Consider the following 55,807-nt stretch of genomic DNA (forward strand, 5'->3'; position numbering starts at 1 on the left):
ATCACCGTCGGCGACTGCTTGGCGTACCGGATCCGGCGGGTCTCCCCACCGAGGATGTCGATCAGCTCGTCGTTGACGATCTTGATGATCTGCTGCGCCGGGTTCAGCGCCTGAGAGACCTCAGAGCCGCGGGCCCGTTCCTTGACCGCGGCGATGAACGCCCGGACGACGGGGAGGGCGACGTCGGCCTCGAGCAGGGCGATCCGGATCTCGCGCGCGGTGGCGTCGATGTCCTCGTCGGAGAGGCGGCCCTTGCCGCGCAGACCGGTGAACACCTTGTCCAGGCGGTCGGAGAGGGTCTCGAACACAACACGTCCTCAGGCAGTCGGGCGTGCAGCCGGCGGCCGGCCCGCGGTGCTGATCAGCGGACCGGACGTCACGGCTCGGGCACCCGGGGCCACCCCGGGACCGTCACGCCATCCGGCACCAGCGTAATGGCCACCCGGCGCGGCGCCGCCCCGAAGTCCCCGCCCCCGCTCGTCGCCCACCCGGGCTCGCGAGGCCCGGCCGGGTACGGCGTCAGGCGGCGCGCCCCCAGGCCACGGCCGTCGGGCGGTGCGCGTCGCCGACCACCACGGCGGTGCCGCAGTCGACGCAGGCCCACTCGGGGCAGTCGCCGCCGTCCTCGGTGTGCCCGTCGATGCACGTGGGCTGCTCGAAGTCGGTGTCGTGCCCGCAGGTGGGGCAGGGCCACTGCTGGAGGTCGGTCACGGGTTCGTCCCCTCTCGTCTGATCGCCGGTCGTCGGGAGCGGGCTCCCGTCCGGCAGACCGAACGTCTCACGGGGGTGCGACAGAACCGCGGAAGTCAGCCCGCCGGCGTGTCGCGCTTGACGCCGGGGCCGTCGACCGTCGTGCCGGAGGTCGCCCCACCCGCTGCGGACACCAGGGCCGACTCGATGCCCCGCCGCCGGTCGGCGTCCATCACGCCCCCGGCCGGGTCGCTGACGTAGAAGGAGTCCAGCGCGTCGGCCCCCAGGGTCTCGATCCGCGCGGAGGTGACGTCCAGGCCCTGGTCGGCCAGCGCGGCGGTCAGCCGGTACAGCAGGCCGGCCCGGTCACCCGCCCGGACCTCGACGATGCTGGCGGCCGCGCCGTCGACCTCGTGGTCGTACCAGGAGATCCGCGGTGGCGCCGCTCGGTCGCCGTGCTGCCGGTAGTCGATCTCCCGCTGCCGCAGCCGCTCGGCCAGCGGCAGGGTGCCCTCCAGCGCCGCGCGGACGCCGTCGGCCAGGATCTCCGGCCTCGGCGCCCGCCCGAACCGCGGCCGGACGTCGAACACCGAGGTCGCCTGCCCGTCGGCCACCGAGGTGCTGGCGGCGCGGACGTCGAGCTGGTTGAGCGCCAGCACCCCGGCGCACCGGCTGAACAGGCCCGGCCGGTCCGGCGCCACGAAGGTCACCTGCTGGCCGTCGGTCACCTCCTGCACGCCGACGGAGACGCGGCCCGCCTCGCCCGGCACCCCCGGCACGGCGGCGCTGACCTGCGGGGTGGTCGGCACGAGCACCGGCCCCGGGGCGGGCGCGGCGACCAGCCTGGCCTGCACCCGGGCCACCAGTGCGGCGACCAGGTGCGCCTTCCAGGGCGACCAGGCCGAGCTGCTCGTCGCCGCGCCGTCGGCCTGGGCCAGCGCGTGCAGCAGCTCCAGCAGGGCGGCGTCCCCGCCGATCGTCGCCACGACCCGGTCGATGGTGGCCAGGTCGTCGATGTCCCGCCGGGTGGCGGTGGCCGGCAGGAGCAGGTGGTGGCGCACCATCGCGGCGAGCGTGGCGACGTCCGGCGGGGAGAAGCCCATCCTGGTCGCGACCTCGGCGGCGATCAGCTCACCGACGACGCTGTGGTCACCGGGCCAGCCCTTGCCGATGTCGTGCAGCAGCGCGCCGACCAGCAGCAGGTCGGGCCGGTCGACGTCCCGGGTCAGCTCGGCGGCCGCCGCGGCGGCCTCCACCAGGTGCCGGTCGACGGTGAACCGGTGCCACGGGTGGCGCTGGGGCAGCGACCGCACGCGGTCCCACTCCGGCAGCATCCGGGACAGCAGCCCCTCCTGGTCCAGCTGTTCCAGCACCGGCACGGCGCTGCGGCCGCTGGCCAGCAGCCGCAGGAACGACCAGCGGACCTCCGGCGGCCACGGCTCGGGCAGCGCCGGCGCGTGCGCCGCGAGGACCTTGAGGGTGTACGGGGACAGCAGCAGGTCTGCCCGCGCCGCGGCCGCGGCACCCCGCAGCACCAGGCCGGGGTCGGCCGCGGGCCGGGCGTCCCGGGCCAGCACCACCTCGTCGCCCTGCCGCACCAGCCCCTCGGCCAGCGGTTCCCGGCGCACCCGGCGGTAGCGGGCGCGGGGACGGCGCACCAGTGACGCATCGACCCGGCGCCAGGTCTCGTCGGCCACGAACGCCAGCCGGCGACCGGCCAGGCTGACCCGGCGGAGCAGCACGTCGTCGTCGGCCAGCCCCAGGGCCTGGGCGACCGGTCGCTGCTCCTGGCGCACCAGGGCGTCGGTGGGCCGGCCGGTGCTGGTGCGGAGGGCGTCGCGCACGTCCAGCAGGAACGCGTAGGCCTCCCCCGCGTCGGCCGGCGGCTCGTCGGCCAGCTGGGCGGCGGCCAGCGCCCGCAGCACCTGCCCCTCCCGCAGCCCGCCGTAGGCCTCCTTGAGGTCGGGCTCGAGCAGGAAGCCCAGCTCGCCGACCCGCCGGCTGCGGTCCCGGCGCAGGTCGCGCAGCTGCGGCAGCAGCCGGCCGGCGTGCTGGCGCCAGGAGCCCAGCGTCGCCGTCCGCAGCGCGGCGGTGACGTCAGGGTCGCCGGCGACGTGCCGGGCGTCGAGCAGCCCGAGCCCGGCCTTGACGTCGTCCCCGGCCACCGAGACCGCCTCGGCGACGGTGCGCACCGAGTGGTCCAGCCGCACTCCGGCGTCCCAGACCGGGTACCAGAGGGCGTCGGCGAGGGCGGCCACCTCGGGCCGACCGTCGTGCACGAGCACCAGGTCGAGGTCGCCGTGCGGGGGCAGTTCGCGACGTCCCAGGCTGCCCACCGCGACCAGCGCGACGCCGGTCTGCGCCGGCTCGGCCGGCGAGCTCCCCCGCCGCCGGGACGGGCGGGGGGTGCCGGCGAGGGCCTCGGCCAGCAGGCCGGCCAGCCAGTCGTCGAACGCCTGCACGCGCTCGGCGCGGGGCAGTGCGGTCACAGCGGCCAGGTCGAGCACGGGCACCTCTCGGTCGGGTCCTCGGCGGGGGGAACGGCGTCGGCCGGGGCAGCGGGTCTCCCCGCCACCCCGGCCGACGTCCAGGCCCGGCCCCGTCCCGAGGCCCACCCCAGCGTGCGCGGGATGAGGAGGACGGGGCCCCTTCTCAGAGTGCGTCGGCTCCGCGCTCGCCGGTGCGGACCCGGACGATCTCGTCGATCGTGGTCACCCAGACCTTGCCGTCACCGATCTGCCCGGTGGAGGCGGCCTCGACGATCGCGTCGACCACCCGGGCCGCCTCCACCTCGCCGACGACGACCTCGATGCGGACCTTGGGCACGAAGTCCACCTGGTACTCCGCGCCGCGGTAGACCTCGGTGTGGCCGCGCTGGCGGCCGAACCCCTGCACCTCGCTGACGGTGAGCCCGGCGATGCCGATCAGCTCCAGGGCGTTCTTGACGTCGTCGAGCTTGAACGGCTTGACGATGGCGGTGACGAGCTTCATGCCCGGCTCCCTTCGGTGTTGCGCGCCTCGGCGCGTGCCTGGCCGCCCAGGGGCGCGGTGCTGCCACCGCCGCCCAGGGAGGCGAAGTCGTACCCGGACTCAGCGTGCACCACGGTGTCGATGCCGGTCACCTCGTCCTCCTCGGTGAGCCGGAAACCGATCGTCTTCTGGATCAGCGTGCCGATGATCCAGCTGAGGACGAACGAGAACACCAGGACGGCGAGGGCACCGACGACCTGCCGCCACAGCTGGTCGACGCTGCCGCCGAAGAGGAGGCTCTCCACGCCGGCCGGGGCGTCGGGGTCGGCCACGAAGCCGACCAGGATGGTGCCGACCAGGCCACCGACCAGGTGGACGCCGACCACGTCGAGCGAGTCGTCGTAGCCGAACCGGAACTTCAGCCCGACGGCCAGGGCGCAGAGCGCACCGGCGACGGCGCCGACGATGATCGCGCCGACCGGCGAGACCGCGGAACAGGCCGGGGTGATCGCGACCAGGCCGGCGACGACGCCGGAGGCGCCGCCCAGGGACGTGGAGTGCCCGTCGCGGACCTTCTCCACCAGCAGCCAGGCCAGCGTCGCGGCACCGGTGGCGACCAGGGTGTTGACCCAGGCGACGGCGGCGGTGTTGTTCGCGGCGAGCGCGGAGCCTGCGTTGAAGCCGAACCAGCCGAACCACAGCAGCCCGGCGCCGATCATCACCAGCGGCAGGTTGTGCGGACGCATCGCGTCGCGCCCGAAGCCACGGCGCTTGCCCAGCACCAGCGCCAGCGCGAGGCCCGCTGCACCGGCGTTGATGTGCACCGCGGTACCGCCGGCGAAGTCGATCGCGGCCAGGTCGTTGGCGATCCAGCCGCCGGTGTGCCCGTCGGCGTCGAAGTCGAACACCCAGTGGGCGACCGGGAAGTAGACGACGGTCGCCCAGATGCCGGCGAAGACCATCCAGGAGCCGAACTTGGCCCGGTCGGCGATGGCGCCGGAGATCAGCGCGACCGTGATGATGGCGAAGACGGCCTGGAACCCGACGAACGCCATCGTGGGCAGCCCGCCCTCCTCGCTGGTCGTGTCCTCCATCAGGCCCTTGAGGCCGAAGAACTCGCTCGGGTCGCCGAGCAGGCCCAGGCCCACGTCGTTGCCGAAGGCGACCGAGTAGCCGTAGAGGACCCAGAGCACGCTGATCAGCGCCAGCGCGCCGAAGCTCATCATCATCATGTTGAGGACGCTCTTGGCGCGGACCATGCCGCCGTAGAAGAGCGCGAGACCTGGGGTCATCAGCAGCACGAGGGCTGCGCTGGTGAGGATCCAGGCGGTGTCGCCGGTGTTGACCACGGCAACCTCCTGAGGGTGTCGTCGGCCATGGGCCGCAAGCGGGGGCCCCGAGGGGCCTCGGGCGAGCCACCGCCACAGCCGGCGGTGTGGAGGAGACGGTGCCGACACCGTGTTTCCGGGGACGGCGTGGACGTGTTTCGCGAGCGTGAACTCCCGCACGCGTGTCGCCCTCCTGTGTTCCAGCGGTGTTGCGCGGGCCTCGTGGGCCACTCCCGGTGACCGGTCGGTGCCGGCACCGGCCGTTCACCCGAGCTTCTTGCAAGGCCTGTGCAGTTGCCAACGAACTGCAATAGGGTCGCCGGCGAGCGCTGCCCCGGGCGGGCAGTGCACCGACGAGCCCCCGGAGGTCCGCGTGCACGTCCCCGATGGCTACCTCGACGCGGCCACCACCGCCGGCACCGCGGCCGTCGCCGCGGCCGGGGTCGCCCTGGCCCTGCGCGGCGCCCGCCGCGAGCTCGACGAGCGCACCGCGCCGATGGCCGGGCTCACCGCGGCCTTCGTCTTCGCCGTGCAGATGATGAACTTCCCGGTCGCCTACGGCACCAGCGGCCACCTGATCGGCGGGGCGCTGACCGCTGTGCTGGTCGGGCCGTGGACGGCGGTGCTGTGCATGACCGTCGTGCTCCTCGTCCAGGCGCTGGTCTTCGCCGACGGCGGCCTGACCGCAGTGGGCACCAACGTGACGCTGATGGGCCTGGTCGCGGTCGGCGTGGGCTACGGCGCCTTCCGGTTGCTGCGCGCGGTGCTGCCGGCCGGCCGCACCGGGCTGCTCGCCGCAGCGGGCGTCGGCGCCTTCCTCTCCGTCCCGGTGGCCGCGCTGGTCTTCGTCGGCCTCTTCGGCCTGGGCGGCGTGGCCGACGTGTCGCTGGGCTCGGTCGCCGTGGCGATGGGCGGGGTGCACCTGCTCATCGGCCTCGGCGAGGCGGCGATCACCGTCGCCGTGCTCGGCGCCGTGCTGGCCGTGCGGCCGGACCTGGTCCGCGGTGCGCGGCACCTGCAGCGCGCCACGGCGCTCGCGCCGCGCTCGGAGACCGCCGGCCGGCCGGCAGCCCCGGCCGCCCCGGCTCCGGTGGAGGCCCGATGACCCGCACCCGCACCTTCGTGCTCGTCGGCGTCGTCGTCGCCCTGCTGATCGCCGGCGTCGGCAGCTGGTACGCCAGCTCCTCCCCCGACGGGCTGGAGGCGACCGCCGCAGAGCAGGGCTTCGACCACACGGCGGAGGACAGCGCGACCGCCGACTCCCCGCTGGCCGACTACAGCCTCGCCGGGGTGGACGACGCCCGGCTGTCCGGCGGGCTGGCCGGGGTGGCCGGGGTCCTGCTGGTGCTCCTGCTCGCCGGCGGGCTGACCCTGGCGCTGCGGCGCCGGTCGGCCGGCACCCGGGACGGCGCCGACCCCCGCGACGAGGCCAGCACCCACGACGTCAGCAGCCGTCACGAGGTCGACGACCCGGCCGGACGGCGCTGACGTGGGCGCCGGGCACGGTCACGGTGCCGGCCTGGCGGCCATGTACGTCCCCGGCGCCAGCCCGGTGCACCGCCTCGAACCGCACACCAAGCTGGTCGCCGTCCTGGCCTTCGCGCTGGTCGTCGTGCTGACCCCGGTGCACGCCGGGTGGGCGCCGTGGGCCTACGCGGGGTTCCTGTCGCTGCTGCTCGGCGTCGCCGCCGTGGCCGGCATCCGGCCGGGTCGGCTGCTGCGCGGACTGGTGGTCGAGGTGCCCTTCGTCTTCTTCGCGCTGCTGCTGCCCGTCGTCTCCCGCGGTCCGCGCACCGAGGTGCTCGGGTTGTCGTTGTCGGAGAGCGGGCTGGCCGCCGGCGGCAGCATCCTGGCCAAGGCGACGCTGTCGGTGCTCGCCGCCACCCTGCTGGCCGCGACCACCGACCCCCGGGCGCTGCTGCGCGGCCTGGACCGGCTGCGGCTGCCCGCGGTGCTGGTGCAGATCCTCACCTTCATGATCCGGTACGCCGACGTGGTCGGCGGTGAGCTGCGCCGGATGAAGGTCGCCCGGGAGTCCCGCGGCTTCCGGGCCCGCCGGGTCGGCGCCCTGAAGGTGCTCGGCCCGGCGGCCGGGTCGCTGTTCATCCGCTCCTACGAGCGGGGCGAGCGGGTGCACCTGGCGATGCTCTCCCGCGGCTACACCGGTCGGCTGCCCACCGGGCCGGTCGCCGTCGTCGGCCCCCGGTCCTGGGCCGCGGCGCTCAGCCTCCCCCTGGCAGCAGCTGCCGTGCTGGGGGCGGGTTCACTGCTGGGGTGAGCACTCCCCCGCCGTCCCTGCTCGTGGACGACCTCGCCTTCGCCTACCCGGACGGGCACCAGGCGCTGTTCGGCGTCGACCTGCGGCTGGACCAGGGTGAGCGGGTGGCCCTGCTGGGGCCGAACGGGGCGGGCAAGACGACGCTGGTGATGCACCTCAACGGCATCCTGCGCGGCGGTCGCGGCCGGGTCGAGGTCGCCGGCCTGCCGGTGGACGAGCACAACCTGCAGGAGGTCCGCCGCCGGGTCGGGATCGTGTTCCAGGACCCGGACGACCAGCTGTTCATGCCGACCGTCGCCGACGACGTCGCCTTCGGACCGCGGAACCTGGGGCTCCCCGAGCCCGAGGTGACCCGGCGGGTGGCCGAGGCGCTCGCCGCGGTGGACATGGCCGACGCGGCCGACCGGCCGCCGCACCACCTCTCCTTCGGCCAGCGCCGCCGGGTCGCGGTGGCCACGGTGCTGTCGATGCGGCCGGAGGTGCTGGTGCTCGACGAGCCGAGCAGCAACCTCGACCCGGCCGGACGGCGGGAGCTGGCCGAGGTGCTGGAGGCGCTGCCGGTCACCCTGCTGATGGTCACCCACGACCTGCCCTACGCCCTGCAGCTGTGCCCCCGGTCGGTGGTGCTCGACGCCGGCGTGGTGGTCGCCGACGGCGCCACCCGAGAGCTGCTGGCCGACCGCGAGCTGCTCGCCGCGCACCGGCTGGAGCTGCCCTTCGGGTTCGACCCGCGCTCGGTGGGCTGACCGCGGCGGATGTCGGCCGCCACGTTGCCGGGCGGGGCCGGCGAGGGTATCCACGACGAGCGTCGTGGCACACCCGGAGTGCGGAGCGGACGCTCGGACGGAAGGCACCGCGTGACAGGGGGACGACCAGGGGAACGGGGACCCGTTCCGATCGAGGACCTGCCGGTGCCGGACTTCGCCCGGGTCTTCGACGTCGCCCCGACACCGTTCCTGCTGCTCACCCCCGACCTGGTGATCGTGCACGCCAACCGGGCCCGGCTGGCCGCCACCGCGACCACGCTCGAGCAGAACGTGGGCCGGCACCTGTTCGACCTGTTCCCGATGAACCCCGACGACCCAGCGGCCGACGGGCTGGTGAACCTCGCCGCCACCCTGGCGGAGGCCCGGGACACCCGGCGGCCGGTGGTCATGCCCATCCAGAGGTACGACATCCGGATGCCCGACGGCAGCTACGAGGAACGGTTCTGGAGCCCGCACCACGTCCCCGTGCTCGACGATGCCGGCGAGGTCGTGCTGCTGCTGCACCGGTCCGACGACATCACCGACTACATCCGGGCCCGGGACGACGCCCGGCGGGCGGCCGAGCGGGGCCAGCACCGGGTCGCGCAGGTGGAGGGCGACCTGTTCCACCGCGCCCGCGAGCTGGCCCGGCTCAACGCCCAGCTGCGCACCGCGAACGACCGGGAACGGCGCACCGCCCGCTCGCTGGCCGGTCTGGCGGCGACCGTCTCCACGCTCGCCACCGCCGAGACCACCCAGCAGCTGCTGGAGCTGCTGTTCGAGCAGGGCCGGGCGGCGCTGGGTGCCGGCACCGCCGCGGTGGCCCTGTTGGACCCGGACGGCCGCCGGCTCACGCTCACCGAGATCCGCGGCGGCCGGCTGCTGTCCGCTCCCCTGCCTCCCGACTCGCCGCTGCCGATGGCCGTCGCCGCCACCGGCCGGACGGTGCTCGTGGGCGATGCCGGACACGCCGCGGACCTGCCGGCCGAGGACCGGTACCTGGCCGAGGGGCTGGGGGTGCGGTCCTGGGCGGCGCTGCCGCTGCGTGCCGGCGGCCGGCTGCTGGGCTCCTGGACCGTCGGCTGGGCCGCCCCGCGCTCGTTCGAGGACGACGACGTCCGGGTGCTGGAGGCCTACGCCGCGCAGTGCGCCCAGGCGGTCGACCGGGTGACGCGGCTGGAGGACGAGCGCCGCCGGGCCCGCGCCACCCGCAGCCTGGCCGAGACGCTGCAGCGTTCGCTGCTGACCGAGCCACCGCAGCCGGACCACCTGCGCATCGCGGTGCGCTACCGCCCGGCCGCCGAGGAGGCCACCATCGGTGGCGACTGGTACGACGCCTTCCTCACCCCTGACGGTGCGACGACGCTGGTGATCGGCGACGTCACCGGGCACGACCGGGAGGCCGCCGCGGTCATGGGGCAGCTGCGCAACCTGCTGCGCGGCACCGCCCATGCCCTGGTCGCGCCGCCCGCGCAGGTGCTCAGTGCCCTGGACCGCGCCGTCGTGGGCCTCCAGGTGGGCACCCTGGCCACCGCCGTGCTGGCCCGGGTGGAGCAGAGCCCGGCCGAGGCGGTGACCGGCCGGCGGCGGCTCCGGTGGTCCAACGCCGGTCACCCGCCGCCGCTGCTGGTCCGGGCCGGCGGGGCGGTCGAGCTGCTGGAGCGTCCGGCGTCCCTGCTGCTGGGCGTAGACCCCGGCGCGTCGCGCACCGACCACACCGTCACCCTGCACCCCGGCGACACGGTGGTGCTGTACACCGACGGGCTGGTCGAGCGCCGGGACGCCACGCTGGACGACGGCCTGGCGCGGCTGACCGGGGTCGCCGCCGAGCTGGCCGCCCTGCCGGTGGCGGGGCTCTGCGACGCCCTGCTCGCCCGGCTGGCCCCCGACTGGGCCGACGACGTCGCCCTGGTCGCCCTCCGGGTGCTGCCGGAGTGACCCTGTCCCGGGACCGGTACCTGACGCCGGCCGGGTGCCACCCCGCGGGCGCGCAGGGCGACTGACGGCAGAGCCGGCGGGCGGCAGCGCCCCCGTGAGCGCTGCCGCCCCCGGTCGGGCACCCCTGGCCCCGGCGGACCGGCCCGGGGGCAGGGGGCCGGGGAGCTCCTCCACACCTACCGGACCCGGCCGTCCGGATCACGTGCTCCGCGCCGGGCTGCGCTACCTTGCGCCGCGGTGCACGCGCGACCGGACGAGGGGCGCGCAGGGATCGCGGGGGCACGGATGACGAGCACGCCAGGACCGGACGCTGCGGCGCAGGACCCGTTCGTCCGGCAGGTGACCTGGCTGGTGGACCAGCTCGGTGGCCGCACCGAGCTGTCCCGGGCGTCGGGTGGGCGGGTGAGCCCCCGGACGCTGGACTACTGGTGCCGCGGCCGCTACCCGCGCAACGCGGTGACCGGTGCGGTGCGCGAGCTCGACGCCTGGGCGCTGGCGTCGGTGCCCGGCTACCCCGGCGCGGCCGGGGCCCCGCGGCTGGTCGAGACCTGTGGCCCGGCCCGTCCCTCGCCGGTCACGGCCCCACCCACCGGGCCGGCCGTCACGACGTCCCCGGCGTCCACGAGACCGCCGATCGACACGGCCCACCCGGACACGACCGCGCAGCCGGACACCACCGGTCCCCGAACCGGGTCGCCGGCGCCGCCCGGGAAGCGGTCTCGGGGCCGCCGCACCCGGCTGCTCACCACGGCCGCCACGGTGGTGCTGGCCGGTGCCGTGGCGACGGCCGTCGTCGCCTTCACCACCGACGACGGCGTGGACCAGCTCCCGCCGCTGCCGAGCACCGGGGACGGCACGCTGGTGCCGGAGACCACGGGCAGCATCGGCGCGAACACCTTCGCCGACCCGCGGGCGCTGGTCGACAACTCGCTGCCGATCCCGCCGGACACCACCGTGCAGGTGCGCTGCCGGTACTACGCGCCGAGCATCCCCAGCGTCGTCCCGGACGGGTTCTGGTACCTGGTCGACTCCGGCGAGTGGGCGGGGCGGTGGTCGCCGGCGAACTCGTTCATGAACGGCGACGTCCCGGGCGAGCGGACGCTGCACAACACCGACTTCGCCGTCCCGGTCTGCCGGTAGCCGGCCTCAGCCGACGATCGCCTCGGCGAAGGCCTCCGGCTCGAACGGCGCCAGGTCGTCGGGCCCCTCGCCCAGCCCGATCAGCTTCACCGGGATGCCGAGCTCCCGCTGCACCGAGACGACGATCCCGCCCTTGGCGGTGCCGTCGAGCTTGGTGAGCACGACGCCGGTGACGTGGACGGCCTCGGTGAACACCCGGGCCTGCACCACGCCGTTCTGACCGGTCGTCGCGTCCAGGACGAGCAGCACCTCGTCGACCGGGCCGTGCTTCTCCACCACGCGCTTGACCTTGCCCAGCTCGTCCATCAGGCCGGACTTGGTGTGCAGCCGGCCCGCGGTGTCGACCAGCACGGTGTCCACCTCGGCCTCGATGCCGGTGCGCACCGCCTCGAAGGCCACCGACGCGGGGTCACCGCCTTCCCGGCCGCGCACGGTGAGCACACCGACCCGCTCGCCCCAGGTCTCCAGCTGGTCGGCGGCCGCGGCCCGGAAGGTGTCGGCGGCGCCGAGCACCACGCTCTTGCCGTCGCCCACCAGCACGCGGGCGATCTTGCCGACGGTCGTCGTCTTGCCCGCCCCGTTGACCCCCACCACCAGGACGACGGCGGGCCGGCCGTCGTGCCGGTCGGTGTGCAGCGTGCGGTCGAGGTCCGGGCCGAGGACGGCGGTCAGCTCCCGCACGAGCAGGCTCTGCAGGTCGGTGCCGGACGCCGTGGCCAGCACCAGGCTCTGGGTGCGCAGCCGCTGCACGATCTGGGTGGTGGCGGCGACGCCGATGTCGGCGGCGAGCAGGGTCTCCTCGACCTCCTCCCAGTCGTCCTCGGTCAGCTTCTCCCGGGACAGCACGGTCAGCAGGCCGCGGCCCAGCGAGGACTGGGAGCGGGCCAGCCGCGAGCGGAGCCGGACCAGCCGGCCGGCCGAGGGCGGCGGCGTCTCGAAGACCAGGCCGGGCTCGGGCTCGGCGGGCGGCAGGTCGACCGGCGGCTGGTCCAGCGTCGCCGGGTCGACCGCGGTCGACCCGGTGTGCACCGGCGGCGCGACCTCGGTCGGCCGCGGGCGGGTCAGCGTGGTGCCGGCCGCGGCGTCGGAGTCCAGCCGGGTGGTGCGCCGGCCGCGGCCGACGAGCAGACCGATCCCGGCGATCAGGGCGACGACGAGGATCGCGATCGCGATCAGCACGAACTCCATGCCCAGAGTCTCCCAGCCCCTGCCGGGTGAGGACCGGACCGGATGACAGCAACATGGGGCAGGCTGTCCCTCATGCCCGAGACCGCCGGCACCAGCCCGCTCCTGCTGCTGGGCCCACTGCTCCGCCACGTCGACCCGGTGTCGGCCACGATCTGGGTCGAGACCGACCGGTCGTGCGTGGTCGAGGTGCTGGGCCACCGGGCCCAGACGTTCTGCGTCAACGGCCACCACTACGCGCTCGTGCTCGTCGAGGGCCTCGAGCCGGGCAGCGTCACGCCCTACGAGGTGCACCTGGACGGCGCGCAGGTGTGGCCGACCGCGCACTCGGCCTTCCCGCCGAGCCGGATCCGCACCGTCGGCGGCGACCGCCCGTTCCGGCTGGCCTTCGGCTCGTGCCGGTACGCCACCCCGACCACCGTCGACGTCCGGGACGGCATCCCGCCGGACGCCCTGGACGGCTACGCCCGCCGGCTGACCGGGATGCCGCAGGAGGAGTGGCCCGACGCCCTGGTGCTGCTGGGCGACCAGGTCTACGCCGACGAGATCACCCCGGCGACGCAGCAGTGGATGGCCGCCCGGCGCGACCTCTCGCAGCCCCCGGGCGCGCAGGCCGCGGACTTCGAGGAGTACAGCCGGCTGTACGCGGAGTCCTGGAGCGACCCGCAGGTGCGCTGGCTGCTGTCCACCGTGCCGTCCTCGATGGTCTTCGACGACCACGAGATGATCGACGACTGGAACACCTCGGCCGCCTGGCGCGCGGAGGTCACCCCCACCGACTGGTGGCACCGGCGGATCTGCGGTGGCCTGGTCAGCTACTGGGTGTACCAGCACCTGGGCAACCTCTCCCCCGCCGAGCTGGCCAAGGACGACACCTGGCAGGCGATCCAGGACCTCCCCGAGGGCACGGACGACGCCGGCCCGATGCTCGACCGGATGGCCCGCGCCGCCGACGTGGAGCCGCAGAGCGTCCGGTGGAGCTTCGTGCGGCACTGGGGTCCGGCGCGACTGATCATGGTCGACAGCCGGGCCGGTCGGGTGCTGGAGGAGTCCGACCGGAAGATCGTCGACGACCAGGAGTTCGCCTGGGTCGACGCCGCGGTGCAGCAGTCGGTCGAGGACGGCGTCGACCACCTGCTGATCGGCACGTCGCTGCCCTGGCTGCTGCCGCACTCGGTGCACGACCTGGAGCGGTGGAACGAGACGCTCACCGTCCGGCACGCCGGCAAGCCGCTGGGGCGCCTGTCGGAGAAGCTCCGGCAGGCGGCGGACCTGGAGCACTGGGCGGCGTTCGGGCAGTCCTTCGAGCGGCTGGGCCGCACGCTGGTGTCGGTGGCGCGGGGTGAGCTGGGCCGCCCACCGGCGACGGCGCTGGTGCTCTCCGGCGACGTCCACCACGCCTACGCGGCGGAGCTGGTGCAGCCCGGTGGGCTGACGACCCGGGTGCACCAGCTCACCGTCTCCCCGCTGCACAATGCCGCGCCGCACGTCATCGAGGTCGGCTTCCGGCTCGGCTGGAGCCGGTGGGCGCGGGCGCTGACCGGTGGGCTGCGGGCGCTGGCCCGGGTGGAGCGCAGCCCGCTGCAGTGGCGGAAGCAGGCCGGGCCGTTCTTCGGCAACGAGCTCGGCGAGCTGGTGCTGGACGGACGGGACGCCCGGTTCCTGCTCTGGGCGACCAGCCGGGACGACGACGGCACCGAGCACTTCACCCAGGTGCTGGACACCCGGTTGTCATGACCGAGCACACCCCCGATCCCAGCCCCTCCCTGGTGCCGGTGCGGCTGGTCAGCTTCAACGTCCACCACGGTGTCGGCGACGACGGTCGGCACGACCTGCCGCGGCTGGCCCGGCTGCTCGCCGACGCCGACCCCGACGTCATCTGCCTGCAGGAGGTCGACCGGCACTTCGGCGACCGCAGCGAGCACGTCGACCAGGCGGAGCTGCTGGCCCGGGCGCTGGACCGGGAGCTGGCCTGGAGCGCCTCGATCGACGAGCCGGGCCGCGGCGGGCGCAGCGAGCGCCGGCAGTACGGCAACGCGGTGCTGTCCCGCCTGCCGGTGCTGGACAGCGAGACGCACCGCCTGCCCGGCGCCGGCGAGCCGCGCACCGCGCTGCGCGTGCTGGTCCAGCTGGCGGGCGCGACGCTGCGGGTGACCACCACCCACCTGTCCAGCCGGGACGCGGCCGACCGGGCCGGGCAGGCCGCCGCGGTGGCCGCGCTGCACGCCGACCGGGCGGAGCCCGCGGTGCTGGTCGGCGACCTCAACGCCGGCCCCGACGCCCCGGAGCTGGGCGCGCTGCGCGAGCGGCTCAGCGACGCCTGGGAGCTGGCCGGGGAGCGCAGCGACCAGGCGGGGCGCTTCTCGCTGCACGCCGACCAGGGGCTGACCCACCCGGCCCGCCGGCCGCGGGTGCGGATCGACCAGGTCTGGGTCTCCGCCGGGGTGGCCGTGCGCGACGCCCGGGTGCTCGACGGGTCCGGGGTCTCCGACCACCACCCGCTGCTGGTCGACCTGCTCGTCCCGGCCGGGACGCCCTAACCCGCAGGGGTAGCGTCGAGCTCGAGCTGCAGCTCCACCAGCCACTCGGCCTGGTCGTCACCCTCGGCGTGCAGGAACACCGTGCGCTGGGCTGCCGCCGCGATCGCCGCCCCGCTCCGGCCCTGGCCCTCCGCCCAGCGGGCGAGGGTCTGCCAGCCCACCCGGGCGGCGTCCATCGGGCCGCGGTGCACCACCGACGCCACCCGGGCGGCAGGCAGCTCGACCACCTCCAGACCGGCCACGTCGCCCTCGGGGACGACGTAGCCGGTGGTCACCCACGTGCTGCCCGCGCTCGCCGCCGGCATCGGGGTGAACCGGCTGACCGGCGCCAGCCGGGAGGCCCCGGCGGCGTCCAGCACCTGCCCGACCCGGTCGAACTGGGCGGCCACCTGCCCGCCGAGGCCGTCGGCGTCCACCGCCACGGCCGAGCTCAGCCCCACCACCCGGACCGCGGCCACCTCCTTGACCTGGACGTCGTCGAGCAGCTCTTCTCCCCCGTCGATCAGCCGGAGCCTCGCCTTGACGTGGGCGAGCCGATGACCGGTGTCGCGCACCAGCACCGCCATCGCCGCCCGCCGCTCCTGCAGCAGCGCGCGCACCCGCCGCTCGTCGACCGGCTCCCGCAGCAGCTCGGCGACCTCCGCGAGGCCGAAGCCCAGGTCCTTGAGGACGACCAAGCGGTTGAGCCGCGCCAGCTGGGCCAGCTCGTAGGAGCGCCGGCCGGTGCGGCTGTCGACCCGGGCGGGGACGAGCAGGCCGATCGCGTCGTAGTGCCGCAGCATCCGGACCGACACACCGCCGAGCCGGGCGAGGTCCCCGATCGTCACCATGCGGTGAGCCTCCGTCCTGACACGGTGTGAGGTGCAAGCCCGGCCGCCCGCCACGTGGGACGCCACCGGCCCGCAGGTCAGGCGGGCTGGGCCTCGCGGAGCCGCTGGCTGATCACGCCGGTGATCCCGTCGCCGCGCATGCTGACGCCGTAGAGGGCGTCGGCGATCTCCATCGTCCGCTTCTGGTGGGTGATGACGATCAGCTGCGAGGTGTCCCGGAGCTGCTCGATCAGGGTGAGCAGCCGGCCCAGGTTCACGTCGTCGAGGGCGGCCTCCACCTCGTCGAGCACGTAGAACGGAGAGGGCCGGGCCCGGAAGATCGCGACCAGCAGGGCGACGGCGGTCAGCGACCGCTCGCCGCCGGACAGCAGCGACAGCCGCTTCACCTTCTTGCCCGGCGGCCGGGCCTCCACCTCCACCCCGGTGGTCAGCAGGTCGTCGGGGTCGGTGAGGAAGATCCGCCCCTCCCCGCCGGGGAAGAGCGTGGCGAACACCTGGGCGAACTCGCGCTGGGTGTCGGCGAAGGCCTGGGCGAAGACCTCGTGGATGCGGGCGTCGACCTCGCGGACGACGGTCAGCAGGTCACGCCGGGTGGCCTTGAGGTCCTCCAGCTGGGTGGCCAGGAAGGTGTGCCGCTCCTCCAGCGCCGCGAACTCCTCCAGCGCCAGGGGGTTCACCTTGCCCAGCGCACCGAGGTCCCGTTCGGCGCGGGCGGCCCGGCGTTCCTGGGCTGCCCGGTCGTAGGGCACCGGCTCGGGCTCGGGCTCCCCCGCCGCCTCGGCCGCGGCCACCTGCGCCTGGGTCGGTGGCACCAGCGCCGCCGGCCCGTACTCGGCCAGCAGGGTGGGCAGATCGACGCCGTACTCCTCGGCGGCGCGGGCCTCCAGCGCCTCGATCCGCAGCCGCTGCTCGGCCCGCGCCACCTCGTCGCGGTGCACCTCGTCGGTGAGCCGGTCGAGCTCGGCGGTGTGCTCGCGCACCCGGGCCCGGACGACGAGCAGCTCGGCCTCCCGGGCCGTGCGCGCCTCGGCCAGGGCGTCCCGCTCGGCCGCGGCCCGGGCCAGCGACGTCGCCAGGTGGGTGAGCGCCTCCTCGGCGCCGCTGCGGACGCCGGCGGCCACCCGGGCGCCGCGCTCGCGGGCCAGCCGGGCCGCTGCCGCGCGCTCGCGGGCCGCCCGCTCCTGGCGCGCCTGCCGGCGCAGCGACTCGGCGCGCCCGGCCAGGGACCGGGCGCGCTCCTCGGCGGTGCGCACCGCCAGCCGGGCCTCGGTCTCGGCCTGCCGGGCCGCGGCCGCCTCGGCGCGCAGCCGGTCCCGCGCCTCCGTCGAGGGCTCCTCCTCGACCGGCGCGGCCTCGGCGGCGGCCAGCCGCTCCTCCAGCTCGACCAGCCCGGCGACGGCGGCGTCCCGGGCCTGCTCCGCCCGCACCCGGGCCGCGTCCAGCCGCTCGGCCTCGGCCACCGCCGAGCGGGCGGCGGCACCCAGCTCGGCGAGCTCCGCGGCGGCGGCCGACCGTGCCCGGTCACCGGCCTGCCGGGCGGTCAGCGCCGTGTCGACGTCGGCGGAGCGGGCGGCGGCGACCTCCCGGGCCCGGGCCAGCTCGTCGGCGAGCCGGGCGGCCGTGGCCGCGGCCCGGTCCAGCTCGGCGCCGGCCTCGTCGACCCGGGCCCGCACCTCCAGCCCGGAGGGCGCGTTCGCCTGGCCACCGACCGACCAGTCGGCACCGAGCAGGTCACCGGCCTCGGTGACCGCCCGCACCCGCGGATGGGTGCGCACCAGCTCGACCGCGGCCGGCAGGTCGGTGACGACCGCGACCCGCTCCAACGCCCGGGCCAGCGCCGGCCCGAGCTCGGCGGGGGCGTCGAGCAGGTCGAGCGCCCAGCGGGCGCCCGGGGGCAGCTCCGGCCAGCCGTCCCGGGGCACCGGTGGCAGGCCGCCGGTCACCAGCAGCCCGGCCCGGCCGCCCTGGGTCTCGGCCAGGTGGGCCAGCACGCCGGCGGCCTCCGCGACCCCGGCGACGACGAGCGCCTCGGCCATCCCGCCCAGCGCCGCGGCCAGCGCGACCTCGGCGCCGGGGTGCACGGTGACCCGGTCGGTCACCGGGCCCAGCACGCCGGGGAGGGCCGCCGTCAGCACGGCGGCCGCACCGTCGGCCGGGGCCAGACCGAGGGCGAGCGCGTCACGGCGGGCCTGCCAGCCGGCCCGGTCCCGCTCGGCCGCGCGCTCGGCGGCGGTCAGTTCGGTGACCGCCCGGACCGCCTCGGCGTGCGCCGCGACCGCCGCAGCGTGTGCCGCCGCCAGGTCGGAGTCGTCGCCGGCGTCCTCGCTGAGCTCGTCGCGGCGGGCGGCCAGCCGCTCACCGGCGACGTCGGCGCGTTCCGCGGCCTCCGCGGCGGCCGTGGCCAGCCGCTCGATCTCGGCTTCCCCGGCCGCGGCCCGCGAGCGCCCGGCCGCGACCTGGCCGGAGAGCCGGGCCAGCTGTTCCCGACGGTCGGCGAGCGCGCGCGCCGCGGCGACCAGCTCCCGCTCCGCCGCGGCGAGCGCGTCCTCCACCTCGGTGCGCACGCCGACGGCGCTGCCCAGCCGGGCCCGTTCGGCCTCCAGCGCCGAAGCGATCTCCCGTTCGGTGGCATCCACCCGGTCGGCCTCGGCGTCCAGCTGGTCGGGGTCGCGGCCGGCCGGGCCCGCCGCCGGAGCAGCGGCCAGGTGCCGGTGCCGCTCGGCCGCCAGCTGCCCGACGCTGCGAAAGCGCTCGGCCAGGGTGGACAGCCGGTACCAGCTGTCCTGTGCGGCGGCGAGCACCGGCGCGTCGGCGGCCATCTGCCGCTCCAGCGCCGACTCCTGGCGGGACGCCTCGCCTAGGGCTGCCTCCACCGTGGCCCGCCGGGCGCGGGCGGCGGTCTCGTCGGCGACGTCCTTGTCGAGGGCGTCGCGCAGCTGCACCAGGTCGTCGGCGAGCAGCCGCAGCCGGGCGTCGCGCAGGTCGGCCTGCACGCCGGCGGCCCGGCGGGCCACCTCGGCCTGCCTGCCCAGCGGCTTGAGCTGGCGGCGCAGCTCCGCGGTGAGGTCGGCCAGCCGGTCGAGGTTGGCCTGCATCGCGTCGAGCTTGCGGAGCGCCTTCTCCTTGCGCTTGCGGTGCTTGAGGACGCCGGCGGCCTCCTCCACGAAGGCCCGCCGGTCCTCCGGGCGGCCGGACAGGACGGCGTCCAGCTGGCCCTGCCCGACGATGACGTGCATCTCCCGGCCGATTCCGGAGTCGCTGAGCAGCTCCTGGACGTCGAGCAGACGCACCTTGTCGCCGTTGATCTCGTACTCGCTCTCACCGGACCGGTACATCCGGCGGGTGATCGAGACCTCGGTGTAGTCGATCGGCAGGGCGCCGTCGGCGTTGTCGATGGTCAGCGTCACCTCGGCCCGGCCCAGCGCCGGGCGGCCGGCGGTGCCGGCGAAGATGACGTCCTCCATCTTGCCGCCGCGCAGGCTCTTGGCGCCCTGCTCGCCGAGCACCCAGGCGATCGCGTCGACGACGTTGGACTTGCCCGAGCCGTTGGGCCCGACGACTGCGGTGATGCCCGGCTCCAGCCGCAGCGTCGTCGGCGACGCGAAGGACTTGAAGCCCTTGAGCATCAGGCTGGACAGGTGCACGGCCCGACCCTAGCTACGAGCGCTGACAGAACCGGCGCCTCGGCCCCCTCGCAGGGGCCCGCGGCGAGCGGAGCGAGTCGTGGGGGCGAGGGGTGGGGGGAAGAGGGGTCCTTTGTCAGGCGAGGACGGGCGCCGACTGCTCGCGGGTCATCGTGAGCAGCTCACGGGCGATCGTGGCGTCGCGCTCCTCGCGGAGGGCGGCGAGCTCCGCCTCGAGACGGCGGACCCGGGCGCGCAGGGCGGCGTTCTCCTCGGCCACTCGCAGCTCGTGCGGAGCGACGACGGAACCGAACAGGGCCTTGGCCATGGCTCAGCGGCCTTTCGACAGCAGGTGGAGGTCCCGTCGCACCGCCGGAGGCGGTCTGCGCGGGCTGGTGACCTCAGGGTGACACCGGTCGCCAACGGGGTCAACGGCACCACGGGGGCCTCACCGTGTCGGGTGGATGTCGCCTTCGTCACCCCACGGTGAAGCCGGACACCGCCTGCACCGCACCGTCCCGGTGCTCCACCCCACGCACCGCACCCGGCGCCCGCGGACCGTCGAGTTCGGCGAGCACCGCACGGACGTCGTCCGCGGGCCCCTCCAGCACGACCTCGACCCGCCCGTCGGGGAGGTTCGTCGCCGAGCCCGCCAGGCCGCGGGCGGTCGCCGCCTGCCGCACGAACCAGCGGTAGCCCACGCCCTGCACCGTGCCCTCGACCAGGGCGACGACCCGCAGCGGGGCGGTCATCGGACCGACCGTGCGACGCGGGGCCGGGGCTGGCAGTGCGGGCAGCTGTAGCTGGAGCGGTTCATGAACTGCTCCCGCACGATCGCCGTTCCGCACCGCGGGCAGGGCCGGTCCTCCTGGCCGTAGACGGCCAGGTGCCGGGAGAAGTAGCCGCTCTGGCCGTTGACGTCGACGTACAGGGAGTCGAAGGAGGTACCGCCCTGCTCCAGGCTCTCGGTCAGCACGTCGCGGACGCCTTCGAGCAGGTCGGCGACCTGGGCCCGGGTGAGCTTGTCGGTGGGCCGGGCCCCGTGCAGCCGCGCCCGCCACAGCGACTCGTCGGCGTAGATGTTGCCCACCCCGCCGATCAGCGTCTGGTCCAGCAGGGCCCGCTTCACCTCGGTGCGCCGGCGGCGGAGCGCCGCGCTGAAGGTGTCGAGGTCGAAGTCGGCGTCCAGCGGGTCGGTGGCGATGTGCGCCAGCCGCGTGGGCAGGCCGTCGTCGGGGGCGTCCTCGACCGCGAGCCCACCGAAGGTGCGCTGGTCGACGAAGCGCAGCTCCCGCCCGCGGTCGGTGAACCGGAACCGGGCGCGCAGGTGCACCTCGTCGGGTTCCTCGGGCTTCTCCACCAGCAGCTGGCCGCTCATCCCCAGGTGGGCGACGAGCGCCCGCCCCGACGGGGTGCCGTCCGGCTCTGCCATCGGCAGCCACAGGTACTTGCCGCGCCGGTGGGCGGCGGTGAGGGTGCGACCGGTCAGCGCCGCGACGAAGTGGTCGGCGCCCTCCAGGTGCCGGCGGACGGCGCGCGGGTGGTGCACCTCCACCTCGCGGATGGTGCGGCCGGTGACCCACCGGTCCAGGCCGCGGCGGACGACCTCGACCTCGGGCAGCTCCGGCACGGGTCAGCTCCCTGCGGGTCCGCCGTCGGCCGCGGCAGCAGAGAGGGCCCGCCAGGCCGCCTCGGCCGCCTCCTGCTCGGCGGCCTTCTTCGTCCGACCCGATCCCGAGCCGCGGACCTCGCCGGCCAGCAGCACGGCGGCGGTGAACGTCTTGGCGTGGTCGGGGCCGTCGTCCTCTACCACGTAGACCGGTGCGCCCAGGCCCTGGGACGCGCCCAGCTCCTGGAGGCTGGTCTTCCAGTCCAGGCCCGCGCCGCGGGTGGCCGACTCGGCCAGCAGCGGGTCGAACAGCCGGTGCACGATCGCCGAGGCGGTGTCCAGGCCCCGCCCCAGGTGGACGGCGCCGATCAGCGCCTCGAGCGCGTCGGCGAGGATCGAGTCCTTCTCCCGCCCACCGGTGGACTGCTCGCCCCGGCCCAGCAGCAGGTGCGGGCCGATGCCGCCGTCCCCCAGGGAGCGGGAGACCCGGGCCAGCGAGGTCATGTTGACCACCGAGGCGCGCAGCTTCGCCAGCTGACCCTCGGGCAGGTCGGGGTGGCTGCGGTAGAGCTCGTCGGTCACCACGAGCCCGAGCACCGAGTCGCCGAGGAACTCCAGGCGCTCGTTGGTGGGCAGCCCACCGTTCTCGTAGGCGTAGGACCGGTGGGTCAGCGCCAGCCGGAGCAGGTCGGCCGGCAGCTCGACGCCCAGGGCGTCGGCCAGCCAGCGGGCGGCCTGCTCGAGGTGCCCGCCCCCGGACGCACGACCGCCGGCGTCCTCGGTCGCGGGCTCCCCGAGGAGGGAGCCCGCGACCGAGGACGCCGGTGCGCTGGTCGTCTGCGCCACGCTGGAGGACCGGGTCAGACCGGGAGGACCTGACGGCCGTCGTGCTGACCGCAGTGGCCACAGGCGATGTGCGGCGGCTTGAGCTCGCGGCAGGCCGGGTTCGGGCACGGCGCCAGGGTCGGCGCGGTGGCCTTCCACTGCGAACGGCGGGAGCGGGTGTTGGCGCGCGACATGCGCCGCTTCGGGACCGCCATGATCAGTTCTCCTCTGAGTCGGTGGTGCTGTCGGTGGTCTCGGTGAACCGGGCGAGCCCGGCCCACCGTGGGTCGACCACCTCGTGCGTGTGGTCGGGCGGGAGGTCGTCCAGCCGCTCGCCGCAGCCCACGCACAGGCCGGAGCAGTCCGGCGTGCAGGTGGGCGACAGCGGGAGGGTGAGGACGACGGTGTCACGGACCAGCGGCGCCAGGTCGAGCTGCTCGCCGTCGATGCGCCGCACCTCGTCCTCGCCGCTGGTGGCCTCGGTGGTGCTGCCGGCGTAGGCGTACAGCTCCTGGACGTCGAGCGCCAGGGTGTCCTCGACCGGGTCCAGGCAGCGCGCGCACTGGCCGGTGACGGGGACGTCGACCTGGCCGGAGACCAGCACGCCCTCCATGACCGACTCCAGGCGCAGGTGCAGCGCGACCGGTGCGCCCTCGGGGACGCCGATCATCTCCACGCCCCAGCCGGGCAGGGCGGGCAGGGTCTTCTCCCACTCGGTCATCGAGCCGGCGCGGCGGCCGAGCTCGCGGAGGTCGACCTTCCAGGCCTTCTCCGCGGCCTTCTCGGCAGCCGACTTCTCGCCGGCGGCCTTCCCCTGCGCGGGGGTGGCGTCGCCGACGGGACGCCGGTCGTCGGTGGACGCGGCGCCTCGGGAGTGCGGAGAGGCAGCAGGCATGTCAGTACTCGTCGTCTCGGTGGTGGGTTCGCCGGCGCGGGGACCCGCGCGCGGAGGGCACACAGGACGGCAGCAGCCGGACAGACGGCCAGCCTACCCGATCCCCCACCGGCACTGTCCGGCGTCAGGAGGTCGGCTGCCCCGTACGACCGGGTGCTCCCCGGTCACGGCGTCCGCGGGTCAGGGGCTGCGCTGCCCCGGTCACGGCGTCCGCAGGTTGTTGCGTGCCTTCTCCACCGAACGCGTCATGTGCGCCAACGTGTTCCCGAAGTCGGCCAGCCGGCTGTCCACGTACTCGTCGACCTCGGCCCGCATCCGGGCGACCTCGGCCGCGGTCTGGGCCCCCAGCTCGTCGGCCCGGGCGACCGCGGTGCGGTACACCTCGGTCTCGGTGAGCAGCCGCTCGTGCTCGGCCTGGGCGGCGGCGACGATCTCCTCGCGCTGCGCCTGCCCGTCGGCGATCAGCTGGTCGCGCAGCCGGCGGGCCTCGGCCAGCAGCTCCTCGGCCTCCGCCTCCGCCTCGGCGATCACGTCGTCGGCCTGGGCCTGCGCCTCGGTGAGGATCTCGTCGCGCTGCCGGCGGGCGGTGCCGATCAGCTCCTCCCGCTGACGGCGGGCGGTGGCGACGACCTGCTCGCTCTCGCTGCGGGTGCGCCCGGTCAGCCGCTCGGCCTCGGCCTGGGCCTGCTGGAGGATCTCGGTGCGCTGGACGACGATCGCCCCGGCCTGCTGCACCTCGTCGGGCAGGTTCTCCCGGAGGTCGTCCAGCAGGTCGAGCAGGTGGTCGCGCGGGACCATGCAGGAGCTGGACATCGGGACGCTGCGCGCGTTCTCGATGACCGTGGTCAGCTCGTCGACGGTCTCGTAGAGCCGGTAGACCACCTCGGTCATGGCTGCCTGCCCTTCGACTGGGCGACCAGCCGGTCGTTGACCGCCTTGGGCACCAGGGACGAGACGTCACCGCCGAAGCGGGCGATCTGCTTGACCAGGCTGGAGGAGAGGTGGCCGACCTGCGGCGCGGTCGGCACGAACAGCGTCTCCACCGACGCCAGCTCGCGGTTCATCTGCGCCATCTGCAGCTCGTACTCGAAGTCGCCGACGGCCCGCAGGCCCTTGACGATCACCGGGATGTCCCGGCTGCGGCAGTAGTCGACCAGCAGGCCCTCGAAGCGGTCGACGACCACGTTGGGCAGCTCGACCACGGCCTCCCGGAGCAGGGCCATCCGCTCGTCGACGTCGAACAGCCCGGCCTTGCCGGGGTTGACCAGCACCGCCACGACCAGCTCGTCGTAGAGCGCGGCCGCACGCCGGATCACGTCGACATGGCCGTTGGTGACCGGGTCGAACGAACCGGGACAGACCGCTCGCCTCACGAGGAGCGACCGTACCGGAGCACCGCCTCCCCGTAGCGCCGATCACGCAGCCCGACGAGGGGTGTCGGCCACTCGAAGGCCTCCTCCCGGCTCGACCGCTCCACGACCACCACCGCGTCCGGGGCCAGCCAGCCGCCCTCGGCCAGCGACGTCAGGACGGCGAGCACCTCGGTGACCGGGACGGCGTAGGGCGGGTCGGCCAGCACCAGGTCGAAGGCCGCCGGCGCCGCTCCGGCGACCACGGTCGGCACGCTGCCCTGCACGACGCGGGCGCCGGGCAGGCCGACGGTCTCGATGTTGCTGCGCAGCACCGGCAGCACGCCGGCGCCGGACTCGACGAAGACCGCCTCGGCCGCACCGCGGCTCAGCGCCTCCAGCCCGAGCGCACCGGACCCGGCGTACAGGTCGAGCACCCGGGCGCCGTCGAGGTCCAGCAGCGAGCCCAGGGAGTTGAACAGCCCCTCGCGGGCCCGGTCCCCGGTGGGCCGCACGCCGGCCCGGGGCACCTTCAGCCGCCGTCCACCTGCCACGCCGGCGATCACCCTGGTCATGAGGGCAGCTTCGCACCGGACCTCGGCACCGGCCCCCTGCAGGGGCCCGCCGCGAGCCTGCGAGCGGTGGGGGGCAGGGGGCCCTTCAAGCCTTCTCCAGGTAGTCGGCGCGCTCGTCCAGGCTCATCGCGGCCACCGCCGCGGCCAGCTCCGGGTGGTCGGCCAGCCCGCGGCCCTGCTCGACCAGCGCGGTCGCCTCCACCCGGGCCTCGGCGATCAGCTGCTCGTCGTCCAGCAGGGACAGCAGGCGCACCCCGGACCGCCGCCCGGACTGGGCGGCGCCGAGCACGTCGCCCTCCCTGCGGGTCTCCAGGTCCAGCCGGGCCAGCTGGAAGCCGTCGGTGGTCGCCGCGACCGACGCCAGCCGCTGCCCGGTGGCCGAGCTGCTGGGCACCTCGCTGACCAGCAGGCACAGCCCGGGGTGCTTGCCGCGGGCCACCCGGCCGCGCAGCTGGTGCAGCTGGCTGACGCCGAACCGGTCGGCGTCCATCACCACCATGACGGTGGCGTTCGGCACGTCCACGCCGACCTCGACGACGGTGGTGGCGACCAGGACGTCGACCTCGGCGGCGGCGAAGGCCCGCATCCGGGCCTCCTTCTCCTCCGGCGGCATCCGGCCGTGCAGCACCTCGACCCGCAGCGCCGACAGCGGCCCGGCGCGCAGCGCCTCGGCGACGTCCAGCACGGCCAGCGGCGGGCGCCGGTCGCTGCCGCCCTTCTCGCTGGGTGGTGCGCCGTCCTCGCCGTCCGGGCCGTCGTCGCCCTTGCCGCCGTCCTCGAGGTCCCCGATCCGCGGGCAGACCACGTAGGCCTGCCGGCCGGCGGCGACCTCCTCCCGCACCCGGGCCCAGGCGCGGTCCAGCCAGGTCGGCTTCTCCCCCGCCGGCACGACCGAGCTGGACACCCCACCGCGGCCGGCCGGCAGCTGGCGCAGCGTGGAGGTCTCCAGGTCGCCGTAGACGGTCATCGCCACGGTGCGCGGGATCGGGGTGGCGGTCATCACCAGCACGTGCGGAGGGCGGTTGCCCTTGGCGCGCAGCGCGTCCCGCTGCTCGACGCCGAACCGGTGCTGCTCGTCGACGACGACCAGCCCGAGGTCGGCGAACTCCACGCCCTCCTGCAGCAGGGCGTGGGTGCCCACGACGATCCCGGCGCTGCCGTCGGCGACCGCGGCGCGGGCCTCCCGGCGGACGGCGGCCTTCTGCGAGCCGGTGAGCAGCACCACGCGGGTGCCTGCCGGGTCGCCGTCCAGCTCCCCGGCGCGGCCCAGCGGGCCCAGGACAGCCGCCAGGCTGCGGGCGTGCTGGGCGGCGAGCACCTCGGTGGGCGCCAGCAGCGCGGCCTGCCCGCCGGCGTCGACGACCTGGGCCATCGCCCGCAACGCCACCACGGTCTTGCCCGATCCCACCTCGCCCTGCAGCAGCCGGTTCATCGGCTGCTCGCGGGCGAGCTCGGCGGCCAGCTCGTCGCCGACCGCACGCTGGCCGTCGGTCAGCGAGAACGGCAGCGCGGCGTCGACGGCGTCCAGCAGTCCACCGCTGCGGCGCGGCCGGGCGATGCCGGGTTCCAGCGCCGCGGCCCGGCGGCGGGCGGCGAGCGTGGCCTGCAGCACCAGGGCCTCGTCCCACTTGAGCCGCTCGTCGGCCTCGTCGACCTGCTCGGTGGACTCCGGCCGGTGCTTGTACCGCAGCGCGGTGGCCAGGCCCACCAGCCCGTGCCGCTGCCGCACCGCGGCCGGGATCGGGTCGTCGAGGGCCTGCTCCAGCGACCGCGGGTCGTCCAGCAGCAGCTTCACCGACTTCTGGATCACCCAGCTGGAGACGTCCTTGCTGGCCGGGTAGATCGGCACCAGGGCCCGCGCCCAGTCGCCGTCGTCGTCGCCGCTCATCAGGTGGCAGTCGGGGTGACTGAACTGCAGGTCGCCCTGCCACTTGCCGACCGTGCCGGCGAACAGGCCCCAGGCGCCGACGTCGAGCCGGGCGTGCCGGGAGTTGAAGAAGACCAGGCGCATGCTGCCGGCGCCGTCGCCCACGGTGACCTCGGTGAGCATGCCGCGCCGCTGCCGCATCGGCCGGGTGCTCACCTTCTTGACCTGGGCCAGCACGGTCACCCGGTCGCCGACCTCCAGCCCGTCGAGCCGGGTCATCTCCCCCCGCTGGGCGTAGCGCCGCGGGTAGTGCCGCAGCAGGTCGCGCACCGTGTGCAGGGACAGCTGGTCGGCCATGACCTTGGCGGTCTTCGGGCCGAGCACCCTGGTCAGGGGCGTGTCCATGGACATGGCCATCACTCGACCCCGATCAGCAACGGCACCGCCCCGGCGCCGCCGGCGTAGCGGACCACCTCGACGGTGGGGTGCACCGCGGCGAGGTGGCCGCAGACGGCGTCCCCGAGGGCCTGGTCCGGCGCGGTCTCCCCCACGACCACGGTGGCCATCTCCCCACCGGCGGACAGCAGCCGGTCGAGCAGGTCTCGGGCGACCGCGGCCAGGTCGGCGCCGATGACCACGACGTCGCCCTCCGCGCTGCCCAGCACGTCGCCGGGGCGGCACCGGCCGGCCGAGGTGAGCGCCTCCTGCTCGGCGAGGGTGACCTCGGCCCAGCGGGTGGCGGCCGCGGCCTCGGCCATCGCGATGACGTCGTCGCCGAAGCGCCGGGCCGGGTCGGCGACGGCCAGCGCGGCCATGCCCTGCACGGCCGAACGGGTCGGGACGACGACCACGTCACGCCCGGCCTCCCGGGCCCGGTCGGCGGCGCGGGCGGTGACCGCGGTGACCTCGATGTGGTTGGGCAGCAGCACGACCTGCTCGGCGCCGGTCGCCAGCACGGTCTGCAGGACGGCGTCCTCGTCGACCTGGTCGACCGCGGCGGTGAGCACGGTGACCCCCTCGGCGGTGAAGAGGTCGGCCAGCCCGGCCGAGCAGGCCAGCGCCACCACGGCGCGCGCGCCGGGGACGGCGGCCGGGGCGCGCACCGGCGCCAGCGGGGTCACCGAGATCCGGTGCGGGCGGCCCGCCTCGATACCGGCCTCGACCGCGGCACCGACGTCGTGCACGTGGACGTGGACGTTCCACTCCCGGCCGCCGGGGGTGTCGACCCCCACCACGACCAGGCAGTCGCCGAGCTCGGCCAGCCGCGTCCGCAGACGGGCGACCGCCGCCTCGTCGGAGTCGGCGAGGAGGAACTGCACCTCGCTGCCCGGCCCGGCCGGCGGCGCGGCGGGCGGGGGGACCGTGGACCGCCGGGGGCGGGACGGCCGGGCGCTCAGCGCGGGCCGGACCGGGACGTCGCCGGTGACCGTGCCCACGAGCGCGTCGAGCACCAGGCACCAGCCCGCGCCCCCGGCGTCGACCACGCCGGCGTCGCGCAGGGCGTCCAGCTGCCCGGTGGTGGCGTGCAGCGCGGTGACCGCCCCGTCGGCGGCGGCCCGGACGACGTCGGCCAGCGCCGTCCGGCCCTCGGCGACCGCGGCGGCGGCCGCCTCGGCACCGGCCCGCGCGACGGTGAGGAACGTGCCCTCCTCCGGGTCGGCGACCGCGGTGTAGGCGGTCCGGGACGCGCTGGTCATGGCGGCGGCGAGCACCGGCCCGTCCACGGCCCGCCCGTCCGCGGCAGCGGCGGTGACGCCGTCGGCCAGGCCGCTCAGCAGCTGGGCCAGGATCGCCCCGGAGTTGCCGCGGGCGCCGAGCACCGCGCCGCGGGCGAGCACTGCCCACGCCGGCTCTGCCGCGCCGGCGGCCTCGCGCAGGGCCTCGTCGCCGGCCTGCGCGGTCATCAGCAGGTTGATCCCGGTGTCCCCGTCGGGCACCGGGAAGACGTTGAGCTCGTCGAGCCGGCCGCGGGCGGTGGTCAGCGCAGCGACGACGGCCCGGCTCCATCGCCCGACCGCGGCCTCGTCCAGCGCCTCCAGCACGTCCGGGACGGTACCGGGGGCTCCGGACAGGACGCCGATCCGACCGCTCGCGCCGGGCCCGGGGGCCGCGCGACCGGGGCGGTCTGACAGTCGGCTCGGGGACGGGTTACAGTGTTGCCCAGCGTGTGCCTGGCTGGGCCGTGTCCTGGGGTCGTCGAGACCCCCGGTCGCCCGCCGAGCACCGCGACCTGACTTCAGCTGGACCAATTCTCTGGGAGTGATCGACCGTGGCTGCCGTGTGCGACGTGTGTGGCAAGGGCCCCGGTTTCGGCATGTCGGTGTCCCACTCGCACCGCCGTACGCCGCGCCGTTGGAACCCGAACATCCAGTCCGTGCGGGCGGCCCTGACCGGCGGTGGCCGGCAGCGCATCAACGCCTGCACCTCCTGCATCCGCGCGGGCAAGGTCGCCCGGGGCTGACGCCCCGGCGCTCTCCGGCGCTGACGCACCACCCCCGCCCCGGCGGGACCGAAGACCCCGGCGGTCACCCGACCACCGGGGTCTTTCGTGTGCCCAGCGACCGGTCGGTCGGCTGACCGCGATCAGGCCGCGCCGATCCCCCGCGCGCGGGCGGCGGTGACCACGAGGTCGACCACCGTGTCGTGCGGGAGCACGGTCGAGTCGGCCACCAGGTGGTAGTGCCGGGACTCGGCCGGGTCGCACCGGTAGAAGTGCCGGACGTAGGCCACCCGGGCCCGGTCGGCGGCGTCCCGCTCCCGGCGCACCTCCTCCACCGGCCGGCCCAGGTGCGCGACGGCGGCGGCCAGCCGCCGGTCCGGCGCGCCGTCCAGCCGCACGTGCAGCACGTCGGGCCGGTCGCGCAGCACCATCGCCGCTGCCCGGCCCAGCACCACTCCCCCGGGCCCTGCGGCGATCTCACCGAGCACCCGCTCGGTCTGGTCGCGGTAGGCCCGCTCGTCGGGCAGCGTCGAGGTGGGCAGCACCCCGCCCACCGGGTCGGGCATGGTGCCCAGCGAGGTCACCAGCCGCCACAGCCCACGGGTGACCGTCTCGTCGTTGGCCTCCGCCTCGGCGACGGGGACCCCCAGCCGGCCGGCCACCTGCGCCGGGATGACCCGGTCGTGGAACGGCAGGCCGAGCCGCGCGGCCACCGCGGGGGCGATCTCGGCCCCGCCCGCGCCGAAGGACGCCGAGACGGTCACGACGCCCATGCGTCCTCCTCCTGCCCACCGGAGGGCTCCCCGTCCAGCAGCTCCTTGCCGAGGAACACCGCCTCGGGTGAGTCGGCGTAGATGCCGTACCCGGGCACCGGGACGTACCCGGCCCGCTCGTAGAGCGCCAGCGCCTCCGGCTGCCGGTCCCCGGAGTTCAGCAGCAGCCGCCGGTGACCGGCGGCCGCGGCCGTGCGCTCCAGCTCGGCCAGCAGCAGGGCGGCCAGGCCGCGCCGGCGGAAGGTGGGCTCGACGTACATCCGCTTGAGCTCGACCGCGCTGCCGTCCGCCCGCCGCTCGTGCACCCGCCAGCCTCCGCAGCCGGCCGGCGCCCCGTCGACCTCGGCGACGAGGAACAGCCCCTGCGGTGGGGAGAACTCGGCCGGGTCGACGACCGCGGCGTCCCGGCCGCCGTAGCGCACCACGTACTCCTGCTGCACCCGTTCGATCAGGTGCTGGGCCACCGGGTCGGCGTACCCGACCGGGCGCAGGGTGACCGACCCGGCCGGGGTGGGCTCAGCCGAAGTGGACATGACCGGTGCCCTCCCCCAGGTCCGCCGCCACCTGCGCGGCCGGCACCCCGTCCACCCGCACACCCGGTCCCTCGTCGTCGATCTCGCGCACGACGCCGATCGTCGTCCATCCCGCCGGCAGCTGGGCAGCCGGTGGGAAGGTCGCCACGAGGGCGTGGTCCTCGCCCCCGGTGAGCACCCAGGCCATCGGGTCCCCGCCCAGGGCGGCGGCGACCTGCGGGAGCGGACCGGTGGCCTGGACGAACCCACGCTCCAGCGCGCCGCGGTCCAGGTCGACCAGGACGCCGCTGTCGGTGGCCAGGTGGCCGACGTCGGCCAGCAGCCCGTCGCTGGTGTCGCACATGGCGGTGGCCCCGGCGTCGGCGGCGGCCGGGCCGGCGGCGTAGGGCGGGGTGGGCCGGCGGTGCGCGGCGACGGCCGCGGCCGGCGCGGTGAAGCCGCGGCGCAGCACGGCCAGCCCACAGGCCGACCAGCCCAGCCGTCCGGCGACCGCGACGACGTCCCCGGGCCGGGCTCCACCGCGGGTGACCGGAGCCCGGCCGCCCAGGTCGCCCAGCGCGGTCACCGACAGCACGACCGCGGCGGAGTCGGGGGCGCTGGCCGAGGTGTCCCCGCCGACCACGGCCGCGCCGAACGGCGCGCACTCGGCGGCCATGCCGGTGGCCACGCCCTCCAGCCAGGTCGCCGGGGTGTCCGCGGGGCAGGCCAACCCGACCAGCAGCGCGGTGGGCACGGCGCCCATGGCCGCGATGTCGGCCAGGTTGGCGGCGGCGGCCTTGTGCCCGACGTCCTCCGCCGAGGACCAGTTCCGGCGGAAGTGCCGGCCCTCCACCAGGACGTCGGTGCAGGCCACCACCCGGCCGTCCGGTGTGCGGACCACCGCGGCGTCGTCGCCGGGGCCCACCTCCGCCAGCGCGGCGGAGCCCGAGCGGGCCACCACCCGGGCGATGACGCCGAACTCGCCGACCGCGGCGACGCTGTCGTCAGCGCCGGCCGGGGGCAGCGGCGGCCGCGCCCGAGTCACGAGCGGCTCCGCGCCGCTGGGGTACGTTGCCGGTCGGCCCGCTGCACGGCAGGCCGGTCGCACCCCCAGCCGTCGCCGGCGCGGCCGCCGGCGTCGAGGCACTGCCCGAGGAAGGTCAACCCGTGGTCCACGCCTACATCCTGATCCAGACCGAAGTCGGCAAGGCAGCCGCGGTCGCCGCGAGCATCAGCGAGATCGCCGGCGTGACCAAGGCCGAGGACGTCACCGGCCCCTACGACGTCATCGTGCGGGCCGAGGCCAACACCGTCGACGAGCTCGGCCGGCTGGTCGTCGCGCGGGTGCAGTCGGTCGACGGCATCACCCGCACGCTGACCTGCCCCGTCGTCAACATCTGAGCCGCTGAGCACCGCAGCCCCCGACCAGCCGACCGGTCGGCCCCCGGCGGACCCCCTGCGCCGTGCGGCGGTGATCGCCACCGCGGTGCTGGTGCCCCTGGTCGTCGTCCTGCTCGTGCTGGTCAACATGGTGGGGCGCGACGACGACGCCGAGGGCGACGACCAGGTCGTCGACGTGGCCGGGACGCCGTCCGCCCCGCGCGGCGACCTGCCCCCCGTCGAGGTCGACACCCCGGCGGTCACCCCGGCCGCCGAGCTGGCCTGCCCGGTCCTGATGGCCCAGCTGCCGCTGGAGCTGGCGGGTGAGACCTCGCGGATGGTCGACTCCGACAGCCTCTTCGCCTACGCCTGGGGCGACCCGGCCACCGTGCTGGTCTGCGGGGTCGAGCCGCCGCCGGGCTACGTCGTGGGCGGGCCGTCGACCTTCCTCGTCTCCGGCGTCGAGTGGTTCGTCGACACCACCGACCCGGACACCTACGTCTGGACGACGGTCGACCGCAACGTGCCGGTGCAGGTGCGGGTGCCCGCCACCGCCGACAGCGCCGCGCCGACCGCGCTCAGCCCGATCATCGGCACGTCGATCCCGTACGTGGCGCCGACGCCGGCGCCGACCACCGACTGACGAAGGCCGCCCGTGCCCTCCGTCAGGTGGTCGGGAGGCGGTCCAGCTGGGCGGTGACGACGGCGGCCACCTCGGCCCGGGCCGCCTCCGCGGTGGCCGCGACCGACGCCACCGAGACGGTGAAGGGGCCGGAGGTGCACCAGGCGAAGACCGCCGGGCCGGCCATCCCGTGCTCGACCGACGGCTCCTCCCGGAGCATCAGCACACAGCCCGGCGGCAGGCCCTCGGGCACCCGGTCCAGCTCACCGCCGTAGTACTCGGCGTCGTTGCGGGCCAGGTCGTCGGCGTAGGACCCCGCTCCCCCCGCATCGGCGAACTGGTCCAGGAAGACGCTGGTCAGCGCGTCCCCGGTGCGCCAGAAGCGTTCCCAGCCCCGGGTGTAGCCGTAGTCGGTGAGCACCTGCTGCTGGCGTTCGGCGTCCTCGCCGTAGCGGGCGACGTCGTCGATGGTCTTCTCCCCGGCCGGCGGGTCGAGCTCGTCGTCGGGCACCCGCGGCAGGCCGGAGGGCACCTGGTCGACCAGCAGCTCCTCCAGGCCGGCGGCGCTGGTGGGCACGGCCTGGGCGGTGGACGTCGACACCACCGGCTCGGGCTCCGGGGAGCTGCACCCCGTGCAGGCCGGCGCGAGCAGGACCAGCAGCGCCGCCGCTCCCCCCGGCAGCCGGCCGCGGAGGGTCACCCGCCGGCCGGCCCCGCCTGGCCGGGGCCGGCCGGGTGCAGCGCACTGGCGACCAGCCGGTCGACCAGCTCCGGGTAGCTGACCCCGGAGGCGGCCCACACCTGGGGGAACATCGACGTCGGGGTGAACCCGGGCATGGTGTTCACCTCGTTGACCACCCAGCGGTCGGCCCCGGTCTCCGGGTCGGTGGTGAGGAAGAAGTCGACCCGGGCCAGGCCCTGGCAGTCCAGCGCGAAGTAGGCCCGGCGGGACATCTCCTGCGCCGCCGCCGTCTGCTCCGGGGTCAGCTGCGCGGGCACGTCGACGTCGACGGCGCCGTCGACGTACTTGACGCTGAAGTCGTACCAGTCGGTGCCCGGCCGCAGCCGGATCTCCGCCGGCACGCTGGCCTCGGGCAGGCCGCCGTCGCGGGCGGCGAGGACGCCGCACTCGATCTCCCGGCCGGGGACGCAGGCCTCCACGAGCACCTTCGGGTCGACCGCGGCGGCGGTGGCCACGGCCTCGGGGAACTGCGCCCAGTCGGTCACCCGGGTGATCCCGATGCTGGACCCGGCCCGGGACGGCTTGACGAAGACCGGCAGCCCCAGCCGTTCCCGGGCGGGCTCGTCCAGCAGGTCCGGGTCGGCGCACACCGCGCCACCGGCGTCCCGGAGGACGACGTGGTCGCCCTGGGGGATGCCGGCGGCGGTGAGGAGCTTCTTGGTGAACTCCTTGTCCATCGACGCGGCGCTGGCGAACACCCCGGAGCCGACGTAGGGCAGCCCGGACATCTCCAGCAGGCCCTGGATGGTGCCGTCCTCGCCGTAGGCGCCGTGCAGCACCGGGAAGACGACGTCGACCTCGGTGAGCCGGCCCAGCGCCTGCCCGGCGTCCAGCACCGCCAGCCCCCGGCCGGCCGGGTCGCCCACCAGGGAGACCGCGGTGCCGTCGGTGACCTCGGGCAGCCGGCCGCCCTCGATGGCCAGGGCGCTGCCGTCGTGCAGCACCCAGCCACCGTCGCGGGTGATGCCCACCGGCACCACCTCGTACCGGTCGGGGTCGAGAGCGGCGAGCACGCTCCCGGCCGAGACGCACGAGATCGCGTGTTCCGCGCTCCGTCCGCCGAAGACGACAGCGACCCTGGTCCTGCGCGGCTTGCCGGTCATCGCCGTGGACCCTAGCCGAGCGTCTCGAGCGCCGAGCCGAGGTCCGCGACCAGGTCGGCGGTGTCCTCGATGCCGCAGGAGAACCGCACGAACCCGGCGGGGACGGCGTCCCCGCCCCACTGGGCCCGTCGGTCGACGGTGGTGTGCACGCCGCCGAAGCTGGTCGCGGCCAGGAAGAACCGGGTGGAGCGGATCAGCTGCAGGACGGCGTCGGCGTCGGCGAGCTCGGCGGAGACCACCCCGTTGGGCCGCAGCATCTGCCGCTGCGCCAGCGCGTACGACGGGTCGCCGGCCCGCCACGGCCAGCGGACGTTGCGCACCGCCGGGGAACCGGCCAGCAGCTCGGCGACCGCCGCGGCGTTGGCCGCCTGCCGGGCCAGCCGCAGGTCCAGGGTGGACATCGACCGGTGGGCCAGCCATGCCTCGAACGGGCCGGGCGGGTTGCCGGTGGTCTTGCGCCAGGCGGCGATCCGGGTGTGCAGGTCGCGGCCGAGGTCGGTGCGGGCGGTGCTCACGTGCCCGAGCAGCACGTCGCTGTGCCCGGTGAGCGCCTTGGTGTCGGCAGCCACGACCACGTCGGCACCGAGGGACAGCGGGCGCTGGCCGATCGGGGTCGCGGTGGTGTTGTCCACCACCAGCACCGCCCCGGCGGCCCGGGTGGCCTCGGCGACCGCGGCGATGTCGCAGACGTCCAGCTGGGGGTTGCTCGGCGTCTCCAGCATCACCAGCCGGGCCCCGGCCAGGTCCCCGCGGGCGGCGACGGACTCGATCTCCAGGGTGGGCACCAGCTCGACCTCGACGCCGAGGCGCTCGAGCTCGTCGCGGCCGAGCACCCGGCTGGCGTAGTAGCCGTCGGCGGGCAGCACCACCCGGTCACCGGGCCGGACGACGGCCAGGACCGCGGAGCTGATCGCGGCCATGCCGGTGGCGAAGGACAGGCAGTCCCCGCCGTCCAGGTCGCCGACCGCGCGCTCGAAGACCCGCAGGGTCGGGTTGTCCGGCCGGGCGTAGGCGTCGGCGCCGCCGGCGCCCGGGGGCTGGTCGCCCAGGTGGTAGGGCGCGGCGAACACCGGGGAGGGCCGCAGCGGGGTGCCCGGGACGACGGGCTCGTCGCCGGCGTGGGCCAGGCGGGTGCCGTCACCCAGCGGTGCGGTCGGGTCGACGGTGCTCACGGGATCTCCTCGGGCTCGGTGCCGGCCCGGGGCACGCTCGACTCGCTCGGCGTCACTCGGGCTTGGCCTCGCGGGACATCATCTCCCGCACCATCTGCGCGGCCGACTCCCCCTCGTGGCAGACCCGGACGACGGCCTCGGTGATCGGCACGTCGACCCCGTGCGCGCGGGCGAGGTCCAGCACCGACCGGCAGCTCTTGACCCCCTCGGCGGTCTGCCGGGTGATCTGCTCCACCTCGGCCACCGACATGCCCTGCCCGAGGTGCTCACCGAAGGTGCGGTTGCGGGACAGCGGGGAGGAGCAGGTGGCCACCAGGTCACCGAGCCCGGCCAGCCCGGCGAAGGTGGCCGCGTCCGCACCCAGCGCCATGCCCAGCCGGGCGGTCTCGGCCAGGCCGCGGGTGATCAGCGAGGCCCGGGTGTTGTCGCCGTAGCCCAGGCCCGCCGCGATCCCGCAGGCCAGCGCGATGACGTTCTTGACCGCGCCGCCGAGCTCGCAGCCGACCAGGTCGGGGTTGGTGTACGGGCGGAAGTAGCGGGTGTGGCAGGCCGCCTGCAGGGCCGCGGCCCGGGCGGTGTCGGCGCAGGCGATGACGGTGGCCGAGGGCTGCTCCTCGGCGATCTCCCGGGCCAGGTTCGGGCCGGAGAGCGCGGCCACCCGGTCGCTGCCCGCGCCGGTGACCTCGCAGATGACCTCGCTCATCCGCTTCGTCGTCCCCAGCTCCACGCCCTTCATCAGCGAGAGCAGCGAGGCGTCGCCGGGCAGCAGCGGTGCCCAGTCGGCCAGGTTGGCGCGCAGCGTCTGGCTGGGCACGGCCAGCACGACGACGTCCGCGCCGTCCAGCGCCTCGGCCGGGTCGCCGGTGGCCCGCACCGCGTCGGGCAGCCGCACCCCCGGCAGGTAGTCGGCGTTCTCCCGGCTCGCGGTGATCGCCGCGACCAGCTCGGGACGGCGGGCGTGCAGGGTGACCGAGCACCCGGCGTCGGCGAGCACCTTGGCGAACGTGGTGCCCCAGGAGCCGGCCCCGAGCACGGCCGCGCGGGTCACGCGGCGTTCCCGGGGAGGTCGCCGGGCAGCGCGCGCCCCGCCGGGCGCGGGTGGAACTCCGCCGGCGGCCGTTCGCCCCGCAGCTCGCCGAGCTGGTCGCGCACCCTGGTCATCAACAGGTCGGTCACCTCACGGAGCAGTTCCCCGGTCAGCGGCGCGCCGGCCCGCACCCGGGCGCGCTCCTCGGAGAGGTCGACGGGCTCGCCGACCAGGTGGTCGGCGGGTGTCCGCAGCCGCAGGTGCAGCCGCTTGGTGTGGTAGTCGTGCACCCGCTGCGCCCCCCACTGGGCGACCGGCAGCACCAGCGCGTCGGTGGTCAGCGCCAGCCGGGCCACCCCGGTCCGGGCCTGCATCGGCCACCAGTCCGGGTCGCGGGTCACCGAGCCCTCCGGGTAGATCACCACGACGTCCCCGGCGTCCAGCGCGGCCTTCGCCGCGTGCACGGAGGAGCTGGCCGCACTCGACCCGCGGGAGACCGGGATCTGCCCGGCTGCCCGCAGGATGGTGCCGGCGGGGCCGGTGAAGACCGTGTCCTTGGCCAGGAAGTGCGGCACCCGGCCGCTGTCCCAGACCAGCCGGGCGCAGGCCAGCGGGTCGAGGACCGAGACGTGGTTGGCGACCAGCAGGACCCCGCCGGTGGGCGGGATGCGGTCGGCGTGCCGGTAGCGCAGCCGGAAGGCCAGTGACGCCGCCGGGTGGACGACGGCGACGCACAACGCCAGCGCCGGCGGCACCGGTCGCCGGGTCCGCCACCGGGGCGGGCGGGCCTGCTCGACCTGGGACACCGGACACCTCTTCCCTCTCCTCGGGCCGGCCGGCCTGGCGTGCTGGTGACCCGCCCGTGATCGTGCCCCCTGCCCGGGACCGGGTGGCACGCGGCCCCGGCTCAGGCCGGCGCGGAGCCGCCCACCGGGCACCCGCCCGGCCGGCCGGCGTCCATGGTGGCAGCCACCCCGCCCGTACCGCGGCCGACTCGCGCCCGGTCCCGGCGGCCTCCCCGGGTCGGGACCAGCTGGGGCGGGTCAGGTGAGGGCGGTGGCGCGGTGGGTGAACCGGCCGGCGACGAGGGTGCCCAGCACCTCCGTCGTCCGCAGGCCACCGGCGCCGTCCCGGGCCAGCACGGCCGAGGGCGGCTCGGCCACGACCACCAGGTCGGCCGGGTCACCGACCCGCACCGCCCGCCGGCCGCCGCTGGCCGCGGCCAGCGCGACCTCCAGGTCCAGGTGGTGCTCCGGGTGCCACGCGGGGCGGCCGTCCAGCGACCGGTGGACGGCGCTGGCCAGGCCGTCCCAGGGGTCCAGCGGAGCGACCGGCGCGTCGGAGCCGAGCACCACCTCGGCGCCCGCGGCGACCAGCGCGCCGTAGGGGAAGGACCGTCCGGTCGCGCCCGCCCAGTGCTGGTCGGCGGCGTCCCGGTCGTCGAGGGCGTGCCGCGGCTGGATGCTGGCCACCACGCCGAGCTCGGCGAAGCGGGGCAGGTCCTCGGCGCAGACCTGCTGGGCGTGCTCGATCCGGCCGGTCACCCCCGCGGCGGCGAAACCGTCCAGCGCGATGGCGGTGGCCCGGTCGCCGATCGCGTGCACCGCCAGGTCGAGCCCGGCCGAGCCGGCCCGGCGCAGCAGCCGTTCCAGCTCCGGCAGCGGGGTGCGGAGCAGCCCGTGCGCGTCGGGCCCGGTGGCACCGGGGTAGGGGTGCGTGCAGAAGGCGGTCCGGGTGCCCAGCGAGCCGTCGACGAAGAGCTTCAGCGGGCCCATCCGCAGCCGTTCGGCCGCGACCGGGTCGGTCACCCCGGGCAACGGGTCGCCGCTGCGCAAGCCGGCCGCGACGACCTGCTCCAGCCGGTCGACCCAGACGGCGGTGCGCACCCGCACGGCCGGGCCGCCGGGCCGCAGCGCCGCGCGACGGGCCCAGGAGGTGACCAGGTCGCCGTACTCGAAGTCGACCAGCGCGGTGACGCCACGGGCGGCGGCGGCCTCGGTCGCCTCGAGCACCCACGCGTCCAGCACCGCCGGGTCGAGCGCGGCGGCGCGGGACATGAGGTCCATCGCCTCCTGCTCCAGGACCACCCCGCCGCTCAGCCCGAACCGCTGGACGGCGGCGGTGCTGCACCAGGCCGTGTGCAGGTCGCCGCTGGACACCACGACGGGCACGCCGGGCAGCAGCTCGTCCAGCAGGGCGGCCTCGGGCGGCTGGGACCACAGGGCGTCCCGGAACCCGTGGCCCACGACCACCGCCCCCGGCCCGACCGGCGTGGCGTGGACGGCGGCGGCCACCATCGCCGCCGCCTCCGTCGCCGACCCGGCCGTGGAGACGTCGATCCGGCGCCGGGCAGCTGCCCACTGCTCCAGGTGCACGTGCGCGTCCTGCAGGCCGGGCAGCAGCGTGGCGCCGTCGAGGTCGACCACCTCCACCGGCGACGGCAGCTCCGGCAGGCCGGGGGCGCCGGCGCGCAGGTCGTCGGCGATGGCGAGCACCCGCCCGCCGACGACCAGGACGTCCCGGACCGCCGACCGCAGCCGGGCGCGCCGGAGCAGCAGCGCGCTCATCCGGCGGCTCGCCCGGCGGCCTGGTCGGCGCGGCGGGCGAGGAACACCTCGGCCGGCCATGCGGAGATGCCGCCGAACCGCACCGCGGACGCGGTGCCGTCCGCGGCCCAGGTGTACTCGACCGTCTCGCCGGCCGAGCCGAACCCGGCGACCGTCTCCTGGCGGAGGGTGTCGGCGTCCTCGACGGTGAGCTCGAGGTGGTCCTCGGCCGGCTCGGGCAGGCCGGGGCGCAGCAGCACGAGGCGGCCGCCGAGGAGCGCGACGTCGGTGACCCCCCAGAGGTTGACGAACCGCCCGGTGTAGCGCTGCAGCTCCGCGGCCGGCGGCTGCGGCGGTCCGTCAGGGGCGGCCAGCGCCAGGTCGAGCAGCCCGATCAGGCCACGGGCCAGCACGTCGGCCGGGCCGTCCACGGCGTTGGTGAGCACGCTGACCACCAGCTGCCCCTCCGGGTCGACCCAGGTCCGGGTGATGTGCCCGGGGTAGCCACCGCTGTGCCCGACCAGGTGGCGGTCGCCGGCGGCGCGCAGGTCCATGCCCAGCCCGTACCAGCGGGCCTCCTTGCCGTGGGCCCGGATCTCCGACTCCGGCCGGCGCATCAACCGCTTGCCGGCGTCGCTGAGCAGCGTCGGGTCGCCGGTGAAGTGGGCGGCACCGAAGGTGGTGAGGTCACGGGCGGTGGCGTGGAAGCCGGTCGCGGCGGCCATCGCCCGGGTGTCGACGTGCCGGATGGTCAGCCGGGTGCCCTCGCCGTCGAGCAGGGCGGTGTGCCCGGCCGCGAACTCCTCGGCGCGGGCCGGGTCCCACTCCGGTCCGGTGTCGGTCAGGCCGAGCGGCTCGACGACCGCCCGGCGCACGTGCTCGCCGTAGCCGACGCCGGTCACCGCCTCGATCGCCAGCCCCAGCAGCGAGTAGCCGATGTTGGAGTACTTGAAGTGCTCGTTCCGCTCGAGGACCGCCCCCTCCTCGGCGGCGATCCGCACCAGCAGCTCGGCGTCCGGGAACGGCTGCAGCAGCTGCCAGTGGTCGTTGTCCCGGCCGTCCCTGACCACCCCGCCCTGGTGGCCCAGCAGCTCCCGCACGGTGACCTCGGCCAGTCCGCTGCCGGTCACGCCGGGCACCCAGTGGCCGATCGGGTCGTCCAGCCGCATCCGGCCCGCCTCCACCAGCTGCAGGACGGCGGTGGCGGTGAAGGTCTTGGAGTGCGAGGCGATCCGGAACAGGTGCCCGGTGGTGAGCGGGGCCCCGGTGGTCACGTCGGCGACGCCGAGTGCGGTGTCCAGCACGACCTGGTCCCCGACCCGCACCGCGGCCTGCACCCCGGGGACCCGGAGGTGGCGGCGCTGGTGCTCCAGCCACGACTCCAGGTAGGGCGCCGCGGCGATGGCGACCTGCGCCGTGTGCTCGGTCGTCGGGCTCATCGTCGAGGGCTCCTCGGGGACGGGGACGGTGCAGGAAGCGAACCACCCGGGCACGTGTGATGAGGTCGAGGGGTGCAGCCCTGGTCGGTCGTCGTCCCGGCGAAGCGACTGGAGTCGGCGAAGACCCGCCTCGCCTCGCTCACCGGCCCCCTGGCGGGCGGGAGCCACGAACAGCTGGTGCTCGCCCTGCTCGCCGACACGGTCAGCGCGGCGCTGGCCAGCCCCGCCGTCGGCCGGGTGCTGGTGGTGACCGACGACCCGCGGGCGGCGGCGCTGGTGGCAGCGCTGGGGGCGCGGACCACCCCCGACGAGCCGCGCAGCGGGCTCAACGCGGCGCTGGCGCACGGCGCCCGCGTGGCCGGGCCCGGCCCGTTGGCGGCCCTGCACTCCGACCTGCCCGCGCTCCACCCCGACGAGCTCGACGCCGCGCTGACCGCCGCAGCCGGGCACGTGCGCAGCTTCGTCCCTGACGCCGCGGGCACCGGCACGACGCTGCTGGCCGTGCGGTCGGGTGACCTCGCCCCGCGCTTCGGGCCCGGGTCGGCCGCGGCGCACGCCACCGGCGGCGCGATCCCGCTGGACGGTGACTGGCCCGGACTGCGCCAGGACGTCGACACCCCCGCTGACCTGCGGGCCGCCCGCCGGATCGGCGTCGGTCAGCGCACGGCCGGTTTCCTGTCGGCCACCCGGTGGACACCTGGGTGAGGCAGGATCGACCCGTGCCCGCTGCCTCCACGCCGCTGCCCGCCGACCGCTTCCTGAACCGCGAGCTGTCCTGGCTGGACTTCAACGCCCGGGTGCTGGAGCTCGCCGAGGACGACACCCTGCCGCTGCTCGAGCGGGTCAAGTTCCTGTCGATCTTCGCCAGCAACCTGGACGAGTTCTTCATGGTCCGCATCGCCGGCCTCAAGCGCCGGCAGAGCACCGGCCTCACCGTCCGCTCCCCCGACGGCCTCACCATCCGGGAGCAGCTCACCCGGGTCACCGAGCGCACGCAGAGCCTCGTCCACCGGCACGCCAGCGTCTTCGACAAGGACGTGATGCCGCGGCTGGAGGAGCAGGGCATCCGGATCGTCCACTGGTCGGACCTGGACGACGTCGACGCGATGCGGCTGCGGGAGTACTTCCGCGACCAGGTGTTCCCGGTGCTGACCCCGCTGGCGGTCGACCCGGCGCACCCGTTCCCCTACATCAGCGGGTTGTCGCTGAACCTCGCCGTGTCGGTGCGCGACCCCGACACCGGCGCCCCCCGGTTCGCCCGGGTGAAGGTGCCCAACAACGTGCCGCGGTTCATCCCGGTGACCACCGCGACCGCCCAGGGCAAGGAGGCCGAGGCGGTCTTCCTGCCGCTGGAGGACCTCATCGCGGCGCACCTGACCTCGCTGTTCCCAGGCCTCGACGTGCTGGACCACCACCTGTTCCGGGTCACCCGCAACGCCGACCTCGAGGTCGAGGAGGACCGCGACGAGGACCTGCTGCAGGCCCTGGAGCGCGAGCTGGCCCGGCGCCGGTTCGGGCCGGCCGTGCGGCTGGAGGTCACCGAGACGATGGACCCACAGATCCTCGACGTCCTGGTGCACGAGCTGGAGATCAGCCCGGCCGACGTCGTGTCGGTGCCCGGCCTGCTCGACCTCGGTTCGCTGATGGCCCTCTACGACCTCGATCGCCCCGAGCTCAAGGACGAGCCGTTCGTGCCGGCCACCCACCCCCGGCTGAGCGAGGGCGAGACGCCCAAGAGCGTGTTCGCCACCCTCCGCGAGGGCGACGTGCTGGTGCACCACCCCTACGACTCGTTCGCCACCAGCGTGCAGCGGTTCATCGAGCAGGCCGCCGCCGACCCGAACGTGCTGGCGATCAAGCAGACGCTCTACCGCACCTCCGGTGACTCCCCCATCGTCTCGGCGCTGATCGAGGCCGCCCAGGCCGGCAAGCAGGTCGTCGTCCTGGTGGAGATCAAGGCCCGGTTCGACGAGGAGGCCAACATCAGCTGGGCCCGGTCGCTGGAGCGGGCCGGCTGCCACGTCGTCTACGGGCTGGTCGGGCTGAAGACCCACTGCAAGACGGCGCTGGTCGTCCGGATGGAGAACGGGGTGATCCGCCGGTACTGCCACATCGGCACCGGCAACTACAACCCCAAGACCGCCCGGATCTACGAGGACCTGGGCATCCTCACCGCCGACCCGCGGGTGGGCGCCGACCTCACCGACCTGTTCAACACCCTGACCGGGTACTCCCGGCAGACCACCTACCGGTCGCTGATGGTCGCCCCGCACGGGATCCGCACCGGCCTGGTGGAGAAGATCCGCCGGGAGGCCCGGCACGTCGCCGAGGGCAAGCCCGCCGGCATCCGGATAAAGATCAACTCGCTGGTCGACGAGCAGATCATCGACGCGCTCTACGAGGCCTCCCTGGCCGGCGTGCCGGTGGAGCTGGTGATCCGGGGCATCTGTGCGCTGCGCCCGGGCGTGCCGGGGCTGAGCGAGAACATCCGGGTCCGCTCGATCGTCGGCCGGTTCCTGGAGCACTCCCGGGTGGTCAACTTCGCCAACGCCGGCCAACCGGAGTGGTGGCTCGGCAGCGCCGACCTCATGCACCGCAACCTCGACCGCCGGGTGGAGGTGCTGCTGCGGGTCAACGACCAGGCCGCCGCCCGCCAGCTGCAGCGCATCTTCGACGCCGCGCTCGCCCCGGACGTGCGCAGCTGGCAGCTGGCCGGCGACGCCAGCTGGACCCGCACCGGCGAGCGGGACTCCCAGGCCGAGCTGCTCGCGATGCGGGGTGAGAACGCTGGCTGACGACGCCCGGCTGGTCCCCGCCGCCGGCGGCGTCGTCTGGCGCACCGGCGGCACCGGGGCGCTGGAGACGCTGCTGGTGCACCGGCCCAAGTACGACGACTGGTCGCTGCCCAAGGGCAAGCTGGACGCCGGTGAGCACCCGCTCATGGCCGCGGTGCGCGAGGTCGGCGAGGAGACCGGTCTGCACGTCGCGGTGGGCCGGCGCAGCGTGCAGACCCGCTACGACGTCCGGCACGGTGACAAGCGGGTCGACTACTGGGTGATGAAGGCGGTCGGCGGTCGCTTCACGCCCAACGACGAGGTCGACCAGGTCCGCTGGCTGACCGTGCCCGCCGCCCGGGCGCTGGCCACGCACGAGCACGACCGGGCGGTGCTGGACGACCTCGTGCGCACCGACGTGCCACGCGCTCCCCGGGTGCTGCTGGTCCGGCACGCCTCGGCCGGTGAGCGCGCCGACTTCGACGGCCCGGACGACGAGCGGCCGCTGGACCGCACCGGCCGGGACCAGGCGGCCACGCTGGCCACCGTCCTGCCCCTCTTCACCCCGGCCCGGCTGCTGGCGGCCCCGCCGCTGCGCTGCCGGCAGACCGTCGAGCCGCTGTCGGCCGCGCTCGGCATGCCGGTCGACGCGGTGCCCGAGCTGGGCGAGGAGGGCTTCGGCGCCGACCCGCAGGCGGGGGTCGACCTCGTCCGCCGGCTGCTGGCCCGCGAGGACGGCGGTGGCCCCACGGTCATCTGCAGCCAGGGCGGGGCGATCCCCTCGGTCCTGTCGGCCCTGGGCGTGCGCTGGTCCGGCACCGCCGGCGCGCTGTGGCCGCCCTCGGCCAAGGGCAGCGTCTGGGCGCTCGGCGGCCGGCCCGGCGCCCTGGCGGCCGACTACTACCGCGACTTCACCGCCGACCCGGCCGCCCCGGCCGGCGCGCTGGTGCGCAGCAGCGCCGGCCGGAGCTGAGGTCCGCCCCCTCGTCCGGGGTCGTTGCGTCAGGCCGGCAGCGCGCGGGGCAGCCAGGCCGGACGGCGGGACTCGTAGGCCTCGATGTCCTCGACGTGCCGCTCGGTCAGGCCCACGTCGTCCAGGCCCTCGAGCAGCCGCCAGCGGGTGTACGGGTCGGTCTGGAACGGCACGGTGGTGGCGCCGTAGCGGACCTGCTCGGCCTGCAGGTCGACCGTCACCGGAAGTGCCGGGTCGGCCTCGATCGCCGTCCACAACGCCTCGACCTCGGCCTGCGGCAGGATCACGGTGAGCAGGCCGGCCTTGGTCGAGTTGTTGCGGAAGATGTCGGCGAACCGGGAGCTGATCACCACCCGGAAGCCGCCGTCGAGCAGCGCCCAGTTGGCGTGCTCGCGCGAGGAGCCCGTGCCGAAGTCGGGCCCGGCGACCAGGATCGAGGCGTTCGCGTACTGCGGCTGGTTGAGCACGAAGTCCGGCTCGTTGGTGCGCCAGGCGACGAACAGCCCGTCCTCGAAGCCGGTGCGGGTGATCCGCTTGAGGTACTCGGCCGGGATGATCTGGTCGGTGTCGACGTTGCTGCGGCGCAGCGGGGCGGCGGTGCCGGTGTGCGTGGTGAAGGCGTCCATGTCGGTCAGACTCCAGCGGGGATCGGGGCGTCGGGCAGGTCGGCGGGGGCGGTGAGCCGGCCGGTGAGCGCGGTCGCGGCGGCCACCGCCGGGGACACCAGGTGGGTGCGCCCGCCCTTGCCCTGCCGGCCCTGGAAGTTGCGGTTGCTGGTGGACGCCGAGCGCTCGCCGGGCTTGAGCTGGTCGGGGTTCATGCCCAGGCACATCGAGCAGCCCGCGCCCCGCCACTCGGCCCCGGCGTCGGTGAACACCTGGTCCAGGCCCTCGGCCTCGGCCTGCTGCTTGACCGCCACCGACCCGGGGACGACGAGCATGCGGGTGCCGGCGTCGACCTTCTTGCCGCGCAGCAGTGCCGCGGCGACCCGCAGGTCCTCGATCCGGCCGTTGGTGCACGACCCGAGGAACACCGTGTCGACGTCGATCTCCCGCAGCGGGGTGCCGGCGGTCAGGGCCATGTACTCCAGCGCCTGCTCGGCGGCCTTGCGCTCGCTCTCGTCGGCGAACTGCGCCGGGTCGGGCACCGAGGCGCCGATCGGCAGGCCCTGGCCGGGGTTGGTGCCCCAGGTGACGTAGGGCGTCAGCGACGCGGCGTCGATGTGCACCTCGCGGTCGAACACGGCGTCGTCGTCGCTGCGCAGCGTGCGCCAGTGCTCGACGGCGGCGTCCCAGTCGGCGCCCTGCGGGGCGTGTGGGCGCCCCTGCAGGAAGTCGAACGTCGTCTGGTCGGGGGCGATCAGCCCCGCGCGGGCGCCGGCCTCGATGGACATGTTGCAGATCGTCATCCGGGCCTCCATGGACAGCGCCTCGATCGCGCTGCCCCGGTACTCGATGACGTGCCCCTGCCCGCCGCCGGTGCCGATCTGGGCGATGACGGCCAGGATGATGTCCTTCGCCGAGACGCCCGGGGGGAGCTCGCCGTCGACGGTGACCGCCATCTGCCTGGCCGGCACCTGGGGCAACGTCTGGGTGGCCAGCACGTGCTCGACCTCGCTGGTGCCGATGCCGAAGGCCAGCGCACCGAAGGCGCCGTGGGTGGAGGTGTGGCTGTCCCCGCAGACGATGGTCATGCCCGGCTGGGTGAGCCCCAGCTGCGGGCCGATCACGTGCACGATGCCCTGGTCGCGGTCGCCCATCGGCGCGAGCCGGATGCCGAACTCCGCGGTGTTGCGCCGCAGCGCCTCCACCTGGGCCCGGCTGACCGGGTCGGCGATCGGCGACAGGATGTCCAGGGTCGGGACGTTGTGGTCCTCGGTGGCCATGGTCAGGTCCGGACGACGGACGGTGCGCCCGGCGGCCCGCAGCCCGTCGAAGGCCTGCGGGCTGGTCACCTCGTGCACGAGGTGGAGGTCGATGTAGAGCAGGTCGGGCTCACCCGCCGTCCGCCGGACGACGTGCTGCTCGTACACCTTCTGCGCCAGGGTCTGACCCACGGGTCCGTCTCCTCGTCGTCCACCTGCTGATTGCCATCTCACACAATGAGATGCGAGTATTGCTGCGTGGGACAGCCTAACCCCGTTGCCGTGCTGGACAAAGCAGTGGCCATCCTCCGCGCGGTCGCCGACGAACCGGCCAGCCTCGCCGAGCTGGTGGCCCGCACCGAGCTGCCCCGGGCCACCGCCCACCGGCTCGCCACCGCCCTGGAGGGCCACCGCCTGCTCCGCCGCACACCGGCCGGCACCTGGGCGCCCGGCCCGGCACTGGCCGAGCTCGGCCGCGGCGGCGCCGACCTGGCCGAACTGGTCGGCCGACACCTCGCCGCGCTGCGCGACGCCACCGGGGAGAGCGCCCAGTTCTACGTCCGCGACGGCGGCAGCCGGGTGTGCATCGCGGCGGCCGAGCGGTCCAGCGGCCTGCGCGACACCGTGCCGGTCGGCGCCCGGCTGCCGCTCACCGCGGGCTCCGCGGCACACGCCCTGCTCGCCTTCGGCCCGGCCGAGGAGGGCAGTGCGCTGCTGCCCGCGGCGAGCTTCACCGCCCGCACCCTGCTCGACGTCCGCCGTCGCGGCTGGGCGCACAGCGTCGCCGAGCGCGAGGCGGGCGTCGCCTCGCTGTCGGCCCCGGTCCGCGACGGCGCGGGCGGCCTGCTGGGTGCGGTGTCCATCTCCGGGCCGGTGGAACGACTGGGCCGCCGTCCGAGCCCCGAGGTGGTCGCCGCTGTCCTCGACGCCGCCACCGCCATCTCCCGCGCGGTCCGCTGAGCCTCGTTGCTCGGTTGTACGTAGTTCCGTAGCATCGGACGGGTGGACGACGCACGACTGGACCGGATCGAGCAACGGCTGACCGTCCTCGAGCAGGAGCTGGCCGGCCGGACCGCCCTGCCCGCCGACCTCCCCACCCCGGAGCGGTTCTGGCTGCTGCGGGCGCTGGCCGCGGAGGCCGCCGAGCTGCCCGGTGGCGCGATCGCCTACGGCGGGCAGGTCCGCCTGCCCGGTGGTGAGGAGTACGCCTGGCAGCGGACCCACGGCGCCGACGAGCTGCGCGCCGCCGAGCCGGACGACGACGAGGCCCGTGCCGGTTCGCTGTCCGCGCTCGCCCACCCGGTCCGCCTCCGGCTGCTGCGGGAGGTGCTGGGCGGTCACACCACGACCGCGGCGCTCGCCGCACTGCCGGGGCTGGGCACCACCGGCCAGCTGCACCACCACCTGCGGCAGCTGACCGCGACCGGCTGGCTGCGCACCACCGGCCGGGGCAGCTACGCCGTGCCGCCCGAGCGGGTGGTGCCACTGCACGTGGTGCTCGCGGCGGTGTCCGCGTGAGCCGTGACAGCGGGAGCCGTCACGTGGAGAGCCCGGAGGCGAGGAGGCGCGACATGGAGAGCCGGCACACCGAGAGCCCGGACGTGGACAGGCGTGACGTCGCAGGCGGTGAGGTCGGCAGCGGCACCGTCGAGCGTGGCGGGCCCGGGAGTGGTCCCGCCGTCCGGCGGCTGGTCGCCCGGGTGCGGCCACCGCTGCCCGCCCTGGGTGTGCTGCTGATCCTGGCCGGCGTCTCCGACCTGCTGCCCTGGGGTGGGCTGGCCGGGTTCGTCGTCCTGCTGGCCTTCGGGCTGCTGGACCGGGTGCGACCGCCCGCGGCGCCGGTGCGGGTCGTCGAGTCGCCGGTGCACGGTCCGTGGCGGGCGCTGAACTCCCCGGCCACCAAGGTCCCCTCGCACGGGGTGAACAGCCTCGGCCAGACCCATGCCATCGACCTGGCCTACGACCCGCCCGGCGGGGGCCACCCGGGCCGCACCGGGGAGCAGTGGCGGCGGGCCGAGGAGTACCCGGCGTTCGGCCAGCCGGTGCGCAGCCCGGTCGACGGCGTCGTGGTGCGGGTGCACCAGCGGCGGCGCGACCACCGGGCCCGCAGCGGCGGCTGGTCGGTGCTGTACCTGCTGGTGGTCGAGGGCTTCGTCCGGCAGGTGGGCGGCACCCGGTGGCTGGCCGGCAACCACGTCGTCGTCCGGGCCGACGACGGCGCCTGCGCCGCCCTGGTGCACCTGCGGCGCGGCTCGGTGCGGGTGCGGCCCGGCGAGCGGGTGGTCGCCGGGCAGCAGCTGGCCGAGTGCGGCAACTCCGGCAACAGCAGCGAGCCGCACCTGCACGTGCAGCTGTGCGACTCACCTCGCCTGGCCGCGGCCGCCGGCCTGCCGATGGCCTTCCGCGGCGGTGCCCCCGACGGCGGCGACGGCCTCCCCGCCGACGGGGAGCTGCTGGACGTCGGCAGGGACGCCGCAGCCGGCTGACACCAGGAGGACGCACGAGGGCCCGCAGCGGCATCCGCTGCGGGCCCTCACGTGCGCCACTCGCCCCTCCGCCGCGGGGTGGCGGCGGCGGGCGGTGGCGTCTGCCTCAGCGACCGGCGGTGTCCGACCCGCCCGTCGGGTCCTCGACGGCCTCGCCGCCCTCGACCACGACCGGACGCAGCTTCGTCCAGGCGGCGAAGACCAGGGCGAAGGCCAGCATGCCGAGGCCGACCCACAGGTTGGCGTTCCAGTCGCCGGTCTTGGCCGCCTCGGCCTCGCCGTAGTCGACGATGCCCAGGACCACCAGGACGACGCCGTAGAACCCGATCAGCCCGGCGATGACCGTGCGGACGTCGTAGGCGCCGGCAGTGCGCTTGCCGCCGGTCGCCTGCGCCTGGCCCGCGTCCTGCCCGTTGTGTGCGGTGCTCATGGAGTGCTCCTCTCGAGAACGCTGGCGACGGTCAGCGGAAGATCAGGTTCAGGGCGATGACGAGCACCAGGGAGATGCCGGCCAGCTTGGTCGGCGACTGGTACCAGGGGAGCTTGTGCGCATCGGGGTCGGTGCGCACCTCCTTGGGCGTCTCGGAGTACACCAGCCCGGCCAGCTCGGAGACCGGCTTCGGTGCAGTCACCATGCTGACGGCGACGCTGACCACGATGTCGACCACGAAGGCGGCACCGGCGGCCACGAAGCTCGCGCCCTGGCCCTCCAGCCCGATCACGCCGGTCTCGCTCAGCGACCACACCAGCACCGCGGCGAGCGTGCCGGACACCAGGCCGGTCCAGCCGGCGGTGGCGGTCATCCGCTTCCAGAACATGCCGAGGATGAACGTGGCGAACAGCGGGGCGTTGAAGAACCCGAACAGCGTCTGCAGGTAGTCCATCAGGTTGTCGAAGTTCGCCGCGATCAGCGCGGTGAAGATCGCGACCACGGTGGCGCCGACCGTGGCCACCCGGCCGACCTTCAGGTAGTAGCCGTCGGGCCGGTCCTTCTTCACGTACTGCTGCCACAGGTCGTAGCTGAAAACGGTGTTGAACGCGGAGATGTTGGCGGCCATGCCGGCCATGAAGGAGGCCAGCAGACCGGCGATCGCCACGCCCAGCAGACCGTTGGGCAGCACGTCGCGGATCAGCAGCAGGATCGAGTCGTTGTAGGTGACGCCCGGGTCACCGCCGGCCTTCAGGTCGCGGGTCTCGTTGACCAGCACCGCGGCGATCATGCCGGGGACGATCACGATGAAGGGGATGAACATCTTCGGGAACGACCCGATGATCGGGGTGCTCCGCGCGGCCGACATCGACTTGGTGGCCATCGCCCGCTGGACCTCGACGAAGTTCGTCGTCCAGTAGCCGAAGGAGAGCACGAAGCCCAGGCCGAAGACGATGCCGATCACCGACAGGACCGGGTTGTCGATGCTGGACAGGTCACTGCCCGGCCAGGAGCTCAGGTCGTTCTCGTTGCCGCTGTCGCGGATCGAGTCGATCAGGCCGCCGACGCCGCCCACCCGGTGCAGACCGATCAGCGTCAGCGGCAGCAGCGCGGCCACGATGACGAAGAACTGCAGCACCTCGTTGTAGATGGCCGCCGAGAGACCGCCGAGGGTGATGTAGCTGAGCACGACCGCGGCCGCGACGATCAGCGAGATCCACTGCGGCCAGCCCAGCAGGGCGTTGACGATGGTGGCCAGCAGGTACAGGTTGATGCCGGCGATCAGCACCTGGGCCAGCGCGAAGCTCAGCGCGTTGACCAGGTGGGCGCCGGTGCCGAACCGGCGGCGCATGAACTCCGGCACCGACCGGACCTTCGACCCGTAGTAGAAGGGCATCATCACCACGCCCAGGAACAGCATGGCCGGGACGGCGCCGATCCAGAAGTAGTGGAACGTGGCCATGCCGAACTGGGCACCGTTGGCCGACATGCCGATGATCTCGACGGCACCGAGGTTGGCCGAGATGAAGGCCAGGCCGGTCACCCAGGCCGGCAGCGACCGGCCGGACAGGAAGAAGTCGAGGCTGTCGGACACCCGCCGTCGGGCGGCGAAGCCGATGAGCAGGACGACGGCGAAGTAGGCGGCGACGAGCGCGTAGTCGATGAAGTTCGCGTCGAGCCGCAGGGTTTCGTCCGCTGCGAGGACCACCGGGGTTCCCTCCAGGTTCCATAGATCGGGTCACCCGCCAGGTGCGGCCGGGACCCCTGCCTGCCTCTCAGGGCGGGGCACGGTGGTGCGGCGCGATGATCAGCTTCGAGACGCTAACACCGGGTCAACACCCCGGCATTTCGTTGGTCACCGCAACGGGTGAACGGTGTGAGGACGGCCACGGCGGCTCCCGACCGTCGGCCCGTGCGCGCCCGACCCTGGAGACGACGAGAGCCCCCGACCGGGTGGGTCGGGGGCTCTGCGCGGTGTAGCCCCGAAGGGATTCGAACCCTCGCTACCGCCGTGAGAGGGCGGCGTCCTGGGCCGCTAGACGACGGGGCCAGGTGCCCGTCGATTCTGGCACAGCGGCCCGGGCACCGGACACGGACCCCTCCAGACCCCGGAGACGACGAGAGCCCCCGACCCGGGTGGGTCGGGGGCTCTGCGCGGTGTAGCCCCGAAGGGATTCGAACCCTCGCTACCGCCGTGAGAGGGCGGCGTCCTGGGCCGCTAGACGACGGGGCCAGGTACTGCTCGGTGGTGCGGTACTGCGGTGTTGCTGAGGAGTCGCGCTCCTCGCTGGGGTACCAGGACTCGAACCTAGACTAACGGAACCAGAAACCGTCGGGCTGCCAATTACCCCATACCCCAAGGGTCGTGCTGCGCCTTGCGGCACGGGAGAGAACTGTACCCGATGCCGGGGAGGGGTGCGCAGGCACCCCCTCCCCCGGCGCGTCAGCCGCCCGGCGGCCGGGTCCAGCCACCGGCGGACGGCGGAGCGTGCGGGCCCCAGCCGGGGTGCACGACCGGCTGGCCCCACCCGGGCTGTGCGGCCTGCTGACCCCAGCCAGGCGGGGCCCAGCCCGGCGGCGGCGCACCCCAGGCGGGCGGCACCGGAGGACCACCGACGGGTGCGGGCCCACGCCCGTCGTCCGTCCCCAGCTCCAGGGCCGGGCTCACCATCTGCAGGGACATCCCGCGGCGGGCCACCACGACCCAGGCCACGAAGGCGGCCATCCCGACGATCCCCAGCAGCGTGGTCGCCCACCCCAGGACGCCGCCCGGGTCGACCGCGGCGGCCCGGTCCCCCAGCGCACCGGCCAGCAGGAAGATCACCACGTTGTTCACCGCGTGCAGCGCGATGGCGGCCTCGAGCCCGCCGGTCAGCCACACCACCGCGGAGAGCGCCAGGCCGATGGCGAACCGGTACAGGAAGCTCTCGAAGTCCGGCGGCAGGTGCGCCAGGGAGAACAGCACGGCCGTGCTCACCCCGGCGACCAGCGCGCCCGCCTGCGGACGCCCGATCCACCCGGCGATGGCCTGGCTCAGGTACCCGCGGAAGACGTACTCCTCGGCGGCGGCCTGCAGCGGCGTGGTGGTGAGCACCACGAGCAGCATCCAGCCGAACGACGCGGTGGGGCCGGTGACGTCGACGCCGGAGGCAGCCACGCTGACCAGCAGGCTGATCGCCACCGCCAGTCCGAGCGTAGCCAGGGCCCGCCAGGTCCACGGGGCGAACAGCCGCCAGCGCAGCCGGCCGCGGACCGAGGACGACCACCCGATCCGCAGGCCGTGCGGCACCAGCCAGCACAGCCAGACGATCGGGATCGCCACGATCAGCGACAGGTTGGTGATCAGCAGGACGGCGACGTCGAAGAGGTCCTGCTGGGCCAGGTCCAGCCCGACGCCACTGAGGTAGACGACGACGCCCAGCACACCGCCGGCGACCAGGTACAGCACGGTGAACAGCAGGAGCCCGAGCACCGGACGCCACCACGCCCAGTCGCGGGCCCGCATGAGCAGCACGTAGGGCTGGGGCGTCGCGTGCGGTGGGGCGCCGGGCGGTGTCACCGGCCGGGCGGGCCGCGGCGCGGTACCGGCCCCCGGCGGTCCCGGGTACGGGTGCCCCGGGTACTGGGGCCCGCCGTACGGAGACCCCTGGTACTGGGGCCCCGGGTACTGGGGACCTGGGTACTGGGGCCCCGGGTACGCGCCGGCCCACGGCGGCGGACCGATCGGCACCTGGGGCGGAGCGCCGTACGGACCGGTCGGTGGGGGGCCGGCGTAGGACGGCTCGCCGTACGGCTGCCCCGGCGTCGGCCCGCCCCAGCCCCCGCTGGTCATCCGGTCGCGGTCGCGCGGGCGGCCGCCAGCCGGGAGAGCGTGCGGTCCCGGCCGAGCAGCTCCATCGACTCGTACAGCGGCGGCGAGACCGTGCGACCGCTGACCGCGACCCGGACCGGCCCGAAGGCCTGCCGGGGCTTGCGGCCCAGCCCCTCGACCAGGGCCTCCTTCAGCGCGGTCTCGATCGCCGGCGTCGTCCACTCCGGCAGGGCCTGCAGCGCCGCCACGGCCGCGTCGAGCACCTCGCCGGCTCCGGCGCCCAACTGCTTCTCCGCGGCCGCGGGGTCGATCTCGACGTCCTCGGTGAACAGGAAGCCGAGCAGCCCGACGGCGTCGGAGAGCACGATCATCCGCTCCTGGGCCAGCGGCGCGATCGCGGTCAGCACCGCGGCCTGCTCGGCGGTGGGCGGGTCGGCGACCAGCCCGGCGGTGGCCAGGTACGGCGTCACCCGGGCGATGAACTCCTCGACCGGCAGCGCCCGCAGGTGGGTGGCGTTGATCGCCTCGGCCTTCTTGAGGTCGAAGCGGGCGGGGTTGGCGCTGACCCGGGTGACGTCGAAGGCCTCGATCAGCTCCGCCGGCGAGAAGACGTCCCGGTCGTCGGCGATGGCCCAGCCGAGCAGCGACAGGTAGTTGATCAGCCCTTCGGGCAGGAAGCCGCGCTCCCGGTAGACGTCGAAGTTCGACTGGGGGTCGCGCTTGGAGAGCTTCTTGTTGCCGTCACCGAAGACCAGCGGCAGGTGCCCGAACCGCGGCGTCCCCTGCGCCACGCCCACCGCCGTGAGCGCCTCGTACAGCGCGATCTGACGGGGCGTGGAGGGCAGCAGGTCCTCCCCGCGCAGCACGTCGGTGATCCCCATCAGGGCGTCGTCGACGGGGTTGGTGAAGGGGTACAGCGGCGCCCCGTTGCCCCGCATCAGCACGAAGTCGGGCACCGACCCAGCAGCGAAGCGCACCTCGCCCCGCACCAGGTCGGTCCACACGACGTCCTCGTCGGGCATCGCGAGCCGGAGCACCGGCACACGGCCCTCGTCCCGGAAGGCGGCCTTCTGCGCGTCGGTGAGGAAGCGGTCGGCGTTGTCGTAGCCGAGCTTGGGGTCCTGCCCGGCCGCGCGCCGGCGGGCGTCGACCTCCTCGTTGGTCGAGAAGGACTCGTAGGCGTGCCCGGAGGCGAGCAGCTTCCCGGCGACCTCCTGGTAGACCTCCGACCGCTCGGACTGCCGGTAGGGCCCGTTGGGCCCGCCGACCTCGGGGCCCTCGTCCCAGTCCATGCCGAGCCAGCGCATGCAGTCGAGCAGGTGCCGGTAGGACTCCTCGGAGTCGCGGGCGGCGTCGGTGTCCTCGATCCGGAAGACGAAGGTGCCGCCGGTGTGCCGGGCGTGCGCCCAGTTGAACAGCGCCGTCCGCATGGCGCCGACGTGGACGAGCCCCGTGGGCGAGGGGCAGAACCGGGTCTTCACCGGGCGGGCCGGCGCGGTCATCGGGCGCCGGCCGTGGACGTCGGGTCCGCGCCGGCCACCGTGTTGGTCAGCGTCCCCAGCGCCTCGATGGTGCACTCGACCCGCTGCCCGGGCCGGATCGGCCCCACCCCGGACGGGGTGCCGGTGAGCACGACGTCGCCGGGCAGCAGCGTCATCACCTGGGAGATGTGCGAGATCAGGGTGGGCAGGCCGAACAGCAGCTGGCTGGTGCGGCCGGACTGGCGGAGCTCGCCGTCCACGCTGCAGGTGATCTCCAGGTCGGCCGGGTCCTTGCCCAGGCCGGCGAGGTCGGTCTCGATCCAGGGGCCGATCGGGCAGAAGGAGTCGAAGCCCTTGGCCCGGGTCCACTGCCCGTCGCTGCGCTGCATGTCCCGCTCGGTGACGTCGTTGCCGATCGTGTAGCCGAAGACGCTGGCCATCGCCTGCTCCGGGGTGACCTGGCGGGCTCCGCGCGCACCGATGACGACGGCGAGCTCCACCTCGTGGTGGACGTCGGTGCTGCCGGCCGGGATGCGGATCGCGTCGCCAGGGCCGATCACGGAGGTCGAGGGCTTGAGGAAGATGAGCGGCTCCTCCGGCGCGTCACCGGTGGCCATCTCCTGCACGTGGTCGGCGTAGTTCTTGCCGACCCCGACCACCTTGCTGGGGAGGATCGGCGAGAGCAGCCGCACGTCGGCGGCGGCGAACCGCTGGCCGGTGAAGGAGATCTGGCCGAACGGGTGGCCCTCGATCTGGGCGACCTGGCCGTCCCCGTCGAGGACTCCGAAGGACATGCCGGCTGGGTGGGCGAAGCGGACGATGCGCACGTCCAGAGGTTAGTCGCCACCCGCGACCTGCCCCACGGCGCTGTCGGGTGCCCTGCCCGGTCGCTACGGTGCCCCATGGCCTCCCGGATCACCGCCGTGACCGTCGACAGCCGCCGACCGGCCGAGCTCGCCGCCTGGTGGGCCGAGGTGCTCGGCTTCGAGGTCGTCGAGACCGCGGACGACGGCTACACCGAGATCGGCCCGCCCGGCCAGGGACCGAAGGGCCCGGTGCCGACGCTGGCCTTCGTCACCGTCCCGGAACCGACGCCGGGCAAGGTGCGGCTGCACCTGGACCTCAACGCCACCGACCGGTCGCAGGCCGAGGAGCTGGACCGGCTCCTGGCGCTGGGCGCCACCCCGGTCGACGTCGGTCAGGGGCCGCTGACCGAGGAGATGACCTGGCACGTCCTCGCCGACCCGGAGGGCAACGAGTTCTGCCTGCTGGCGAGCACGGTCGCACCCCTCTGACCGCAGGGCTCAGGCCGCTGCGCCGCCGGGCGGCGGCGGCTCCCACCGGAGCACGGCCGTGCCGGCCGCTGCCGCGCGACCGGCCGGGACCGCCCGCACCGCGGCGTTGCGGAGGGCCTGGCGCGGTCCGCCCGGCACGTGCGCCCCGAACCGCGCCGTCTGCGCCGAACGGCGGGCGATCAGCTGGCAGCGGGGCCGGCGGTCGCGGTCGAAGGCGGCCAGTGCGGCCCGCAGCGGTGCGCCGTCGGCCAGCGGCTGCCCGATCAGCCGGCCGACGCAGACGCCGTCCTCCACCGAGGTGTTGGCCCCCTGGCCCATGGTGGGCAGCATCGCGTGGGCGGCGTCGCCGATAAGCACCGTGCGCCCGCGCACGTAGCTCGGCAGTCCTCGCGGCAGGTGGTGCACGTCGTGCCGCAGCAGCCGGCCCGGAGCGGTCGCCGCGATCGTGGCCCGCACGTCCCCGGACCAGCCGGAGAAGCGCTCCACGACCGCGGTCAGCTCGTCGTCGAAGGACGTGCGCTCCGGCAGCCGGACGTAGCCGTACCAGTA

The 55,807-nt window shown here is 75.3% G+C and carries 56 protein-coding genes and 3 tRNA genes (2 of these 59 cut by a window edge); 18 read left to right on the forward strand and 41 right to left on the reverse strand.

Features of this window, described 5'->3' with window-relative positions; all coding sequences use genetic code 11:
- From ffh to HLA93_RS07930, 5 genes are all read right to left on the reverse strand, one after another.
- Positions 1–308, reverse strand: the 5' portion of a protein-coding gene (gene ffh, locus HLA93_RS07910) for a signal recognition particle protein (protein WP_222193856.1). Its footprint begins 1,267 nt before the window's first position; 308 of the gene's 1,575 nt are visible here — the first part of the coding sequence; it begins with the start codon at positions 306–308; its stop codon lies off the left edge, out of view.
- Positions 309–519: 211 nt separating this feature from the next.
- A complete protein-coding gene (locus tag HLA93_RS07915) occupies positions 520–711 on the reverse strand; it encodes a phage terminase large subunit family protein (RefSeq protein ID WP_222193857.1) in 192 nt (63 codons plus the stop codon).
- A 95-nt stretch (positions 712–806) separates the two neighbouring features.
- A complete protein-coding gene (locus HLA93_RS07920; protein ID WP_308128008.1) occupies positions 807–3,203 on the reverse strand; it encodes a [protein-PII] uridylyltransferase in 2,397 nt (798 codons plus the stop codon).
- A 139-nt stretch (positions 3,204–3,342) separates the two neighbouring features.
- Entirely contained in the window at positions 3,343–3,681 is a 339-nt protein-coding gene (locus HLA93_RS07925; protein ID WP_089304115.1) for a P-II family nitrogen regulator, read from the reverse strand.
- Positions 3,678–5,009 carry an ammonium transporter gene (locus tag HLA93_RS07930; RefSeq protein ID WP_222193858.1) on the reverse strand — a complete coding sequence of 444 codons (1,332 nt, stop codon included), beginning with the start codon at positions 5,007–5,009 and terminating at the stop codon, positions 3,678–3,680. Before HLA93_RS07930 ends, HLA93_RS07925 begins: the two co-directional genes overlap by 4 nt.
- A 352-nt stretch (positions 5,010–5,361) precedes the next feature.
- Here HLA93_RS07930 and HLA93_RS07935 point away from each other — a divergent pair, with 352 nt between their 5' ends.
- From HLA93_RS07935 to HLA93_RS07960, 6 genes are all read left to right on the forward strand, one after another.
- Positions 5,362–6,093 carry an energy-coupling factor ABC transporter permease gene (locus tag HLA93_RS07935; protein WP_222193859.1) on the forward strand — a complete coding sequence of 244 codons (732 nt, stop codon included), beginning with the start codon at positions 5,362–5,364 and terminating at the stop codon, positions 6,091–6,093.
- Positions 6,090–6,476, forward strand: a complete 387-nt coding sequence (locus tag HLA93_RS07940) for a PDGLE domain-containing protein (RefSeq protein WP_222193860.1) — start codon at positions 6,090–6,092, stop codon at positions 6,474–6,476. Before HLA93_RS07935 ends, HLA93_RS07940 begins: the two co-directional genes overlap by 4 nt.
- A 1-nt stretch (position 6,477) precedes the next feature.
- Positions 6,478–7,266, forward strand: a complete 789-nt coding sequence (gene cbiQ, locus HLA93_RS07945; RefSeq protein ID WP_308128009.1) for a cobalt ECF transporter T component CbiQ — start codon at positions 6,478–6,480, stop codon at positions 7,264–7,266.
- On the forward strand, positions 7,263–8,012 hold the full coding sequence (locus HLA93_RS07950; RefSeq protein ID WP_222193861.1) for an energy-coupling factor ABC transporter ATP-binding protein: 750 nt from the start codon (positions 7,263–7,265) through the stop codon (positions 8,010–8,012). Before cbiQ ends, HLA93_RS07950 begins: the two co-directional genes overlap by 4 nt.
- A gap of 165 nt (positions 8,013–8,177) precedes the next feature.
- Positions 8,178–9,950, forward strand: coding sequence for a SpoIIE family protein phosphatase (locus HLA93_RS07955; protein WP_222193862.1), 1,773 nt, complete (start codon positions 8,178–8,180; stop codon positions 9,948–9,950).
- 285 nt (positions 9,951–10,235) lie between these two features.
- On the forward strand, positions 10,236–11,090 hold the full coding sequence (locus HLA93_RS07960) for a hypothetical protein (protein ID WP_222193863.1): 855 nt from the start codon (positions 10,236–10,238) through the stop codon (positions 11,088–11,090).
- Between the two features lie 6 nt (positions 11,091–11,096).
- On the opposite strand, the gene ftsY is transcribed toward HLA93_RS07960, so the two are convergent.
- Positions 11,097–12,278, reverse strand: coding sequence for a signal recognition particle-docking protein FtsY (ftsY, locus tag HLA93_RS07965; protein ID WP_222193864.1), 1,182 nt, complete (start codon positions 12,276–12,278; stop codon positions 11,097–11,099).
- Between the two features lie 72 nt (positions 12,279–12,350).
- Between ftsY and HLA93_RS07970 the strand changes: the two genes are divergently transcribed.
- Together HLA93_RS07970 and HLA93_RS07975 are read left to right on the forward strand one after the other, a co-directional pair.
- Positions 12,351–14,012, forward strand: coding sequence for an alkaline phosphatase D family protein (locus HLA93_RS07970; RefSeq protein ID WP_222193865.1), 1,662 nt, complete (start codon positions 12,351–12,353; stop codon positions 14,010–14,012).
- Positions 14,009–14,815, forward strand: a complete 807-nt coding sequence (locus HLA93_RS07975; RefSeq protein ID WP_222193866.1) for an endonuclease/exonuclease/phosphatase family protein — start codon at positions 14,009–14,011, stop codon at positions 14,813–14,815. Before HLA93_RS07970 ends, HLA93_RS07975 begins: the two co-directional genes overlap by 4 nt.
- Here HLA93_RS07975 and HLA93_RS07980 read toward each other — a convergent pair.
- The 13 genes from HLA93_RS07980 to HLA93_RS08040 form a co-directional block, all read right to left on the reverse strand.
- Positions 14,812–15,645, reverse strand: a complete 834-nt coding sequence (locus HLA93_RS07980; protein WP_222193867.1) for a MerR family transcriptional regulator — start codon at positions 15,643–15,645, stop codon at positions 14,812–14,814. The two genes, HLA93_RS07975 and HLA93_RS07980, sit on opposite strands and share 4 nt — an antisense overlap.
- A gap of 77 nt (positions 15,646–15,722) precedes the next feature.
- Complete coding sequence (smc, locus tag HLA93_RS07985; RefSeq protein ID WP_222193868.1) at positions 15,723–19,289, reverse strand: chromosome segregation protein SMC; 3,567 nt, start codon at positions 19,287–19,289, stop codon at positions 15,723–15,725.
- Positions 19,290–19,404: 115 nt separating this feature from the next.
- Positions 19,405–19,596 (reverse strand): hypothetical protein, encoded by a 192-nt coding sequence (locus HLA93_RS07990; protein ID WP_222193869.1) that lies wholly within the window; start codon positions 19,594–19,596, stop codon positions 19,405–19,407.
- Between the two features lie 148 nt (positions 19,597–19,744).
- Positions 19,745–20,020, reverse strand: a complete 276-nt coding sequence (locus tag HLA93_RS07995) for an acylphosphatase (protein WP_222193870.1) — start codon at positions 20,018–20,020, stop codon at positions 19,745–19,747.
- A complete protein-coding gene (gene mutM, locus HLA93_RS08000; protein ID WP_222193871.1) occupies positions 20,017–20,898 on the reverse strand; it encodes a bifunctional DNA-formamidopyrimidine glycosylase/DNA-(apurinic or apyrimidinic site) lyase in 882 nt (293 codons plus the stop codon). The genes HLA93_RS07995 and mutM overlap by 4 nt, the downstream gene beginning before the upstream one ends.
- A 3-nt stretch (positions 20,899–20,901) precedes the next feature.
- Complete coding sequence (gene rnc / locus HLA93_RS08005; protein ID WP_222193872.1) at positions 20,902–21,723, reverse strand: ribonuclease III; 822 nt, start codon at positions 21,721–21,723, stop codon at positions 20,902–20,904.
- 14 nt (positions 21,724–21,737) lie between these two features.
- Positions 21,738–21,917 carry a 50S ribosomal protein L32 gene (gene rpmF / locus HLA93_RS08010; RefSeq protein WP_222193873.1) on the reverse strand — a complete coding sequence of 60 codons (180 nt, stop codon included), beginning with the start codon at positions 21,915–21,917 and terminating at the stop codon, positions 21,738–21,740.
- A gap of 2 nt (positions 21,918–21,919) precedes the next feature.
- Complete coding sequence (locus HLA93_RS08015) at positions 21,920–22,597, reverse strand: YceD family protein (RefSeq protein WP_222193874.1); 678 nt, start codon at positions 22,595–22,597, stop codon at positions 21,920–21,922.
- 201 nt (positions 22,598–22,798) lie between these two features.
- Positions 22,799–23,488, reverse strand: coding sequence for a hypothetical protein (locus HLA93_RS08020; protein ID WP_222193875.1), 690 nt, complete (start codon positions 23,486–23,488; stop codon positions 22,799–22,801).
- A complete protein-coding gene (coaD, locus tag HLA93_RS08025; protein WP_222193876.1) occupies positions 23,485–23,970 on the reverse strand; it encodes a pantetheine-phosphate adenylyltransferase in 486 nt (161 codons plus the stop codon). Before coaD ends, HLA93_RS08020 begins: the two co-directional genes overlap by 4 nt.
- Positions 23,967–24,521 (reverse strand): 16S rRNA (guanine(966)-N(2))-methyltransferase RsmD, encoded by a 555-nt coding sequence (gene rsmD, locus HLA93_RS08030; RefSeq protein ID WP_222193877.1) that lies wholly within the window; start codon positions 24,519–24,521, stop codon positions 23,967–23,969. The genes coaD and rsmD overlap by 4 nt, the downstream gene beginning before the upstream one ends.
- A gap of 85 nt (positions 24,522–24,606) precedes the next feature.
- Positions 24,607–26,793: an ATP-dependent DNA helicase RecG gene (gene recG / locus HLA93_RS08035; protein WP_246626136.1), complete on the reverse strand. Its 2,187-nt coding sequence runs from the start codon at positions 26,791–26,793 to the stop codon at positions 24,607–24,609.
- Between the two features lie 11 nt (positions 26,794–26,804).
- The gene (locus tag HLA93_RS08040) at positions 26,805–28,430 is read right to left on the reverse strand and encodes a DAK2 domain-containing protein (RefSeq protein ID WP_222193879.1); all 1,626 of its coding nucleotides are present in this window, start codon (positions 28,428–28,430) and stop codon (positions 26,805–26,807) included.
- Positions 28,431–28,666: 236 nt separating this feature from the next.
- Here HLA93_RS08040 and rpmB point away from each other — a divergent pair, with 236 nt between their 5' ends.
- A complete protein-coding gene (gene rpmB / locus HLA93_RS08045) occupies positions 28,667–28,849 on the forward strand; it encodes a 50S ribosomal protein L28 (protein WP_439957965.1) in 183 nt (60 codons plus the stop codon).
- Positions 28,850–28,971: 122 nt separating this feature from the next.
- Here rpmB and HLA93_RS08050 read toward each other — a convergent pair whose 3' ends face one another.
- Genes HLA93_RS08050 through HLA93_RS21485 form a run of 4 tightly spaced genes read right to left on the reverse strand, consistent with a single transcriptional unit; the run spans position 28,972 to position 31,289 of the window.
- Positions 28,972–29,601, reverse strand: coding sequence for an AAA family ATPase (locus tag HLA93_RS08050; protein ID WP_222193881.1), 630 nt, complete (start codon positions 29,599–29,601; stop codon positions 28,972–28,974).
- Complete coding sequence (locus tag HLA93_RS08055) at positions 29,589–30,134, reverse strand: GNAT family N-acetyltransferase (RefSeq protein ID WP_222193882.1); 546 nt, start codon at positions 30,132–30,134, stop codon at positions 29,589–29,591. Before HLA93_RS08055 ends, HLA93_RS08050 begins: the two co-directional genes overlap by 13 nt.
- Entirely contained in the window at positions 30,118–31,158 is a 1,041-nt protein-coding gene (locus HLA93_RS08060; protein ID WP_222193883.1) for a thiamine-phosphate kinase, read from the reverse strand. The genes HLA93_RS08055 and HLA93_RS08060 overlap by 17 nt, the downstream gene beginning before the upstream one ends.
- Complete coding sequence (locus tag HLA93_RS21485; protein WP_281425210.1) at positions 31,155–31,289, reverse strand: hypothetical protein; 135 nt, start codon at positions 31,287–31,289, stop codon at positions 31,155–31,157. The genes HLA93_RS08060 and HLA93_RS21485 overlap by 4 nt, the downstream gene beginning before the upstream one ends.
- Between HLA93_RS21485 and HLA93_RS08065 the strand changes: the two genes are divergently transcribed.
- Positions 31,281–31,514, forward strand: a complete 234-nt coding sequence (locus HLA93_RS08065; RefSeq protein WP_222193884.1) for an Lrp/AsnC ligand binding domain-containing protein — start codon at positions 31,281–31,283, stop codon at positions 31,512–31,514. The genes HLA93_RS21485 and HLA93_RS08065 overlap by 9 nt on opposite strands.
- 70 nt (positions 31,515–31,584) lie before the next feature.
- Positions 31,585–32,136: a DUF3515 family protein gene (locus HLA93_RS08070; protein WP_308128010.1), complete on the forward strand. Its 552-nt coding sequence runs from the start codon at positions 31,585–31,587 to the stop codon at positions 32,134–32,136.
- Between the two features lie 22 nt (positions 32,137–32,158).
- Here HLA93_RS08070 and HLA93_RS08075 read toward each other — a convergent pair whose 3' ends face one another.
- The 7 genes from HLA93_RS08075 to HLA93_RS08105 form a co-directional block, all read right to left on the reverse strand.
- A complete protein-coding gene (locus tag HLA93_RS08075) occupies positions 32,159–32,815 on the reverse strand; it encodes a hypothetical protein (RefSeq protein ID WP_222193885.1) in 657 nt (218 codons plus the stop codon).
- Positions 32,812–33,960, reverse strand: a complete 1,149-nt coding sequence (locus tag HLA93_RS08080) for a D-alanine--D-alanine ligase family protein (RefSeq protein WP_222193886.1) — start codon at positions 33,958–33,960, stop codon at positions 32,812–32,814. Before HLA93_RS08080 ends, HLA93_RS08075 begins: the two co-directional genes overlap by 4 nt.
- A gap of 11 nt (positions 33,961–33,971) precedes the next feature.
- Positions 33,972–35,132 carry a cystathionine gamma-lyase gene (locus HLA93_RS08085; RefSeq protein WP_222193887.1) on the reverse strand — a complete coding sequence of 387 codons (1,161 nt, stop codon included), beginning with the start codon at positions 35,130–35,132 and terminating at the stop codon, positions 33,972–33,974.
- 52 nt (positions 35,133–35,184) lie between these two features.
- The gene (locus HLA93_RS08090) at positions 35,185–36,180 is read right to left on the reverse strand and encodes an NAD(P)H-dependent glycerol-3-phosphate dehydrogenase (RefSeq protein WP_222193888.1); all 996 of its coding nucleotides are present in this window, start codon (positions 36,178–36,180) and stop codon (positions 35,185–35,187) included.
- Positions 36,177–36,965: a lysophospholipid acyltransferase family protein gene (locus HLA93_RS08095; RefSeq protein ID WP_222193889.1), complete on the reverse strand. Its 789-nt coding sequence runs from the start codon at positions 36,963–36,965 to the stop codon at positions 36,177–36,179. The genes HLA93_RS08090 and HLA93_RS08095 overlap by 4 nt, the downstream gene beginning before the upstream one ends.
- Before the next feature lie 237 nt (positions 36,966–37,202).
- Positions 37,203–38,726 carry an amidohydrolase gene (locus tag HLA93_RS08100; RefSeq protein ID WP_222193890.1) on the reverse strand — a complete coding sequence of 508 codons (1,524 nt, stop codon included), beginning with the start codon at positions 38,724–38,726 and terminating at the stop codon, positions 37,203–37,205.
- Positions 38,723–40,144 carry a serine hydrolase domain-containing protein gene (locus HLA93_RS08105; RefSeq protein ID WP_222193891.1) on the reverse strand — a complete coding sequence of 474 codons (1,422 nt, stop codon included), beginning with the start codon at positions 40,142–40,144 and terminating at the stop codon, positions 38,723–38,725. Before HLA93_RS08105 ends, HLA93_RS08100 begins: the two co-directional genes overlap by 4 nt.
- 72 nt (positions 40,145–40,216) lie before the next feature.
- Between HLA93_RS08105 and cofC the strand changes: the two genes are divergently transcribed.
- Genes cofC through HLA93_RS08120 form a run of 3 tightly spaced genes read left to right on the forward strand, consistent with a single transcriptional unit; the run spans position 40,217 to position 43,891 of the window.
- Positions 40,217–40,849 (forward strand): 2-phospho-L-lactate guanylyltransferase, encoded by a 633-nt coding sequence (cofC, locus tag HLA93_RS08110; RefSeq protein ID WP_222193892.1) that lies wholly within the window; start codon positions 40,217–40,219, stop codon positions 40,847–40,849.
- Between the two features lie 14 nt (positions 40,850–40,863).
- Entirely contained in the window at positions 40,864–42,939 is a 2,076-nt protein-coding gene (locus tag HLA93_RS08115; RefSeq protein ID WP_222193893.1) for an RNA degradosome polyphosphate kinase, read from the forward strand.
- The gene (locus tag HLA93_RS08120; protein ID WP_222193894.1) at positions 42,923–43,891 is read left to right on the forward strand and encodes an NUDIX hydrolase; all 969 of its coding nucleotides are present in this window, start codon (positions 42,923–42,925) and stop codon (positions 43,889–43,891) included. The genes HLA93_RS08115 and HLA93_RS08120 overlap by 17 nt, the downstream gene beginning before the upstream one ends.
- 29 nt (positions 43,892–43,920) lie before the next feature.
- On the opposite strand, the gene leuD is transcribed toward HLA93_RS08120, so the two are convergent.
- Entirely contained in the window at positions 43,921–44,517 is a 597-nt protein-coding gene (gene leuD, locus HLA93_RS08125; protein ID WP_222193895.1) for a 3-isopropylmalate dehydratase small subunit, read from the reverse strand.
- Between the two features lie 5 nt (positions 44,518–44,522).
- Positions 44,523–45,947 (reverse strand): 3-isopropylmalate dehydratase large subunit, encoded by a 1,425-nt coding sequence (gene leuC, locus HLA93_RS08130; RefSeq protein WP_222193896.1) that lies wholly within the window; start codon positions 45,945–45,947, stop codon positions 44,523–44,525.
- A 105-nt stretch (positions 45,948–46,052) separates the two neighbouring features.
- Here leuC and HLA93_RS08135 point away from each other — a divergent pair, with 105 nt between their 5' ends.
- From HLA93_RS08135 to HLA93_RS08145, 3 genes are read left to right on the forward strand one after another with little or no spacing between them, the layout of a single operon-like run.
- Positions 46,053–46,715, forward strand: a complete 663-nt coding sequence (locus HLA93_RS08135) for an IclR family transcriptional regulator (protein WP_439957966.1) — start codon at positions 46,053–46,055, stop codon at positions 46,713–46,715.
- Positions 46,716–46,757: 42 nt separating this feature from the next.
- Positions 46,758–47,273, forward strand: coding sequence for an ArsR/SmtB family transcription factor (locus HLA93_RS22005; RefSeq protein ID WP_222193898.1), 516 nt, complete (start codon positions 46,758–46,760; stop codon positions 47,271–47,273).
- On the forward strand, positions 47,270–48,241 hold the full coding sequence (locus tag HLA93_RS08145) for a M23 family metallopeptidase (RefSeq protein WP_222193899.1): 972 nt from the start codon (positions 47,270–47,272) through the stop codon (positions 48,239–48,241). The genes HLA93_RS22005 and HLA93_RS08145 overlap by 4 nt, the downstream gene beginning before the upstream one ends.
- 106 nt (positions 48,242–48,347) lie before the next feature.
- Here HLA93_RS08145 and HLA93_RS08150 read toward each other — a convergent pair whose 3' ends face one another.
- From HLA93_RS08150 to HLA93_RS08185, 8 genes are all read right to left on the reverse strand, one after another.
- Positions 48,348–48,671: a hypothetical protein gene (locus HLA93_RS08150; protein WP_222193900.1), complete on the reverse strand. Its 324-nt coding sequence runs from the start codon at positions 48,669–48,671 to the stop codon at positions 48,348–48,350.
- Between the two features lie 31 nt (positions 48,672–48,702).
- Positions 48,703–50,379, reverse strand: coding sequence for a sodium:solute symporter family protein (locus HLA93_RS08155; RefSeq protein ID WP_222193901.1), 1,677 nt, complete (start codon positions 50,377–50,379; stop codon positions 48,703–48,705).
- 269 nt (positions 50,380–50,648) lie between these two features.
- Positions 50,649–50,721: transfer RNA gene (locus HLA93_RS08160), tRNA-Glu, on the reverse strand.
- A gap of 110 nt (positions 50,722–50,831) precedes the next feature.
- Positions 50,832–50,904: transfer RNA gene (locus tag HLA93_RS08165), tRNA-Glu, on the reverse strand.
- Positions 50,905–50,958: 54 nt separating this feature from the next.
- A tRNA-Gln gene (locus tag HLA93_RS08170) sits at positions 50,959–51,030 on the reverse strand.
- An 84-nt stretch (positions 51,031–51,114) separates the two neighbouring features.
- A complete protein-coding gene (locus HLA93_RS08175; protein WP_222193902.1) occupies positions 51,115–52,503 on the reverse strand; it encodes a CPBP family intramembrane glutamic endopeptidase in 1,389 nt (462 codons plus the stop codon).
- On the reverse strand, positions 52,500–53,984 hold the full coding sequence (gltX, locus tag HLA93_RS08180; RefSeq protein ID WP_222193903.1) for a glutamate--tRNA ligase: 1,485 nt from the start codon (positions 53,982–53,984) through the stop codon (positions 52,500–52,502). Before gltX ends, HLA93_RS08175 begins: the two co-directional genes overlap by 4 nt.
- Positions 53,981–54,790 carry a fumarylacetoacetate hydrolase family protein gene (locus HLA93_RS08185; RefSeq protein WP_222193904.1) on the reverse strand — a complete coding sequence of 270 codons (810 nt, stop codon included), beginning with the start codon at positions 54,788–54,790 and terminating at the stop codon, positions 53,981–53,983. Before HLA93_RS08185 ends, gltX begins: the two co-directional genes overlap by 4 nt.
- Positions 54,791–54,865: 75 nt before the next feature.
- On the opposite strand from HLA93_RS08185, the gene HLA93_RS08190 reads away from it, so the two are divergent.
- Positions 54,866–55,258: a VOC family protein gene (locus HLA93_RS08190; protein ID WP_222193905.1), complete on the forward strand. Its 393-nt coding sequence runs from the start codon at positions 54,866–54,868 to the stop codon at positions 55,256–55,258.
- A gap of 9 nt (positions 55,259–55,267) precedes the next feature.
- Here HLA93_RS08190 and HLA93_RS08195 read toward each other — a convergent pair whose 3' ends face one another.
- Positions 55,268–55,807, reverse strand: the final stretch of a protein-coding gene (locus tag HLA93_RS08195; protein WP_222193906.1) for an FAD-dependent monooxygenase. Its footprint extends 669 nt past the window's final position; the window shows 540 of its 1,209 coding nt (coding positions 670–1,209); its start codon lies beyond the right edge, outside the window — the gene reads right to left on this strand; its stop codon occupies positions 55,268–55,270.

It is taken from the genome of Modestobacter italicus, assembly GCF_019799965.1.
GTDB classification, from domain to species: domain Bacteria; phylum Actinomycetota; class Actinomycetes; order Mycobacteriales; family Geodermatophilaceae; genus Modestobacter; species Modestobacter italicus_A.

What these genes read in the sequence shown, in the direction of transcription:
- HLA93_RS07925 (WP_089304115.1), bottom strand. Translation starts at nt 3,681, where the DNA reads ATGAAGCTCGTCACCGCCATCGTCAAGCCGTTCAAGCTCGACGACGTC.
- HLA93_RS07940 (WP_222193860.1), top strand. Translation starts at nt 6,090, where the DNA reads ATGACCCGCACCCGCACCTTCGTGCTCGTCGGCGTCGTCGTCGCCCTG.
- HLA93_RS07960 (WP_222193863.1), top strand. Translation starts at nt 10,236, where the DNA reads ATGACGAGCACGCCAGGACCGGACGCTGCGGCGCAGGACCCGTTCGTC.
- ftsY (WP_222193864.1), bottom strand. Translation starts at nt 12,278, where the DNA reads ATGGAGTTCGTGCTGATCGCGATCGCGATCCTCGTCGTCGCCCTGATC.
- HLA93_RS07970 (WP_222193865.1), top strand. Translation starts at nt 12,351, where the DNA reads ATGCCCGAGACCGCCGGCACCAGCCCGCTCCTGCTGCTGGGCCCACTG.
- HLA93_RS07975 (WP_222193866.1), top strand. Translation starts at nt 14,009, where the DNA reads ATGACCGAGCACACCCCCGATCCCAGCCCCTCCCTGGTGCCGGTGCGG.
- HLA93_RS07980 (WP_222193867.1), bottom strand. Translation starts at nt 15,645, where the DNA reads ATGGTGACGATCGGGGACCTCGCCCGGCTCGGCGGTGTGTCGGTCCGG.
- HLA93_RS07990 (WP_222193869.1), bottom strand. Translation starts at nt 19,596, where the DNA reads ATGGCCAAGGCCCTGTTCGGTTCCGTCGTCGCTCCGCACGAGCTGCGA.
- HLA93_RS07995 (WP_222193870.1), bottom strand. Translation starts at nt 20,020, where the DNA reads ATGACCGCCCCGCTGCGGGTCGTCGCCCTGGTCGAGGGCACGGTGCAG.
- rpmF (WP_222193873.1), bottom strand. Translation starts at nt 21,917, where the DNA reads ATGGCGGTCCCGAAGCGGCGCATGTCGCGCGCCAACACCCGCTCCCGC.
- HLA93_RS08015 (WP_222193874.1), bottom strand. Translation starts at nt 22,597, where the DNA reads ATGCCTGCTGCCTCTCCGCACTCCCGAGGCGCCGCGTCCACCGACGAC.
- HLA93_RS08020 (WP_222193875.1), bottom strand. Translation starts at nt 23,488, where the DNA reads ATGACCGAGGTGGTCTACCGGCTCTACGAGACCGTCGACGAGCTGACC.
- rsmD (WP_222193877.1), bottom strand. Translation starts at nt 24,521, where the DNA reads ATGACCAGGGTGATCGCCGGCGTGGCAGGTGGACGGCGGCTGAAGGTG.
- recG (WP_246626136.1), bottom strand. Translation starts at nt 26,793, where the DNA reads ATGGACACGCCCCTGACCAGGGTGCTCGGCCCGAAGACCGCCAAGGTC.
- HLA93_RS08050 (WP_222193881.1), bottom strand. Translation starts at nt 29,601, where the DNA reads ATGGGCGTCGTGACCGTCTCGGCGTCCTTCGGCGCGGGCGGGGCCGAG.
- HLA93_RS08055 (WP_222193882.1), bottom strand. Translation starts at nt 30,134, where the DNA reads ATGTCCACTTCGGCTGAGCCCACCCCGGCCGGGTCGGTCACCCTGCGC.
- HLA93_RS08080 (WP_222193886.1), bottom strand. Translation starts at nt 33,960, where the DNA reads ATGACCGGCAAGCCGCGCAGGACCAGGGTCGCTGTCGTCTTCGGCGGA.
- HLA93_RS08100 (WP_222193890.1), bottom strand. Translation starts at nt 38,726, where the DNA reads ATGAGCGCGCTGCTGCTCCGGCGCGCCCGGCTGCGGTCGGCGGTCCGG.
- HLA93_RS08105 (WP_222193891.1), bottom strand. Translation starts at nt 40,144, where the DNA reads ATGAGCCCGACGACCGAGCACACGGCGCAGGTCGCCATCGCCGCGGCG.
- leuD (WP_222193895.1), bottom strand. Translation starts at nt 44,517, where the DNA reads ATGGACGCCTTCACCACGCACACCGGCACCGCCGCCCCGCTGCGCCGC.
- HLA93_RS08150 (WP_222193900.1), bottom strand. Translation starts at nt 48,671, where the DNA reads ATGAGCACCGCACACAACGGGCAGGACGCGGGCCAGGCGCAGGCGACC.
- HLA93_RS08175 (WP_222193902.1), bottom strand. Translation starts at nt 52,503, where the DNA reads ATGACCAGCGGGGGCTGGGGCGGGCCGACGCCGGGGCAGCCGTACGGC.
- gltX (WP_222193903.1), bottom strand. Translation starts at nt 53,984, where the DNA reads ATGACCGCGCCGGCCCGCCCGGTGAAGACCCGGTTCTGCCCCTCGCCC.
- HLA93_RS08190 (WP_222193905.1), top strand. Translation starts at nt 54,866, where the DNA reads ATGGCCTCCCGGATCACCGCCGTGACCGTCGACAGCCGCCGACCGGCC.